At 71.3% G+C, this 57,671-nt stretch carries 48 protein-coding genes (2 of these 48 only partly in view); 20 read left to right on the top strand and 28 right to left on the bottom strand.

What is annotated here, in order from left to right; genetic code table 11:
- A protein-coding gene (locus BLS56_RS15010) for a hypothetical protein (RefSeq protein WP_091450899.1) crosses the window boundary here: on the top strand, positions 1-78 show its 3' portion. 129 nt of this gene lie to the left of the window's left edge; only the last 78 of its 207 coding nucleotides appear in the window; its start codon lies off the left edge, out of view; it ends in the stop codon at positions 76-78.
- A gap of 363 nt (positions 79-441) precedes the next feature.
- Positions 442-1,575 (top strand): DUF6801 domain-containing protein, encoded by a 1,134-nt coding sequence (locus tag BLS56_RS15005; protein ID WP_139190705.1) that lies wholly within the window; start codon positions 442-444, stop codon positions 1,573-1,575.
- Positions 1,576-1,690: 115 nt separating this feature from the next.
- Here the strand turns inward: BLS56_RS15005 and BLS56_RS15000 are convergent, their stop codons facing one another.
- Together BLS56_RS15000 and BLS56_RS14995 are read right to left on the bottom strand one after the other, a co-directional pair.
- Complete coding sequence (locus tag BLS56_RS15000; protein WP_091450703.1) at positions 1,691-4,210, bottom strand: polynucleotide kinase-phosphatase; 2,520 nt, start codon at positions 4,208-4,210, stop codon at positions 1,691-1,693.
- The gene (locus BLS56_RS14995; protein WP_091450896.1) at positions 4,210-5,577 is read right to left on the bottom strand and encodes a 3' terminal RNA ribose 2'-O-methyltransferase Hen1; all 1,368 of its coding nucleotides are present in this window, start codon (positions 5,575-5,577) and stop codon (positions 4,210-4,212) included. Before BLS56_RS14995 ends, BLS56_RS15000 begins: the two co-directional genes overlap by 1 nt.
- A 701-nt stretch (positions 5,578-6,278) precedes the next feature.
- Here BLS56_RS14995 and BLS56_RS14985 point away from each other — a divergent pair.
- A complete protein-coding gene (locus BLS56_RS14985) occupies positions 6,279-8,276 on the top strand; it encodes a thioredoxin domain-containing protein (RefSeq protein ID WP_091450702.1) in 1,998 nt (665 codons plus the stop codon).
- Positions 8,277-8,359: 83 nt separating this feature from the next.
- The gene (locus BLS56_RS14980) at positions 8,360-8,911 is read left to right on the top strand and encodes a hypothetical protein (RefSeq protein WP_091450700.1); all 552 of its coding nucleotides are present in this window, start codon (positions 8,360-8,362) and stop codon (positions 8,909-8,911) included.
- 440 nt (positions 8,912-9,351) lie between these two features.
- Here the strand turns inward: BLS56_RS14980 and trhA are convergent, their stop codons facing one another.
- Both trhA and BLS56_RS14970 read right to left on the bottom strand, forming a co-directional pair.
- Entirely contained in the window at positions 9,352-10,011 is a 660-nt protein-coding gene (trhA, locus tag BLS56_RS14975) for a PAQR family membrane homeostasis protein TrhA (protein ID WP_091450893.1), read from the bottom strand.
- 99 nt (positions 10,012-10,110) lie between these two features.
- Complete coding sequence (locus BLS56_RS14970) at positions 10,111-10,548, bottom strand: CoA-binding protein (protein ID WP_091450699.1); 438 nt, start codon at positions 10,546-10,548, stop codon at positions 10,111-10,113.
- 49 nt (positions 10,549-10,597) lie between these two features.
- On the opposite strand from BLS56_RS14970, the gene BLS56_RS14965 reads away from it, so the two are divergent.
- Together BLS56_RS14965 and BLS56_RS14960 are read left to right on the top strand one after the other, a co-directional pair.
- Positions 10,598-11,374 carry an isoprenyl transferase gene (locus tag BLS56_RS14965; protein ID WP_091450697.1) on the top strand — a complete coding sequence of 259 codons (777 nt, stop codon included), beginning with the start codon at positions 10,598-10,600 and terminating at the stop codon, positions 11,372-11,374.
- A 372-nt stretch (positions 11,375-11,746) separates the two neighbouring features.
- Positions 11,747-13,138 carry a PhoH family protein gene (locus tag BLS56_RS14960; RefSeq protein WP_228771647.1) on the top strand — a complete coding sequence of 464 codons (1,392 nt, stop codon included), beginning with the start codon at positions 11,747-11,749 and terminating at the stop codon, positions 13,136-13,138.
- A 48-nt stretch (positions 13,139-13,186) separates the two neighbouring features.
- On the opposite strand, the gene BLS56_RS14955 is transcribed toward BLS56_RS14960, so the two are convergent.
- The 4 genes from BLS56_RS14955 to BLS56_RS14940 all read right to left on the bottom strand — a co-directional run bounded on the left by BLS56_RS14955 (position 13,187) and on the right by BLS56_RS14940 (position 18,439).
- Positions 13,187-13,960 carry an ABC transporter permease gene (locus BLS56_RS14955; RefSeq protein ID WP_091450693.1) on the bottom strand — a complete coding sequence of 258 codons (774 nt, stop codon included), beginning with the start codon at positions 13,958-13,960 and terminating at the stop codon, positions 13,187-13,189.
- Positions 13,957-14,988, bottom strand: coding sequence for an ABC transporter ATP-binding protein (locus tag BLS56_RS14950; protein WP_091450691.1), 1,032 nt, complete (start codon positions 14,986-14,988; stop codon positions 13,957-13,959). Before BLS56_RS14950 ends, BLS56_RS14955 begins: the two co-directional genes overlap by 4 nt.
- Positions 14,989-15,027: 39 nt before the next feature.
- Positions 15,028-16,464 (bottom strand): GuaB1 family IMP dehydrogenase-related protein, encoded by a 1,437-nt coding sequence (locus BLS56_RS14945; protein WP_091450689.1) that lies wholly within the window; start codon positions 16,462-16,464, stop codon positions 15,028-15,030.
- Positions 16,465-16,915: 451 nt separating this feature from the next.
- The gene (locus BLS56_RS14940; RefSeq protein ID WP_091450891.1) at positions 16,916-18,439 is read right to left on the bottom strand and encodes an ATP-dependent DNA ligase; all 1,524 of its coding nucleotides are present in this window, start codon (positions 18,437-18,439) and stop codon (positions 16,916-16,918) included.
- Positions 18,440-18,651: 212 nt separating this feature from the next.
- On the opposite strand from BLS56_RS14940, the gene BLS56_RS14935 reads away from it, so the two are divergent.
- Both BLS56_RS14935 and BLS56_RS14930 read left to right on the top strand, forming a co-directional pair.
- Positions 18,652-20,418 carry a substrate-binding domain-containing protein gene (locus BLS56_RS14935; RefSeq protein ID WP_175482834.1) on the top strand — a complete coding sequence of 589 codons (1,767 nt, stop codon included), beginning with the start codon at positions 18,652-18,654 and terminating at the stop codon, positions 20,416-20,418.
- A 26-nt stretch (positions 20,419-20,444) separates the two neighbouring features.
- A complete protein-coding gene (locus BLS56_RS14930; RefSeq protein ID WP_139190703.1) occupies positions 20,445-21,146 on the top strand; it encodes a hypothetical protein in 702 nt (233 codons plus the stop codon).
- Here BLS56_RS14930 and pdxR read toward each other — a convergent pair.
- Positions 21,124-22,527 carry a MocR-like pyridoxine biosynthesis transcription factor PdxR gene (gene pdxR / locus BLS56_RS14925; protein WP_091450684.1) on the bottom strand — a complete coding sequence of 468 codons (1,404 nt, stop codon included), beginning with the start codon at positions 22,525-22,527 and terminating at the stop codon, positions 21,124-21,126. The genes BLS56_RS14930 and pdxR overlap by 23 nt on opposite strands.
- A 101-nt stretch (positions 22,528-22,628) precedes the next feature.
- On the opposite strand from pdxR, the gene BLS56_RS14920 reads away from it, so the two are divergent.
- Positions 22,629-23,561 (top strand): DMT family transporter, encoded by a 933-nt coding sequence (locus tag BLS56_RS14920; protein WP_228771646.1) that lies wholly within the window; start codon positions 22,629-22,631, stop codon positions 23,559-23,561.
- A 213-nt stretch (positions 23,562-23,774) separates the two neighbouring features.
- Here BLS56_RS14920 and BLS56_RS30650 read toward each other — a convergent pair whose 3' ends face one another.
- From BLS56_RS30650 to BLS56_RS14895, 5 genes are all read right to left on the bottom strand, one after another.
- Positions 23,775-24,554 carry a hypothetical protein gene (locus tag BLS56_RS30650; protein WP_139190701.1) on the bottom strand — a complete coding sequence of 260 codons (780 nt, stop codon included), beginning with the start codon at positions 24,552-24,554 and terminating at the stop codon, positions 23,775-23,777.
- Positions 24,555-25,093: 539 nt separating this feature from the next.
- Entirely contained in the window at positions 25,094-25,714 is a 621-nt protein-coding gene (locus BLS56_RS14910) for a DUF3558 family protein (RefSeq protein WP_091450681.1), read from the bottom strand.
- Positions 25,715-25,721: 7 nt separating this feature from the next.
- Positions 25,722-26,183, bottom strand: a complete 462-nt coding sequence (locus BLS56_RS14905; RefSeq protein WP_091450679.1) for a hypothetical protein — start codon at positions 26,181-26,183, stop codon at positions 25,722-25,724.
- A 20-nt stretch (positions 26,184-26,203) separates the two neighbouring features.
- Positions 26,204-26,926, bottom strand: a complete 723-nt coding sequence (locus BLS56_RS14900) for an ESX secretion-associated protein EspG (protein WP_175482833.1) — start codon at positions 26,924-26,926, stop codon at positions 26,204-26,206.
- Between the two features lie 93 nt (positions 26,927-27,019).
- Positions 27,020-28,411 (bottom strand): class II fumarate hydratase, encoded by a 1,392-nt coding sequence (locus tag BLS56_RS14895; protein ID WP_091450676.1) that lies wholly within the window; start codon positions 28,409-28,411, stop codon positions 27,020-27,022.
- A gap of 93 nt (positions 28,412-28,504) precedes the next feature.
- On the opposite strand from BLS56_RS14895, the gene BLS56_RS14890 reads away from it, so the two are divergent.
- Positions 28,505-29,488: an NAD(P)/FAD-dependent oxidoreductase gene (locus BLS56_RS14890; protein ID WP_091450673.1), complete on the top strand. Its 984-nt coding sequence runs from the start codon at positions 28,505-28,507 to the stop codon at positions 29,486-29,488.
- Here BLS56_RS14890 and BLS56_RS14885 read toward each other — a convergent pair whose 3' ends face one another.
- Together BLS56_RS14885 and glpX are read right to left on the bottom strand one after the other, a co-directional pair.
- Positions 29,489-30,121, bottom strand: coding sequence for a L,D-transpeptidase (locus BLS56_RS14885; protein WP_091450671.1), 633 nt, complete (start codon positions 30,119-30,121; stop codon positions 29,489-29,491). It abuts the gene before it with no gap.
- 175 nt (positions 30,122-30,296) lie between these two features.
- Positions 30,297-31,370: a class II fructose-bisphosphatase gene (gene glpX, locus BLS56_RS14880; RefSeq protein WP_091450670.1), complete on the bottom strand. Its 1,074-nt coding sequence runs from the start codon at positions 31,368-31,370 to the stop codon at positions 30,297-30,299.
- Between the two features lie 143 nt (positions 31,371-31,513).
- Here glpX and BLS56_RS14875 point away from each other — a divergent pair, with 143 nt between their 5' ends.
- Positions 31,514-32,101 carry a DUF4245 domain-containing protein gene (locus BLS56_RS14875; protein ID WP_139190699.1) on the top strand — a complete coding sequence of 196 codons (588 nt, stop codon included), beginning with the start codon at positions 31,514-31,516 and terminating at the stop codon, positions 32,099-32,101.
- Positions 32,102-32,151: 50 nt separating this feature from the next.
- On the opposite strand, the gene BLS56_RS14870 is transcribed toward BLS56_RS14875, so the two are convergent.
- Positions 32,152-32,616: a hypothetical protein gene (locus BLS56_RS14870; protein WP_091450666.1), complete on the bottom strand. Its 465-nt coding sequence runs from the start codon at positions 32,614-32,616 to the stop codon at positions 32,152-32,154.
- A 148-nt stretch (positions 32,617-32,764) separates the two neighbouring features.
- On the opposite strand from BLS56_RS14870, the gene BLS56_RS14865 reads away from it, so the two are divergent.
- Positions 32,765-35,656 carry an AfsR/SARP family transcriptional regulator gene (locus BLS56_RS14865; protein ID WP_139190697.1) on the top strand — a complete coding sequence of 964 codons (2,892 nt, stop codon included), beginning with the start codon at positions 32,765-32,767 and terminating at the stop codon, positions 35,654-35,656.
- Positions 35,657-35,699: 43 nt separating this feature from the next.
- Here the strand turns inward: BLS56_RS14865 and BLS56_RS14860 are convergent, their stop codons facing one another.
- Genes BLS56_RS14860 through BLS56_RS14845 form a run of 4 tightly spaced genes read right to left on the bottom strand, consistent with a single transcriptional unit; the run spans position 35,700 to position 38,291 of the window.
- On the bottom strand, positions 35,700-35,906 hold the full coding sequence (locus BLS56_RS14860; protein WP_091450663.1) for an exodeoxyribonuclease VII small subunit: 207 nt from the start codon (positions 35,904-35,906) through the stop codon (positions 35,700-35,702).
- Positions 35,900-36,277: a sugar ABC transporter substrate-binding protein gene (locus BLS56_RS14855; RefSeq protein WP_091450661.1), complete on the bottom strand. Its 378-nt coding sequence runs from the start codon at positions 36,275-36,277 to the stop codon at positions 35,900-35,902. The genes BLS56_RS14860 and BLS56_RS14855 overlap by 7 nt, the downstream gene beginning before the upstream one ends.
- A gap of 2 nt (positions 36,278-36,279) precedes the next feature.
- A complete protein-coding gene (gene xseA / locus BLS56_RS14850; RefSeq protein ID WP_091450659.1) occupies positions 36,280-37,524 on the bottom strand; it encodes an exodeoxyribonuclease VII large subunit in 1,245 nt (414 codons plus the stop codon).
- Entirely contained in the window at positions 37,521-38,291 is a 771-nt protein-coding gene (locus BLS56_RS14845; RefSeq protein ID WP_091450657.1) for a lipid droplet-associated protein, read from the bottom strand. Before BLS56_RS14845 ends, xseA begins: the two co-directional genes overlap by 4 nt.
- A gap of 122 nt (positions 38,292-38,413) precedes the next feature.
- On the opposite strand from BLS56_RS14845, the gene BLS56_RS14840 reads away from it, so the two are divergent.
- Positions 38,414-39,373 (top strand): 4-hydroxy-3-methylbut-2-enyl diphosphate reductase, encoded by a 960-nt coding sequence (locus tag BLS56_RS14840; protein WP_091450655.1) that lies wholly within the window; start codon positions 38,414-38,416, stop codon positions 39,371-39,373.
- 283 nt (positions 39,374-39,656) lie between these two features.
- On the opposite strand, the gene BLS56_RS30645 is transcribed toward BLS56_RS14840, so the two are convergent.
- Together BLS56_RS30645 and BLS56_RS14825 are read right to left on the bottom strand one after the other, a co-directional pair.
- A complete protein-coding gene (locus BLS56_RS30645; protein WP_139190695.1) occupies positions 39,657-40,328 on the bottom strand; it encodes a DUF6542 domain-containing protein in 672 nt (223 codons plus the stop codon).
- A gap of 853 nt (positions 40,329-41,181) precedes the next feature.
- Positions 41,182-42,129, bottom strand: coding sequence for a DNA recombination protein RmuC (locus BLS56_RS14825; RefSeq protein WP_091450650.1), 948 nt, complete (start codon positions 42,127-42,129; stop codon positions 41,182-41,184).
- A 126-nt stretch (positions 42,130-42,255) separates the two neighbouring features.
- Here BLS56_RS14825 and BLS56_RS14820 point away from each other — a divergent pair, with 126 nt between their 5' ends.
- Together BLS56_RS14820 and BLS56_RS14815 are read left to right on the top strand one after the other, a co-directional pair.
- Positions 42,256-43,404, top strand: coding sequence for an exonuclease SbcCD subunit D (locus tag BLS56_RS14820; protein WP_091450649.1), 1,149 nt, complete (start codon positions 42,256-42,258; stop codon positions 43,402-43,404).
- Positions 43,401-46,364, top strand: coding sequence for an AAA family ATPase (locus tag BLS56_RS14815; RefSeq protein ID WP_091450648.1), 2,964 nt, complete (start codon positions 43,401-43,403; stop codon positions 46,362-46,364). Before BLS56_RS14820 ends, BLS56_RS14815 begins: the two co-directional genes overlap by 4 nt.
- Here the strand turns inward: BLS56_RS14815 and BLS56_RS14810 are convergent, their stop codons facing one another.
- A complete protein-coding gene (locus BLS56_RS14810) occupies positions 46,365-47,834 on the bottom strand; it encodes a DNA-3-methyladenine glycosylase 2 (protein ID WP_091450646.1) in 1,470 nt (489 codons plus the stop codon).
- A 128-nt stretch (positions 47,835-47,962) separates the two neighbouring features.
- Positions 47,963-51,184, bottom strand: a complete 3,222-nt coding sequence (locus BLS56_RS14805; RefSeq protein WP_091450644.1) for a S8 family serine peptidase — start codon at positions 51,182-51,184, stop codon at positions 47,963-47,965.
- A 339-nt stretch (positions 51,185-51,523) separates the two neighbouring features.
- Between BLS56_RS14805 and ychF the strand changes: the two genes are divergently transcribed.
- From ychF to BLS56_RS30640, 3 genes are all read left to right on the top strand, one after another.
- Entirely contained in the window at positions 51,524-52,603 is a 1,080-nt protein-coding gene (gene ychF, locus BLS56_RS14800; RefSeq protein WP_091450642.1) for a redox-regulated ATPase YchF, read from the top strand.
- Positions 52,604-52,699: 96 nt separating this feature from the next.
- A complete protein-coding gene (locus BLS56_RS14795) occupies positions 52,700-53,749 on the top strand; it encodes a transcriptional regulator (protein ID WP_139190693.1) in 1,050 nt (349 codons plus the stop codon).
- Positions 53,750-54,016: 267 nt separating this feature from the next.
- A complete protein-coding gene (locus BLS56_RS30640; protein ID WP_139190691.1) occupies positions 54,017-54,490 on the top strand; it encodes a hypothetical protein in 474 nt (157 codons plus the stop codon).
- A gap of 86 nt (positions 54,491-54,576) precedes the next feature.
- Here the strand turns inward: BLS56_RS30640 and BLS56_RS14790 are convergent, their stop codons facing one another.
- Together BLS56_RS14790 and BLS56_RS14785 are read right to left on the bottom strand one after the other, a co-directional pair.
- Entirely contained in the window at positions 54,577-54,981 is a 405-nt protein-coding gene (locus BLS56_RS14790) for a type II toxin-antitoxin system VapC family toxin (RefSeq protein WP_228771645.1), read from the bottom strand.
- On the bottom strand, positions 54,974-55,252 hold the full coding sequence (locus BLS56_RS14785; RefSeq protein ID WP_091450636.1) for a type II toxin-antitoxin system Phd/YefM family antitoxin: 279 nt from the start codon (positions 55,250-55,252) through the stop codon (positions 54,974-54,976). The genes BLS56_RS14790 and BLS56_RS14785 overlap by 8 nt, the downstream gene beginning before the upstream one ends.
- Before the next feature lie 318 nt (positions 55,253-55,570).
- On the opposite strand from BLS56_RS14785, the gene BLS56_RS14780 reads away from it, so the two are divergent.
- The gene (locus BLS56_RS14780; protein WP_091450634.1) at positions 55,571-56,731 is read left to right on the top strand and encodes an alkaline phosphatase PhoX; all 1,161 of its coding nucleotides are present in this window, start codon (positions 55,571-55,573) and stop codon (positions 56,729-56,731) included.
- Positions 56,732-56,774: 43 nt separating this feature from the next.
- Here the strand turns inward: BLS56_RS14780 and BLS56_RS14775 are convergent, their stop codons facing one another.
- Complete coding sequence (locus BLS56_RS14775) at positions 56,775-57,071, bottom strand: 4a-hydroxytetrahydrobiopterin dehydratase (protein WP_091450887.1); 297 nt, start codon at positions 57,069-57,071, stop codon at positions 56,775-56,777.
- Between the two features lie 170 nt (positions 57,072-57,241).
- Here BLS56_RS14775 and BLS56_RS14770 point away from each other — a divergent pair, with 170 nt between their 5' ends.
- A protein-coding gene (locus BLS56_RS14770) for a thiamine ABC transporter substrate-binding protein (RefSeq protein ID WP_091450633.1) crosses the window boundary here: on the top strand, positions 57,242-57,671 show its start. Its footprint extends 605 nt past the window's final position; only the first 430 of its 1,035 coding nucleotides appear in the window; the start codon lies at positions 57,242-57,244; its stop codon lies beyond the right edge, outside the window.

Raw genomic sequence — 57,671 nt, 5'->3', positions numbered from 1 at the left:
ATCCGCTCCATGACCAAGCACCTCAAGCGCGTCCCCGCGAGCTTCGACCCGCCCGAGGACGACAAGAAGACGGCCTGACCAGCCGCCAACAGCACCGCGCGCCGCACTCCGGCGCGCGGATCGCCGCTGCCCGCCTCCGGTTGGTGAATACCGTTTCGGTGGGCGTGGTCCCCGCGGTCGCAGCGAAAACGTCACGACCGAAAGCCGCTGGTGACTATCTGTGCCATGCGGCATTCGGGTCTGTTTCGTCGATCGATGACAAAAATGTGGGCGCGAGCGGTTGTGGTAGTGGATTTTCTGGAACGATTTCGCTCTTGCGGTGAAGACTGTTCGGGGTTACTTTGATCACGGCTGCGGTGATCATTTCCTGGGGTCATTTGTCAACTCCGCAACCCTTTTCGCGCTATGTGTCGCATTCTTTTTCCTGTGGGGAGAGAAAATATGAGAACAATATTAGGGGGCGCGCCCCGCCGGGTGCTGACGGCTGTCGCCGCAGGCGTGCTGGCAGTGGGCGCCATGGGGTTCGCCGGCGCGGGCACCAGTTCGGCGGCGAGCCTGCCCTTGGGCTCCGCCTGCTCATTCCCGCTGATCGGCACGCAGGCGGTGGCCGCGGAGATCGAGGCAGCGGTTCCCGCATCCCTGCCGGTCGGTCAGCCCACGCCGATGTTCGACGTCAAGGCGACAATCACTTTTCCAGCGGAAGTCGCTCAGGGATTGAACCTGCTGGGCGCCACCACCATCGAAGGTTCCATCGCGGCGGCGATGACCGTCACGGCCCCGAAGACCACCGTGCCGGTCGAGGTCTCCCTGAAACTTGAGAAGACACCGGTCCCCTCGTCCGGGGCCTTCGAGGTCGTCGTCACCGGTCAAGCCCCCTCGCTGACCTTCTCCCGCCCGGGCAAGGGGCAGATCACCGTCGGCGACCTCGCCACCACGCTGACCCCGAGGACCTCCAGCGGCACCCCGACCGGCCTGGGCACCTTCGAGTCGCCGTGCGAGCAGGGGCCAGGCCAGAACAACACCCTGGCCAAGTTCAAGATCAAGGGCGGTCCGGTCCCCCCGCCGCCCGTGGAGACCAAGAAGGTCGTCTATGGATGTGCCTTCCCGCTGTCCGGCGAGCGGACCGTCGACATGGCGGTGGCGGTGCGGTTCCCCGCCTCGGCCAAGGTCGGTGACACTGTCCAGGGCACGGACCTGAGTGTTGTCGCGACTCTGGACATCGAAATCGTCCGAGTCCTCAGCTTGGTCAGGGCCACCACCATCGAGGGCACCACGACGGCACAGGCCGAGATCGACACCAACGGCGCGGTGGCGGCCGCGGACCTGCCGTTCACCATTCCCCCCACCGCCGTTCCCACGGACAGCGCACTTGACCTGCCGCTCACCGGGGCCGAGTTCCCCGCCTTCACCGCGCATGAGGCGGGCACGGTGAAGATCTCCCTCGGCGACACCTTCACCGGCCAGTGGACCCCCAGGCGGGCCGACGGCTCGGAGACCGGTCTCGGGACCTTCTCCACCCCGTGCAGACTGACAGACGGCCAAGACCCCACGCTGGCCACCATCTCCGTCGGCTGACGCACAGCGAGAACGACCGTGGCCGGGCACCCCCACGCGGGCGCCCGGCCACACCGGTGTGAGCCGAAGGGCGGGCAGGGTGCGCTGCTGCTGACGAGTGGGGTCGCGGCTGGGCTCACAGGCGGGGGTCGACGGGTTCGGATTCCAGGGCGAGGATCGCGAAGACGCACTCGTGCACGCGCCACAGCGGCTCGCCGCGGGTGAGGCGGTCGAGGGCTTCCAGGCCCAGCGCGTACTCGCGCAGGGCCAGCGAGCGCTTGTGGCCCAGTCTGCGGTCGCGCAGCCGCGCCAGGTTGTCCGGTTCGGTGTAGTCGGGGCCGTAGATGACGCGCAGGTACTCGCGGCCGCGCACCTTGACGCCGGGCTGGACGGGTTTGCGGCCCGCGCGGACCAGGTTGGCCGCCGGTTTCACCACCATGCCCTCGCCGCCCGCCGCGGTCATGTCCTCCCACCAGCGGATGCCCGCCGCCACCGACTCCGGGTCCGCCGTGTCGACGGCGAGGGTGCGGGTGCGGGTGAACAGGTCGGGGTCCGCCGCGCGCAGGCGCTCGGCCACCGCCAGGTGCCAGGTGTGCGGGCGGTCGTGGAAGGTGGCGCCCTCGGCCGCCAGGACCTGGAACGGGGCCAGGCGGACGCCGTCCAGGCCGGAGGTCGGCCAGCAGTAGCGGCGGTAGGCGGCGCGGAAGGCGGCGACGTTCGCCGCGCGGGATTCCATGCGCGCCAGCAGGTCCGCCACGGGCACGCCGCGGTCGGCCGCGGCGGACAGCGCCGACAGGGCCGCGGGCAGGGCGGATTCGGCCGCCGCGCCCACCGACGCGTACTGGGACGTGATCAGCTCGCCCGCCTTGGCGCTCCACGGCAGCAGTTCCGCGTCGAGCAGCAGCCAGTCGGTGCCCAACTCGTCCCACAGGCCCGCCGCGGCCGCGCGGACCCGGGCGAGCAGCCGCTCGGTCAGGGCGGCGTCGAAGAACGGGCGGCCGGTGCGGGTGTGCACCGCGCCGTCGCCCTCGATGCCGAAGCGGCGCGGGGCCACGTCCGGGTCCCTGGTGACCAGGACGACGGCGCGGGAGCCCATGTGCTTCTCCTCGCACAGCACGGGAATGCCGCCGAAACCGGCGAACGCCTCCCGCGGGTGCTCCAGCACGTCCCCGTCGGGGTGCGTCTCGGCGGGGGCCATCGTCGGCGGCAGGTACAGCAGCCAGCGCGGGTCCACCGCGAACCGGCTCATCACCTCCAGCGCCGCCGCGGCCTGCTCGCCGCGCACCGTGACCTGGCCCAGCACAGCGGTTTCCACCACGCGCTTGCCGACGACATCGGTCAGCGCGAGGGCGGTTGGCTCGCGGTCGGCGACCGGCTCTGGCGCCAGCGGCCGCACCGGCTCGTACCAGACCTCGTGCGCCTTCACCGACACCACTTCGCGCTCCGGGTACCGCAGCGCGGTCAGCTTGCCGCCGAACACGCACCCGGTGTCCAGGCACATGGTCCCGTTGACCCACTCGGCTTCCGGCACCGGGGTGTGTCCATACAGGACGGTCGCGCTGCCGCGGTAGTCGTTCGCCCACGGATACCGCACCGGCAGGCCGTACTCGTCGGTCTCGCCGGTGGTGTCGCCGTACAGCGCGAAACCGCGCACCCGGCCGGACGCGCGGCCGTGGTAGCGCTCCGGCAGGCCCGCGTGCGCCACGACGAGCTTGCCGCCGTCGAGCACGTAGTGCCCGATCAGCTGATCGCAGAAGGCTTCCACCCGCGCGCGGTACTCGGCGGGCTCCTCGGCCAGCTGCGCCAGCGACTCGCCCAGGCCGTGCGCGACGGTGACCTTCTTGCCGCGCAACGCCCGCACGAGTTTCTGCTCGTGGTTGCCGCACACCGCAAGCGCATTGCCCGCCTCGACCATCCCCATCGCGAGTCGCAGCACGCCCGGGGTGTCGGGGCCGCGGTCGACCAGATCGCCGACGAACACCACGCGCCTGCCCAGCGGGTGCCGCGCGCCGACCGCGCGCCCGCCCGCGTCCCGCTCGATCGCGTAGCCCAGCGTGTCCAGCAGCTCCTCCAGCTCCGCGCGGCAGCCGTGCACGTCGCCGATCACGTCGAACGGGCCGGTCTCGCCGCGCAGGTCGTTGCGCAGCGGCTCGACCACGATCCGCGCGGAGTCCACTTCGGACTCGTCGGAGAGCACGTGCACGTGCCGGAAACCCTCGCGCCGCAACGAGCCCAGCGAGCGCCGCAGCTCGGACACGTGCCGCTTGACCACCCGCGCCCCGAAGTCGCGGTCCGGGCGGTCGGCGTTGCGCCGCACACATGTCGACTCCGGCAGGTCCAGCACGATCGCCACCGGCAGCACGTCGTGCTCGCGGGCGAGCCGCACCAGCTGCGCGCGCGGCTCCCGCTGCGTGTTCGTGGCGTCCACGACCGTGACCCGCCCCGCCTGCAAGCGTTTCCCGGCCACATAGTGCAGTGCCTCGAACGCGGGCACGGTGGCGGACTGGTCGTTCTCGTCGTCGCTGACCAGGCCGCGGAAATAGTCGCTGGACAGGACCTGCGTCGGCCGGAAGTGCCTGCGCGCGAAGGTCGACTTGCCCGAGCCCGAGGCGCCGATGAGCACCACGAGCGCCATGTCGGGAATGGCCAGGTCCATCACGCCTCCTTACGGGAGAACAGAGCGAGCTGCGTCGGCGCGCCGAGTTCGGCGTCTTCTGGGCCGACCGGGGAATACCGGACCGTGTAGCCGCGCCGCTCGGCGACGGCGCCTGCCCACTCGCGGAACTCCGCGCGGGTCCATTCAAACCGGTGGTCGGGGTGCCGCGCCTGCCCGGCGGGCAGCGCGGGGAACAGCGCGTTGTACTCCACGTTCGGCGTGGTCACCACGACATGCGCGGGCCGCGCGGTGCCGAACACGGCGCGTTCCAGCGCGGGCAGCCTGCTCGGGTCGACGTGCTCGACGACCTCCATCAGCACCGCGGCGTCGTAACCCGCCAGCGACGGGTCGGTGTAGGTCAGCGACGACTGCCGCAGCGTGAGCCGCTCCCGGGTGTGGTCGGGCAGCCGGTCCAGGCCCAGCCGCCGCTCCGCCGCCGCCAGCGCGCCCGCGGAGACGTCCGTCCCCACGATCTCGGTGAACGCCGGGTCAGCCAGCAGGTCGCGCAGCAGCGCCCCGCCGCCGCAGCCCAGGTCGAGCACCCGCCGCGCGCCGACCTCGCGCAGCGCGGCGAGCACCGCCTGCCGCCGGACGACGGCCAGCGGCGCCGGGGCGTTCACGGGTTCTGTCAGGGCGTTGTCCAGGCTTTCCTCCGTCGCCCCGTCCAGCTCGGCGAGCTGGGCCAGCGCCGTGCGCACGTATCCGCCCTGGTGAGCGAGGTAGCGGGCGCTGATCAGGTCACGCTCCGGGTGCCCGGCGAGCCAGCCAGCGCCCGCGCGCAGCAGCTTGCCCACCTCGTCCTCGGCGACCCAGTAGTGCTTCGTGTCGTCCAGCACCGGCAGCAGCACGTACAGGTGCTTGAGCGCGTCGGCCACCCGCGCCTCGCCGTCGAGCCGCAGGTCCAGGTAGCGCGAGTCGCCCCAGTCGGGGAACTCGGGGTCCAGCGGCACCGGCCGCGCGTCGACCCGCCAGCCCAGCGGCGCGAACAGCCGCTCGACCAGCGCCGCCCCGCCCCGGCACGAGGTCGCCGGGACCCGCACGGACAGCGGGATCGGCCGCTCGGCCAGCTCCGGCCGGGCGTCGCAGCGGCCGGTCATGGCCGTGCGGAACACCGTCGCCATGGCCACCGCGAGCTGCGACCCGGCCGCGTACGGGCGGTCGCTGACGTGCTGCCCGTCGCGTGGCCGCGCGACCGGGTCGACCTCCAGCAGCAGCGCCGCCGTGCACACGTCCTCGTCGGCGGCCGGGTAGAACACGTGGGCCGCGCCCGCGGCGGTCGAGAACGCCTGCGCCTTCGCCGGATGCTTGAACAGCAGGTAACCCAGGTCGGTCGCGGGCCGGATGGTGGTGGTCAGGGTCAGCAGCACCCGGGAAGTGTCGCGCACCGCCGTGCCCGGCCACACTCGATTTGAGAGGCTGGTGCCATGGCGAACCGGCTCAAGGACTCCACCAGCCCCTACCTGCTCCAGCCAGTTTCCTGTTCTGTCAACTGGTATCGCTCGTCGCCGATTGTGTGCTTCGACAGTATCGAACCCGACACAGCAGCCAGTGAAGGGTGAGTGACGATGCGTGTAACCCGACTGCTCGGGACGTGCGATGACGACGACTGTCCAACGATCTACACCATGGACCGGGGAACGATCCTGGTGCAGTGAGCGGTGACCGACGAGCACGGGCTTACCATCCCGGAGGGGGAAGGAGTGGTGGAGATCCCGACGGACCTGCTTCGGAAGGTGGTGCATGACCAGCTCATCTAGCCTGTACCGAGACTGGTTGGGCAAGCAACTCGCTGCCTGCCCCGCGCTGGAGACCGATCTTGACCCAGAGGTCCGCCTGGCGGACGCCCGGACGCTTCTGGGCGCCTTCCCGCATGATGTGGTCTGGACCTACTGGGCGCCCGGTCAGCAGCTTCGGTCGGCTGCCGCCGTGTCCTGCCCCCGGACGTTCGACCCGACCAGCGAGACGCCCCCGCCCTGTCCCTTGCGCCAGTCAAGCGGGAGAGCGTAGCCGGCCCAGGACTGCTGTGCTCGATCCACGGTGTGGTGCTGGCGAGTGCGACACTGTGCGCATGAACCGACTCGCCAGCGCGACGTCGCCCTACCTGCTCCAGCACGCCGACAACCCGGTCGACTGGTGGGAGTGGGGCCAGGCGGCGTTCGACGAGGCAGCCCGCCGCGACGTGCCGGTGCTGCTGTCGATCGGCTACGCGGCCTGCCACTGGTGCCACGTGATGGCGCACGAGTCGTTCGAGGACCCGGAGGTGGCCGCGATGATGAACGAGATGTTCGTCAACATCAAGGTCGACCGCGAGGAACGCCCCGACGTCGACGCCGTCTACATGACCGCCACCCAGGCGATGACCGGCCACGGCGGCTGGCCGATGACCTGCTTCCTGACCCCGGCCGCCGAGCCGTTCCACTGCGGCACCTACTTCCCGCCCGTCCCGCACCCCGGGATGCCCTCGTTCCGGCAGGTGCTCACCGCTGTGCACCAGGCGTGGTCCTCCGGCGACGCCCAGGTCCGGGAGGCCGGGGCACGGGTGGTGGCCGAACTGGGCGCGACCGCGACACCGCTGCGGGAGTCCCCTGTGGACAGTGCGGCGCTCACGGGCGCGGCGGCCTCGCTGCTGGGCCAGTACGACCGGGCCAACGGCGGTTTCGGTGGCGCGCCCAAGTTCCCGCCCACCATGGCGCTGGAGTTCCTGCTGCGCCACCACGAGCGCACCGGCTCGGTCGAGGCGCTGTCCATGGCGGCGGGATCGGCGCGGGCGATGGCCGACGGCGGCCTCAACGACCAGCTCGCGGGTGGCTTCGCCCGGTACAGCGTGGACGCCGCCTGGGTCGTGCCGCACTTCGAGAAGATGCTGTACGACAACGCTTTGCTGCTGCGCTTCTACGCCCACCTTGCCCGCCGCACCGGTGTCGGGCGCTATCGCGAGGTGGCCGAGGAAACCGCCCGCTTCCTGCTCACCGACCTGGCCACCCCCGAAGGCGGTTTCGCCGCGTCCCTCGACGCCGACACCGAAGGCGTCGAAGGCCTCACCTACGTCTGGACCCCCGCGCAGCTCACCGCCGTCCTCGGCCCAGACGACGGCGCCTGGGCGGCCGACCTGCTCGGCGTCACAGAAGAGGGCACCTTCGAGCACGGCGCCTCCACCCTCCGCTTCCAACGCGAGGTCGACGACGTGCCCCGCTGGCAGCGAATCAAGTCGGCGTTGACCGCGGCCCGCGCCGAACGCCCCCAACCGGCCCGCGACGACAAGGTCGTCACCGCGTGGAACGGCCTGGCCATCGCCGCCCTGGCCGAAGCGGGCGTCGCCATGGCCGAGCCCACCTGGGTCGCCGCCGCCGAACGCGCCGCCGACCTGCTGCTCCGCCTGCACCTGGTCGACGGCAGGCTCCGCCGCACCTCCCGGCACGGCGCGGCCGGAAGCGCGGCCGGGGTGCTGGAGGACTACGGCTGCCTCGCCGAGGGCCTGCTGGTCCTGCACCAGGCCACCGCCGACCCCCGCTGGCTCGACGCCGCCCGCGGCCTGCTCGACACCGCCCTGGCCCACTTCGCCGACCCCGCCGCCCCCGGCGCCTACCACGACACAGCGGACGACGCGGACGCCCTGGTCTGGCGCCCCAGCGACCCCGGCGACAACGCCAGCCCCTCCGGCGCCTCGGCCTTGGCGGGCGCACTCCTGCTCGGCTCGGCCCTGGCGGGCGTCGACCGCGCAGGCGCATACCGAGCGGCGGCAGAGCAAGCCGTCGCCCGCGCGGGCCTGCTGGCCGCCCGCGCCCCCCGATTCGCCGGGCACTGGCTCACCGTCGCCGAGGCACTGGCCCAGGGCCCGGTCCAGGTGGCCGTCGTCGGCTCCCCCGAGGACCGGGCCGCGCTGGTCGCCGCGGCCGTCCACCACGCCCACGGCGGGGCGGTGATCGTCGCGGGCGAGCCCGACCAGACCCCACTGCTGGCAGACCGCCCCCTGGTCGACGGTCAACCGGCGGCCTACGTGTGCCGTGGATACGTCTGCGACCGCCCCGTGACGACGGTGGACGACCTGGTCACCGCCCTCACCTGATCCGCTCCCCGCGAACACCCCCGCTTACCGGCGTACAGGCGTAACTTGAGTAGTGCGGTAATCATGTAATCAAGGAGCCTGACATGCGCAAGCACTGGAACACCCGAGGCTGGCAACAGTCCGACATCCCCTCAGCGGACGACGCGGCCGCCTGGTTCTCCGGCCGCCTCCCCGACGGCTGGTTCACCGGCGATCCCACCGTCACGGTTGACCGCGAAGAGATCCTGGTAGTCGGCACCCTCCCCGCCCTGGACGCCGACTACCCCGACGACGCCGCCCGAGCCGCCGCCGAGTCCGGCCGCATCGCCCGCTTCCGTGAAGACACCCGCGAAGAACGCATAGAAATCGCCCGCCAAGCCGAACACCGCTACCGCCGCAAGGTCGCCTGGGGCGCCCGCCAGGGAGAGACGGAGGAGCTGTTCACCACCCTCTCAGCCCCCGTGATGACCCGCCTCCGCCAACCCGAACGCCTCGTCCTCGACACCCTGGTCGACGCGGGCGTGGCCCGCTCCCGCTCAGACGCACTGGCCTGGACCGTCCGCCTAGTCGGCGCCCACGCCGAAGAATGGCTGACCGAACTCCGAGAGGCGATGAGCAAAGTCGACGACCTCCGAGCCAAGGGCCCCGAGGTCTGACCCTTCAGCCCACTCCCCACCATCGGACCCCCGCCCGACTACACCTTCCGAGCCCCACACCCAGGTCCCCCATCCGTGTTCACTCAGCACCCGCTGTACTCCTGACACCGAGTTATCCACAGGCAAACCTCACCCTCTTCCCCGCCCTGACCTGCGCCGATAGACTGGAGCAGGGCCCGGCCCCCAGGGTGGGCGGGGTTTGTTGTGTGGGGCTGTGGGGCGGCGAAAGGGCCGAAACAGGGCCGTTGTGGACACGGTTGGGGCGGTGGAGCGCCGCGTCGGGGCCTGCTCGTCAAGAGCACCCGCCCACCTGACAGGCCAGCACCCGGCTCAGCCCGCTCATCAACCCGGCCAAGGCTGCCCGGAGCTAACCCGCCTTCCACCCCATCGAGCCGACCAACACACCCAACCACCCGGGAAACGCCGAGCGGCCCCAAGAATCACGAATACATTGACAACCAGATAGCCACATAATGGCAGACAGCAGCCAACACGGTAGCGGCATGAAAAAACTCATGATGCCCGAAAACCCCAGGCCAAGGATTAGGCCACTTGGTAGCGTAAAACACCGCGCCAACCGTATAGAACAGCCCGCCTGCCAGCAGCAACACCAACGCGGCCACCCCGGCGTTCGCCAGCAGTTGAGGCAGCACGAACACCGCCACCCAGCCCAAGGCGATATAGATCGGCGTCCCCAGCCACCGCGGCGCATGGGGCCACAGCAGTTTCAACGCCACCCCGGCCAGCGCCCCGCCCCACACCACTCCGAGCACGATGTACCCGGTCGGCTGATCCATCGCGAGCAGGGAAAACGGTGTGTAAGTCCCGGCGATGAACAAAAAGATCATCGAATGGTCGAGCCGCTTCATCCACGTCCGCGCCCGTTCGGTGACCCACCACCGTCGGTGATAGAGCGCGCTCACGCCGAACAGTCCGAGCACGGTCACCCCGTACACCGCGGTGGCGAGCGCGGCCGTGGCCGACACCGTCAGCGCCAAAGCGAACAACGTCGTCCCCGTAATCAGGGACACGAAGAACGACCAGAAGTGGATGACGCCGCGCATTCGCGGCTTGGTGGAACCGGCGGACGCCCCGGTCATGGTCGCGGCAGACACATCACCGAGGCTACGACAACGGGCAGGTCACAGCCGGACGGCTGTGACCCGGGTCGCATGTTAACTCCAGCCGACGACCCCGCTTCAACTCCAGCCGACGACCTCGCGGTGCTCCACGGCCAGGCAGCGGTCCACCACCACGGCCAGCCCGGCGTCGGCCGCGACCCGGGCCGCGCGTTCGTCGATCACGCCCAGTTGCAGCCACAGCGCCCCCGCGCCCACCGCCACGGCTTCCTCTGCGACCGCCAGGGCGTGTTCGGGTCGCCGGAAGACGTCGACGATGTCGATGTGCTCGGGCACGTCGGCGAGTGCGGCGTACGCGGGCAGCCCCTCCCACTCGGTCAGCCCCGGGTTGACCGGGAACACCGTCAGCCCGCTCGCCCGCAGATACCGCGCGACGCCGTGGCTGGGGCGGGCCGGGTTGGCGCTGAGGCCGACGACGGCGACCGTGCGGGATTCGCGGACCAGGCGTTCGATGACGTCGAGGTCCTGCCATATCGGATCGATACCGGTTCGGTGCACGTCCCCAGTGTGCGCCTGTCCGGGGGGTGGCGGCGTACCCTCGTTGGCCGTGAGTCTTCGCAGGCGCGTAGCCGACGTCGTTTATGGCCTCTACGAGAAGCGACTGCTCCAACAGGCGGGCGGCCGGACCCCACGGCACGTGGGTGTGATGCTCGACGGCAACCGCCGCTGGGCGCGGGAAGCCGGGTTCACCGACGTCAACGACGGGCACCGGGTGGGCGCCCGGCGCATCGCCGACCTGCTCGGCTGGTGCGACGCGGTCGGGGTCGAGGTCGTGACCCTCTGGCTGCTCTCCACCGACAACCTCAACCGCGACGCGACTGAGTTGGCCCCCCTGCTGGAGATCATCGGCGACGTCGTGGACGAGCTCGCCGAGCCTGCGGCGCCGTGGCGGCTGCGGATCATCGGCGCCCTCGACATCCTGCCCACCGACACCGCGTCCCGGCTCTCGGCTGCCGCGGGCCGGGCGGCGGGCCGCACCGGGATGCAGGTGAACATCGCGGTCGGCTACGGCGGCAGGCGCGAGATCGCCGACGCCGTGCGCAAGCTTCTGCAGCAGCACGCCGAGGCGGGCACCACCATCGAGGAGCTGGCCGAGGTCCTCGACGTCGACCACATCGCCGAGCACCTCTACACCTCCGGGCAGCCCGACCCGGACCTGGTCATCCGCACCTCCGGCGAGCAGCGGCTGTCCGGGTTCCTGCTCTGGCAGTCGGCGCACTCGGAGTTCCACTTCTGCGAGGCGTACTGGCCGGACTTCCGGCGCACCGACTTCCTGCGCGCCCTGCGGGCGTACGGCATCCGGCACCGCCGCTTCGGCTCCTAGGTGCAGGCCCCAAGTCACCGTTCGGACACGAACGGCTGATGCCGCTGGTCACGCGGCGTGGTATGTGGACGGTCGGGTCACACGTGGCGGCGACATGACGAGGTGATGACGAATCCGAAAATCACCTATGTGGCTGCCTGCCGTTTGTCAGACCACGCAGGTAGCTTGCGAAGTGTCGGGCCGTGTCCAAGGCGGTCCGGCCCGGGAGGCCCTGGTCGTGAGCATGACGATCGCGAGGGGGCCGGCACCCGGCCCTCGTGGGACGCGAGGTGGACGCCGGTAGCCCCGGCGCCCGCCTGACGCGACCAACCAGGGCCTGGTGCCCGGCCCACCGAGGAGCGGATGCGGTGCCGCGTCCGCAAGGGAGTTGCCGTGACCGCTTCGCGTTCGTCCAGGCGCACTGCCGGCCTTTCCTCAGGCTCGACCAGCACCGCATCTCAGGAGGCCGACCCAGCCAGGCGCACCTACGTCCTCGACACCTCCGTCCTGCTGTCGGACCCCTGGGCGCTGACCAGGTTCGCCGAGCACTCGGTGGTGATCCCGCTGGTTGTGGTCAGCGAGCTGGAGGGCAAGCGACACCACCCCGAGCTGGGCTGGTTCGCCCGGGAGACGCTGCGGCTGCTCGACGACCTCCGGCTCGCCCACGGCAGGCTCGACAAGCCGATCCCCGTCGGCGACCACGGCGGCACCCTGCACATCGAGCTCAACCACTCCGACCCGTCGGTCCTCCCGGCCGGGTTCCGCACCGACGGCAACGACGCCCGCATCCTCGCCTGCGCGCTGAACCTCGCCGCCGAGGACCTCGCGGTCACCCTGGTCACCAAGGACATCCCGCTGCGGGTCAAGGCTGGGGCCGTCGGCCTGGACGCCGACGAGTACCGAGCGGGCGAGGTCGCCCCGTCCGGCTGGACCGGCATCACCGACATCGACGTCCCCCAGACCGCAGTCGACGCCCTGTTCAGCGCCGACGACAGCACCATCGACCTGGCCGACTTCGGGCTCGACGGCCCACTGGACCTGCCCTGCAACACCGGCCTGCGCCTGCTCGCCGGGTCCAGCAGCGCCCTGGGCCGGGTCACCGCCGACAAGCAGGTCAGGCTCGTCCGCGGCGACCGAGAGGCCTTCGGCCTGCACGGCCGCTCGGCTGAGCAGCGCATCGCCCTGGACCTGCTGCTCGACCCCGAGGTCGGCATCGTCTCCCTGGGCGGCCGGGCGGGCACCGGCAAGTCCGCCCTGGCCCTGTGCGCGGGCCTGGAGGCGGTCATGGAACGCGGCCTGCACCGCCGCGTGGTCGTCTTCCGGCCGATGTACGCGGTCGGCGGCCAAGACCTGGGCTACCTGCCGGGCTCCGAGAGCGAGAAGATGCAGCCCTGGGCCCAGGCGGTGTTCGACACCCTGGGCGCACTGGTCAGCAAGCCCGTGATCGATGAGGTTCTGGACCGCGGGATGCTGGAGGTCCTGCCGCTGACCCACATCCGCGGCCGCTCGCTGCACGACAGCTTCGTGATCGTGGACGAGGCCCAGTCCCTGGAGCGCAACGTCCTGCTGACGGTCCTGTCCCGGCTCGGCTCGGGCTCCCGGGTGGTCCTGACCCACGACGTCGCCCAACGCGACAACCTCCGGGTCGGCCGCTACGACGGCGTGGCCGCGGTGATCGAGAAGCTCAAGGGGCACCCCCTGTTCGCCCACGTCACCCTCACCCGGTCGGAGCGCTCCCCGATCGCGGCGCTGGTGACCGAGATGCTGGAGGACCACACCCCCTGACCCGGCCGGACCGGGCTGGTGGCCCAGCCACCAGCCCGGTCCCCGGGCTCAGTCCAGGGCGCGGCGGAGGAAGCCCTTGATCCCGATCGCGCCGAACACGAGCCCCGCGGCGGCCAGGACCAGCAGGTTCACCCAGATCGGGATGTGCGGCACCTGCGGCGCCACCTCGGCCCGCATCGCCTCGCTGAAGTACGTCAGCGGGTTCAGCGCGCACACGACCTGGAACCACCGCAGATGCTCCAACCCCACCCAGGGGAACTGCGTGGAGCCGGTGAACATGATCGGCATCAGGATCACCGCGAACATGATGTTGATCCGCCGCGGCGGCACCGTCGTGCCGATGGTCATCCCGATAGCAGCGCCGACCAGTGAGCCGAGGACGATGATCAGCGCCACCGGCAGCCACGTCGACGCGGGCCAGTGCACGTCGTCGAGGATCAGGAAGCCGATGGGGATCATCACCACGGCGGCGACGATGCCGCGGATGGCGCCGAAGAGCATCTTCTCCACCGCGACCCAGGAGATCGGCATCGGCGCGAGCAGGCGGTCCTCGATTTCGCGGGTCCAGGAGAAGTCCAGGATCAGCGGCATGGTCGTGTTCTGCAGCGCGCCGAGGAAGCCGTTGAGGGCGACGATGCCGGGCAGCAGGATCGCCGCGTAGTCCGCGCCGACATAGCCGAGGCTGGTCAGGACCTTGCCGAAGATGAACAGGGTGAAGAACGGCTGCACGAGCACCTGCGCCAGGAACGACGGCAGCTCCCGACCGGTGACGAACACGTCGCGCCACAGGACCGAGTTGAACGTGCGCACGGCGGTGGTCATCGCAGCTCCCGGCCGGTGAGGTGGATGAAGACGTCTTCCAGGCTGGGCGTGCCGATCGACAGGTCGGTGACCTCGCAGGCCGTGTCGCCGAGCACGCGCAGCACGGCGGGCAGGATCACGGCTGGCTCCAGCCCGGTGTAGAGCCGGAACTGGCCGCCCGGCGTGGCCGCGGCGGGCGGCCCCGGGGGTGTTCCGGGCGGCATTCCCGGGGACGGCCCGGATGGCCCGCCCGAGACGATCCGCTCGACGCGCTCCACGCCCCCGATCCCGGTCAGCGCCCGCTCGACCACGGCGGCGTCGGTCCCGCCCAGGTTCACCGAGACGCCGACCGTGGTGCTGCCGGGCAGGCCCTTGGTCAGCGCGGCGGGAGTGTCGAGGGCGAGCAGCTTGCCGTGGTCGACGATGCCGACGCGGTCGCACAGCTTCGCGGCCTCGTCCATGTCGTGGGTGGTCAGCACGACGGTGACGCCCTCGTCGCGCAGGTCCTTGACGCGGTCGTGGACGAACAGGCGGGCCTGCGGGTCGAGGCCGGTGGACGGCTCGTCGAGGAACATGACCTTCGGCCGGTGCATCAGCGCACGGGCGATCATGACCCGCTGCGCCTGGCCGCCGGAGACGAGGTCGATGCGGTCCTTGGCCCGGTCCGCCAGGCCCATCCGGTCGAGGATCTCGTCGGCGAGCGCGTTGCGCTCCGCGCGGCCGACCCCGTGGTAGGCGGCGTGGAACAGCAGGTTCTGCCGGATGTTCAGCGACCGGTCGAGGTTGTTGCGCTGCGGCACCACGGCGAGCGTCTGCCGGGCTCTCGTCGCGTCCTTCACCACGTCGACGCCGTGCACCAGGGCGGTTCCCGACGTCGGCAGCACCCGCGTCGTCAGCACCCCGATGGTGGTCGTCTTGCCCGCGCCGTTGGGCCCGAGCAGGCCGAACACCTCACCGGGCTCGACGGTGAAGCTCAGGCCGCCGACCGCGGGTTTGGGGTTCTTCTTATACAGCTTGACAAGGTCCGCTACCTCAACTGCTCTCACCATGCAACCATATGGGGAGCGTCAACGGATTTCACCCGAAACTCACCAACCGCTGGGCAGCGGCCGCCCTTCGGCGAACCCGGCGGCCGACTGCACGCCGACGACGGCCCGCTCGTGGAACGCGGCCAGGTCCCGCGCGCCCGCGTAGGTGCACGCCGACCGCACGCCGGAGCAGATCGCGTCCAACAGGTCCTCCACCCCCGGCGCGAGCGGGTCGAGCCGCATCCGCGACGTCGAGATGCCCTCCTCGAACAGCGCCTTGCGGGCCCGGTCGAACCCGCTGTCGGCGCGGGTGCGCGCGGTGACGGCCCGTTTGGACGCCATGCCGAACGACTCCTTGTACGGCCTGCCCTGCTCGTCGCGCTGCAGGTCGCCGGGGGACTCGTAGGTGCCCGCGAACCACGACCCGACCATCACGCTCGCCGCGCCTGCCGCCAACGCCAGCGCCACGTCCCGCGGATGCCGCACACCGCCGTCCGCCCACACGTGCTTGCCCAGCTCACGGGCCTGCTCGGCGCACTCGGCCACGGCGGAGAACTGCGGCCTGCCGACCCCGGTCATCATCCGGGTCGTGCACATCGCGCCCGGTCCGACGCCGACCTTCACCACGTCCGCGCCCGCGTCGACCAGGTCGCGTACCCCTTCCGGGGTCACCACGTTGCCCGCCACCACCGGCACCAGCGGGTCCACCGACCGCACCGCGCGCAGGGCGGCGAGCATCTTCTCCTGGTGCCCGTGCGCGGTGTCCACGACCAGCGTGTCCACCCCGGACTTCAGCAGCGCCGCCGCCTTCGCCGCGACGTCCCCGTTCACTCCCACCGCCGCGGCCACCCGCAACCGGCCGTCCGCGTCGAGCGCGGGCGTGTAGATCCCCGCCCGCAGCGCCCCGACCTCGGTCAACACCCCGACGAGCCGCCCATCGCCGTCGACAGCCAGCGCGATCTTGGCCGACCGCCCGTGCACCGCGTCGAACACGGCCCGTGGCGGGGTGTCCACCGGGAGCGTGACGATCTCCGGGTCGGCCACCTCACTCAACCGGGTGAACCTGTCCACCCCCAGACACGCCGCCTCGTTCACCACCCCGGTCGGCCGCCCGTCCGCGTCGACCACCACGACCGCGCCGTGCGCCCGCTTGGGCAACAGGTTCATCGCGTCGGCCACCGCGTCGCCCCCGGTGAGCACCAGCGGCGTGTCCCAGACGGTGTGCCGGGACTTCACCCAGCCCACGATGCCCCCGACGACCTCGGGGTCCACATCCTGCGGCAACACCACCAGCCCACCCCGGCGGGCCACGGTCTCAGCCATCCGCCGCCCCGCGACGGCGGTCATATTGGCCACCACCACCGGAATCGTGGCGCCCGTTCCGTCCGATGTGGACAAATCGACGTCGAACCGGCTCTCCAGGGCCGACCGCCCCGGCATCAGGAAGACGTCGTCGTAGGTGAGATCGTGGTCCGGCTGCCCGTGGTAGAAGCGCACCGGTTCACCGTACGGCTTTCCCCCTATCCGGGCGACCCCCCGAAACCCCCTACCGCCCTGGGCGTTGTGGCCGTTCACCACTGCCCCAATCGGGTGGCAGGCGCCGAGTTGTCCACAGATTCCCTACCCCGATCGTGTTTCGGGAGGCGAGTTATCCACAGCTTCCCCGCCCCTCTTCCCCGCCCTGACCTGCGCCGATAGACTGGAACAGGGCTCGGCCCCCAGGGTGGGTGGGGTTTGTCGGGCGGCGTTTTCGTTGGCGAGTCAGTGAATTCGGCCGGTTTGGGTGGGGCCGAGCATGGTGATCGTGCGGTGTGGCGGCGGAGTGTTCTGGTGGCGAGGTCGGATCTAGGGCGGGCGTAAACCTCGCGGGCGCCGTAGGTGACCGGTGGAGGCGTTGCGGCGGGGACGGGCGTTGCCGGTGAGGTGAGCCGAAGGTGTCGCGGGCGGCTCAGCGGCTGGACAGCAGTGCGCGGACGGTGTCGATGGTGTCGGCGTCGGCGGGGGATTTGTCGGGGCGGTAGCGGAGGACGCGGGCGAAGCGGAGGGCCACGCCACCGGGGTAGCGGGTGCTGACCTGGGCGCCGTCCAAGGCGATCTCGACCACGATCTCGGGTCGCAAGTAGACGGTCCAGGTGTCGCGGTGCGACTCGTGTTTGGGGAATTCCTCGGTCTGCCAGCGGAGCAGGGTGTCGGTGAGGCCCTTGAAGGTCTTGCCGACCATGACCGGTGGGCCGCCGTCGGGGTCGCGGGCGCCCAGGTGCAGGTTCGACAGGACGCCCGTGCGCCTGCCGTGGCCCCATTCGGCGCCGAGGACCACCAGGTCGAGGGTGTGCACGGGTTTGACCTTCTGCCAGGCCTTTCCCCGCCTGCCCGCCTGATACGGCGAGTCCAGGTCCTTGACCATCACACCTTCGTGGCCCGCGGCCAGCGCGGCGGCGGTCAGGTTCTCGGCCTCGGCGACGGTTGGGTCTACCAGGCCGGGGATCACGTGGTCGCCGACAGCGCGGCGCAGCGCGGCGGCGCGGGCGCGCAGCGGCTCGTCGATCAGGTCGTCGCCGTCCAAGTGGAGGCAGTCGAAGAAGTACGGACGTAGCAGCAGCGCTTTGACCTGTTCCTCGACAGTGCTGCCGAAGCGGCTCATCGTCTCCTGAAAGGGCCGCGGCCTGCCCTCGTCGGTCAGCGCCAGCGTCTCGCCGTCGAGCACCGCCGACCGGCACGGTAATCCGCGCACCACCTCGACCAGCTCCGGGACGCTGCCGGTGATTTCGCGCAACGTCCTGGTGAACACCCGCACGTCGTCGCCGCGTTTGTGGACCTGGATGCGCGCGCCGTCCATCTTGTACTCGACCACGCAGGGCCGAAGCGCCGCCACCGCCTCCGCCAGCGACGCCCCGGGCGCGGCCAGCATCGGCCGGACCGGTCTGCCCAGCTCCAGCCGGAACACCGCCAGCGCGTCCGCCCCGCCGCTCAGCGCCGCCGCGGCCGTCGCGGGCAGCCGCCCGGACAGCATGAAGGCCCGCCGCACGCCCTCCCCGGGCACCCCGCTCGCCCTGGCCACCGCGTCGAGCATCACCCCTTCCAGCGCCCCCTGCCGCAGCTCACCGGTCAGCAGCGCCCGCAGAAACCGCTGCTCGTCGGCGGTCGCGGCGGCGAACAACGCGCCAAGGACCGATGCCCGCCGCCCCGCCGACCCCTTGCCCGCCGCCCCCGCCACATCCGCCAGCGCGCGGTCGACATCGCCCACCGTCAACGTCGCCGCCGCTGCGGGCTCCGGCGCCAGCGCGACGATCGTCCGCCACCCCGCCCCGATCCGCCCCTGCCGCGGCGCGCCCGCGAGGAACGCGACCACGGCCTCGGTCTCCGCCGCCCCCTCGGCCCGCCGCAGCAGCGTCGCCAGGGCGTCCACCTTCGCCAGCCGAGACCGGGTCCCCCCGACCTCGGCCGACACCGCCACGACCTCCGCGAACTTCAGCACCGCCCCATCGTCCCCCTGACCACCGACAATCGCCGGAGAGCCGAGGTGGTCGACCACGTGTTCACCGAGGCCAAGACTTCGTGAACAACAAGCGGATTTCCGGCCAACTTATGGCTATGTGACGACCGATTCCGCTCAATCGCGTCATCAGAAGCCCCGCTATCCCGATGCCTCTTATGTCGCCTCATCCCCACACGGAAGTGGACGTGATGACCCCTTCGCGCCGCCGGGCTCTGTCCTTGACCGCCGCCGCCGTGGTCGCGTTGCTCGTGATCGTGCTGATCCGGCAGTGCGCGCCGACCGACGCCGACGTCGGCGGGCACGTGGCCACATCCAGCGACTGCGTCGAGTTCCTGGTGTACAGCTCCGACGAGAAGGCCCCGATCCTCGCGGCGCTGGCCGAGGACGCGGCGACCTCCGGGCGCGGCATCGGTGACGGCCGCTGTGTCCGTCCCCGGGTCCAGGTCCGGCAGACCAGCGACGTGGTGCGGCTGCTCCGGCGCGGCGCCGACCAGCGGTGGGACGAGGCGGTGGATGGGCCCCGGCCGGACGTGTTCGCCCCGTCGTCCAGTGTGTGGTTGCAGCGGTTGCGCTACGACCGCGCGAACGGCGTCGCCAACGCGATCCAGGTGCCGCAGGACGTCCCGTCGGTCACCTCGACGCCGCTGGTGATCGCCATGCCGGAGCCGGTGGCCGATGCTCTCGGCGTCGCGAACGGTGGTCTCGGGTGGAAGGACCTGCTCGCGCTGGTCCGCGATCCGCGGGGCTGGGCCGCGCGCGGGAAACCGGACTGGGGGCGGTTCACCCTCGGTAAGACCAACCCGAGAGAGTCCACCACGGGGTTGAACGCCACCATCTCCCTGGTGTCCGCGGTGCTCAACGGCGCGCCGCTCACCGCGGAGACCCTGCTGGATTCGCGCGTCCAAGACGACGTCGCCGCCATGGAGACGGCGGCGGTGCACTACGGCGAGACGTCGTCGGCGTTCGTGAACAACCTCTACGAGGCGGACCGGCGGGGCGACGCCTCGGGCTACATCAACGCCGTCGTGCTGGAGGAGTTCGTCGTCCGCCGCTACAACCAGGGGCACCTCGTCGGGTCCGGCGATCCCCGCACGCCGCCTACGACGAAACTGGTGCCGGTCTTACCCGAAGAGGGCACAACGCTGCACGACAACCCTTACCTGGTGCTGCCTTGGGCTGACCCCGCCAAACAAGAGGCCGCCCGAGTGTTCCTGGATTACGTCACCGAGCCCGCCCAGCAGCAGCGGTTCATCGACGCCGGGTTCCGCGCCGCCCAGGACCGCGAGGGCTACCGGCCGGTGCCGACCCCGGAGGAACCGGCGATGCAGGCCGTGCGCGATCTCTGGGAGAAGGTGCGCAAACGGGCCAACGTGCTGTTCGTCGTGGACGTGTCGGGCAGTATGCGCGAGCCGGTCAGCGCCGAGAACACCCGGATGTCGCTGGCGAAGTCCGCCGCCAAGCGGATCAGCGACCCCGCGCTGCTGGCCGACGACGACCAGGTCGGGCTGTGGGAGTTCAGCGGCGCGCGGCCGGGGGAGAGCACGCCGTGGCGGCCGCTGGTGCCGGTCGGGCCGGTGGGGCAGCGGCGGCCCGCGCTGACCGCCGCGGTCGACGCGATGGCCCCGGACGGCAGCACGGGGCTGTATGTCACCGTCCGAGACGCGGTGGAGTCGCTGCGGGCCGGGTACGACCCGTCGCGGATCAACGCCGTGGTCGTGCTCAGCGACGGGGCGAACGAATACCGGGAGTCCTCTTATGCGCTGGAGCAGCTCTTAACCGACGTCGCGCCCGCGTCGGGCCGCCCCACGATCCCGGTCTTCGCCGTCGCCTACAGCGCGAGCTCGGACAAGTCCGTCCTGGAACGCGTCGCCACCGCGTCCACGGGCGCGGTCTACGACTCGACCGACCCGACTGCCATCACGCAGGTGGTCGAGTCCGTGCTGTCGAACTTCTGACCCGAAGGTGACGGCAGACTGGCCGCATGACTTCCCGCCTACGGGCAGAACTGTCTGACGCCTGGCTCTTATTGCTCTCGGCCGCGGTGGGCGGCCTGGCGTGGTCGCTGACTGAAGACGTGCTCCCAACCGCTGCGGCGGTAAGCGCAGGGGTCGGCGTCGGGGTGCTGTTCTGTGGTGTCACAGTCGCGATCAGATTGATAGGCGGGACCGAAGAGCCCGCCGTGCGCTCGCCCGAGCTTGCCCACCTGGACGACCTGCTTGTCCGCTGCCGGTCCGCCGTCACGGTCTTGCGGGCGGAGTCGAAGCGCGACCCTCAGTACGCGAAACCGGCGGCGCTGGCCGAGAGCGTTGTCCGGTTGGCGGAGAGGATCGGACGACGGCTCGCCGTGATCGAGCGGAAGGTCGACGCCGTCGACGTGGCCGCGCTGGGCGGCGAGCGAGAGCGGCTGGCCCCGCTCGCTGACGACGACCCGGCCGCGGCGGACCGGCTGCGGAAAGTCGAGGCCCGGCTCGCGAAACCGCTGGAATACCAGGCGCTGCGCGACCTGCACCTGGACACCATGGAGTTCATCACGAAGACCCTGACCCGGGTCACCGCGGGCGTCGGCCGGTTTCCCGGCGGTGATCCCGACGCGCTGGCCGCCGCGCTCGGCTCGGCCCGCGCCGCGCTCCACGACGCCCGCGACGCTACCGGCGACCTGCTTAGCGGCTTGGCCGACCGCTGAAGACAGCGGCGATCTCACTTACCGCCGCGCGGAGACGGTCGGGGGACAGGGACGCGTAACCGACGACCAGGCCAGGGAACGGCGGCTCGGTAAGCGAGTAGCCGGACAGCGCGGGCGCGTTCACACCCCGCTCGGCGAGCGCGTTCTGCACAACGGTGTCGTCTGAGCCGTCCGGCAGGCGCAGGACCAAGTGAAGGCCTGCTGCGACGCCGTGCGCCTGCCAGCCGGGCAGTTCGGCGGCGACAGCGGCCACCAGGGCGTCGCGCCTGCGGCGGTAGAGCAGCCTGCTGCGGCGCAGATGCCGGTCATAGCCGCCGGTGCGCAGCAGGTGGGCCAAGGCGGCTTGCGGTAAGGGCGAGCAGCCCAAGTCCGACAGTCGTTTGCGGTCGACCGCCTGATCGCGGAGAGCGGCCGGTACGACCATCCACCCCAACCGGATCGCGGGTGCCAAGACCTTGCTAACGCTGCCCAGGTAAACGACACGGTCCCGGTCGAGCACCTGTGTCGTGCCGACGGCGGGCCGGTCGTAGCGGTGCTCGGCGTCGTAGTCGTCCTCCAACACGTACCCGTCGCGCTCCTGGGCCCAGGCGACCAGTGCGCGGCGGCGCTGCGGGCTGAGCACCACGCCGAGCGGGAACTGGTGGGCAGAGGTGACCAGCACGGCACGGCATCCGCCGCGCGGCAACCGGTCCACCCGCAGACCCGCGTCGTCCACCGGGACCGGGATCGGCCGCAACCCGTGCGCCGCCAGCATCTCCACCGCCCCCGGATGCGTCGGGTCCTCGACCGCGATCGTCCGGTGCCCCGCTTTCCGCAACACCGCCGCGATCAGCGACTGGCTTTCCGCGACGCCGTGAGTGATCAGGACATCCGCCGCGTCGACAGCCCTGACCCGCCCCAGGTAAGCGGCCAGCTCTAACCGCAACGCGGGCAGCCCTGCCGGGTCGGGGTAACCCAACTCGTCGTCGGAGAGCGCGGCCAAGCCCGCGCGACTCGCCGCCTGCCACTCGGCGCGCGGGAAAGCGCTCAACGCGGGCACTCCCGGCCGCAGGTCATACCGCCACCGCCGAACCTCGACGGGCGCCCGCGCGGGCGCCGCCGACCCGACGGGCGCGGCGGCCACCGTCGTGCCCGACCCTTGCCGTGTGCGCAAATACCCTTCGGCGGTCAGCTGCGCGTAGCTCGCCGTGACCGTGCCGCGCGCCATGCCGAGCTGCCCGGCCAGGTCCCGGCTCGACGGCAGCCGCGTCCCGGTGGGCAGCCTGCCTTCCCGGATCGCCGCGCGCAACGCGGATTCCAGCGCTTTCCCCCGCCTGCCCCGGGGAGCCTGGGCCAGGTCGGGGACCAGGAGTTCACGGAACGCGGACCAGTCGGCGGTCATGGACGCAGACCCTACTTCCGCCGCGCCGGAAAGAAGTGGACCACTTCGTGAGCCGAGAAGTGGAACTTACCTCTGGTCCACTGAGTCGGCAGGCTCGCGCCGTGACCTTCTCCTCTCGGCTCGCTGTCGGCGCGGGCGTGCTGACCGCCGCGATGATCGGCGGTTCCGTGCCGGTTTCGGGGCTGCTGGTGGACTATCCGCTGCTCTCCGGGCAGTCTCTGCGCTACGGGCTGGGGGCGGTGCTGCTGGCGGGGTGGGCGTGGGCTCGGCGGGCCAGGATCGGGTTGCCCCGCGTCGCGGACATGCCGGCGCTGCTGGCCATCGCGGCGGTGGGGATGCTCGGGTTCAACGCCGCCATGATCGCCGCGCAGCACCACGCCGAGCCCGGGTTGGTCGCCGCCGTGCTGGGCGGCAGCCCGCTGGTGCTTGCCGCCGTCGGGCCGATGCTCGCGCGTAAGAGGCCCGCTCTTCGCACTCTCGTTGGCGCGGTGGTGGTGGTCGCGGGGGTGGCAGTGCTGTCCGGCGGCGGCACATGGTCAGGCCCCGGTCTAGTGCTGGCAGTGCTGACGATGCTCTGCGAAGCGGCGTTTACCTTGCTCGCGGTAAATGTGGTCCGCAGGCGTGGCGCCTTGCCGGTTGCCCTGTGGTGTCACGTGATCGCGGCGGGCGCGGGCATCGCCCTCGCGACCTTTGTGGACGGACGGGAAGCTTGGCGGACGCCTACCGGCGCGGAGGTAAGCGCTCTGTTGGTGGTGGCAGTGCTAACCGTGGTCGCCTTCGTGCTCTGGTACCACGCTGTCAACGTTCTCGGCCCGGACCGGGCCGGGGTCCTGATCGGCGTCATGCCGGTTGCCGGACTGGTCGTCTCCGTGGCGATGGGAGCGCAATCGCTTACCTGGACGGCGATAGCGGGCGTCCTGGTTGTCGGCGCGGGTGCCGCGCTCGGCTTGTCCAGTCCTCCCCGTCAAACGCGGCGATCCAGTCCAGGGCCTCTTACACACAACCGCCCAGCGCCGCGCACGGCTTCACGGTGAGCACAATGTGCCGGCGCTTACTCGCGCCAGACCGCCGCGATCGACGGCCCGCAGCCGCGCGCGGTGGCAGGCCGGGTGCCCGCGACGTGGCTGACCACGACCCTGCGCGCGGCGCTGCCCGGCTGGACGGCCGCGATCAGTGACTTTGAGCGCGGCGCGTCCCACGGAACCAGCGTGAAGGCGGCCCCGATGTGGGCCGCCTACACGGTCTCACTACTCGCCGATGACTGGGGGAGCGGTGATCTCGTCGGTGCCGAAGAGCGCGTCCGGATCGGCCTCCAGCAGGTAAGACGGCGCCGTGCGCTCACTGTCCTCCCCGCCTTGGCCGCCGCCCCCGCCGCCGCCCATCGGCCCACCGGCCCCGCCCCGGCCGCCGCCCGCCGCCGCGCCTCGGTTCTGCGCCCCATGGCCGTCGTCCGCGCCCATACCGGCGCCCGCCAGCGCGCCAGAACGGGCCCCCGCCCCCGGCCCGGTGCCGCTCACGCTGCCACCCGGGTTGTTCGGGCCGAACCCGCCGCCCCCGCCGCCGCCATACGCACCGCGCGCCCCGGCCCCACCCGGACCGAACCCGCCGCCACGCCCACCAGCGCCGCCGCCGCCCCCGCCGGGACCACCACCGAGTCCCCGCAGCGAGTTCCCCGGCGGCCGCATCCCCGGCGGCACCATCCCCGGCGGCACCATCCCCGGCGGCTGCACCGGGTACCCAGATCCACCGGGCGGCGGCCCGACCGGCGTCCGCACCGGCCCCGGCTCCACCCCGGCCGCAGGCACCGCCCCCGGAGCCGTCCACCCACTCGCCGCCGTCACCTGCGACGGCGTCACCGAGTCGTCCTCCAGCAGGCTCCCAGTCGTCCGCCAAGCCGAGTCCCCACCACCGGTCGTCGTCGGCGTCTCCCGCCGCCCAGGCGGATCAACCCGCTCACTCGGCGGCGGCGGCTGCTCGACAGCCACCTCACCCGGCGGCGGCGCCATCTCCCCGAATTCGGTAGGCATACCGCTCGCGTTATACCCAGACGCGTCCTCATAGGCCCGCATCACCGCGACATTGTGCTCATTCGCGGCGTTGTACTCCCGCAGCTTTCCTTCGTAATCCTCGCTGGCCCCACCTAGGCTCGTCACATCATCCCAGAACCCCGGCTCTTTCGGCTGTTCCGGAATCGGCTGCACGGAGTTCTTGGCCTGCTCAAAGGAATCCAACTGCCGCCCAGTGAGATCCTGAGCCTTCCCGAACTCCGGCGAGGCCAACCGATGCTCCACAATCAACGGCGCAGCCCCCCGCTGCGCCGCCCCCGAAGCATCCCCCTGCCACATCGAGTCCATAGAGGTAGTCAGCGCCAACACATCGTCCGCGCACTGCTCGTACTCTTTGAGCAACTTCTTGAGGCCATCAGCGGCCTCGTGTCGCTCCTGGACACCCTGCGCATTGTGGAAGTTGTCAAAAATCTGTTGCCCGGTGAGCCCCGCCACGTCACTCCCCCTCTCTCAGGACCTTCTAGATTAGCCAGACGGCCACAACGGTGTGTGCTGCCATGTCAGCCCCCGTTTTTCATGGTGGCGATCGCTTGTTCGGCGATTTGTTTGATTTTGTCGTCGCAGGCTTTGCCTTTGGGGCCGCCTCCTGCTCCGACGCGGAAGGTGAGTTCGTCGCGGACGCCGACGACGATATTGCAGTACCCGCGGTCACGGTCGTCGTTGCCGTCTTCGAAGACCGCGGGGTAGCCGCTGACGGTGGTGGGTTCGAAGTAGGCCGAGTGGTTGGGGTTGGTTTGGTCGGCGCGGTAGGTGTCGGACAGGCCGTTTTTGTTGGCGGCGAGGAATCCGACGGTGTAGTCCTCTCGCTCATCGGGAGTGAGCCAGGTGCAAAATTGCGCACCTTGAGCTTGGTCTTGTTTGCCTTGGGGGGCGAGTCCGAGGGTGGTGGTTTGGGTGGTGGTGAGCAGTGTGCAGGGTTTGTCGATGAAGGCGGCGGCGTCGATGGGGTCGGTGACCCGGGGCGCGCCGTAGGTGTTGTCCGGCGCGGGCGCGCTGCTGCTGGTGCCTGTGTTGGTGGTGCCACCGTTGGTGGTGGGCGTCGGGGTGCCGTTTTCGGTGCAGGCGGTGAGTGCGGCGGCGATCAGGGCGAGGCCGGTGAGGGTGAGGGCGGGGTGGCGCATGGTGGTGTCAGGCTCCGTCGGCGGTGTTCAGGGTGGTGGCGTTGTGGCCTTCGGTGTTCTCGTACTCGTGCCGGGCTGCGGCCAGCGTATCGATGTACCCCTGCACGTAGTCGCCCATGCTGCGATTGTGGTTGATCGCGGCATCCATGCTCGCCTGGCTGGCCTCGGCCTCCTGCTTGCTCGCGTCGTCTCCAGCCAGCGGCTTGATCAGGCCGCGCACTGCCTCTAGCTTGACCCGGTTTGTCCGGATTCTGTCGCGAAGGGCCTCCCACTGTTTGATCAGGCTGTCGAGTTCGGCGATGCTGGAGATGGCGTAGTGGCCGTCGCCCGCGCCGGTGGTGGGGGCTATGCCGGGCGTGGGCATCCCGGGGAACAGTTGTCCCGGGATCTTGAGCAGTTTGCGCAGGGCCACCTCGGTCGCGACCTGCGTTTCGAGGTCGGCGGGTGCCTGCTCGGTTCCTTCTGGCATGGGTTCCCCCTCTGTGGATGTCAGCGGTCGGTCAGGGTGCGGTGCATGTCGGTGAGGCGGGTGACCAGGGCGCGGTGGTCGGCTGGGGCGATGGTGAGGCCGGTGCCGGGGCGGGCGTGGCTGAGCCAGCGGCCGTGGACCGTGTCGATGTAGCGCAGGGGGTGGGTGGCGGCTTGCCTGCGGCCGAGGCGGTCGCGGATGGCGGTGTAGAGGAGGCCGCTGCCGGTGGTGGGGAGTTCGGCGATGCGTTGGGCCAGGCGGACTTGCGGGGAGCCTCGGTGGGTGGGGGACGGCAGGTCGTCCGAGGTGAGGGTGACGGTGTTGCCGCGTCCGGGGGGCACGTCGGGGGTTTGCGCGACCAGGAGGGTGGGCAGGTCGTCGGGGGTGGCTTGACGCAGGTGCACGGTATCGCCGGTGCGGGTGGCGAGGACGGCGTCGCGGCCGGTGGCGGCGGCCAGGACGCTGGTGGTGGTGTCGCCGGTGGTGAGCCAGCCGTAGAACTCGACGGCGGGTTTGCAGAGCAGGGTGAGGGTGGCGGCCAGGTCGGCGTCGAGCCTGCCGCGGCGGTCGAGGCCGCCCAGGCGCTGGATTTCGGTGCGGGCGCGGGTGTCGGCGGTGTGCTCGGCGTCCCTGGGCTGCCAGGAGGCGGTGGGGGCCAGGGCGATGTGCGGCTCCCCGATGTTCTCCGCCCTGATGACCCGGGCCAGCGATGTGGCCGACAGCGTGATCGGTTTGTCGAGCACCGAGCTATTCCCCCATGACCTCGCGGACAGTGTTACCCGCGCGTGAGAGTACCGAGTACGGGAGACCGGTCGGTCGCGATCCGGGAAAGCGGACTACCGGCCGCCGCGGGCCATGCGCAGCACGTCGAGGGCCTCGTCCAGTTGCTGTTCGGTGAGCTTGCCCGCCGCGACGTGGCCGCGTTCCAGGACGACCTCGCGGATGGTTTTGCGCTCCTTCAGCGACTGCTTCGCGATCGACGCCGCTTCCTCATACCCCAGGTGCGCGTTGAGCGGGGTCACGATCGACGGCGACGACTCGGCGTGCTCGCGGAGGCGGTCGACGTTCGGCTCGACGCCCGCGATGACCTTCTCGGCGAGCAGGCGGGCGACGGCGGCGAGCAGGCGGGCCGACTCCAGGATGTTGCGGGCGATGACCGGCAGCATCACGTTGAGCTGGAAGTTGCCCTGGCTGCCCGCGAACGCCACCGCGGCGTCATTGCCGATGACTTGGGCGACGACCATCATCGTCGCCTCCGGGATCACCGGGTTGACCTTGCCGGGCATGATCGACGAGCCGGGCTGAAGATCGGGCAGGGCCAGCTCGGCCAGGCCGGTGCGCGGGCCGGATCCCAGCCAGCGCAGGTCGTTGGCGATCTTGAACAGGGCCACCGCGACCGTCCTGAGCTGCCCGGACGCCTCCACGACCGAGTCCTGGGTGGCCTGCGCCTCGAAGTGGTCGCGGGCCTCGGTGACCGGGAGGCCGGTGACCGCGGCCAACTCCCGCGCCACCTCGGCGCCGAAGCCGTCGGGGGCGTTGAGGCCGCTGCCGACCGCGGTGCCGCCGATCGGCAGCTCCCCGAGCCGGGGCAGGGTGGAGCGCAGCCGTTCGACGCCGTGGCGGACCTGCGTCGCCCACGCGCCCGCCTCCTGGCCGAGGGTGATCGGCACCGCGTCCATCAGGTGCGTGCGGCCGGACTTCACCACGTCCGCCCACTGCGCCGCGCGGCCCTCGATGGCCGCGGCGAGTTGTTCCAGCGCCGGGATCACGTCGGTCACCACGGCCTCGGTCGCGGCCAGCCGCAGCGTCGTCGGGAAGGTGTCGTTGGACGACTGGGACGCGTTGACGTGGTCGTTGGGGTGCACGTCGCGGCCGATGGCGCGGGTGGCCAGGGTCGCGATGACCTCGTTGGCGTTCATGTTCGACGACGTGCCGGACCCGGTCTGGAACACGTCGATGGGGAAGTGCGTGTCGTGCGCGCCGTCGGCGACCTCCTGCGCTGCGGCGGCGATCGCGTTGGCCAAGTCGGGGGCGAGCACCCCCAGCCGCGCGTTCGCCCGCGCCGCGGCGGCTTTCAGCAGGCCGAGCGCGCGGATCTGCGCGCGCTCCAAGCCCCGCCCGGAGATGGGGAAGTTCTCCACGGCGCGCTGCGTCTGCGCCCGCCACAGTGCCTCTGCGGGGACGCGGACCTCGCCCATGGTGTCGTGCTCGATGCGGAAGTCGCCCATGCGTCCAGTTTCGTCCCGTTCTCCGGTTCGGGCATGGTCGTCTTCCCATAGGGTGGTGTGAGGACGCCCACCACGCGTGATTGCGAGGGACCGATGACCGCTCCCACCGAAGTCGACCTCCTCATCGTCGGCGCGGGTCCCACGGGCCTGTTCGCCGCGTACTACGCGGGGTTCCGCGACCTGTCGACGGCCGTCGTGGACTCGCTGCCCGAGCCCGGTGGCCAGATCACCGCGATGTACCCGGAGAAGATGATCTTCGATGTGGCGGGCTTCCCGGCCGTGCGCGGGCGCGATCTGGTCAACGCCCTGGTCGAGCAGGCGGCGCAGTGGAAGCCGACCTACCTGCTGGGCCGCCGCGCCCTCGCTCTGTCCGAAGTGGACGGCAAGTTCACCGTGGAACTGGACGGCGGGGCGGTCGTCGTCGCGGACGCGGTGCTCATCACCGCGGGCATCGGCGAGTTCACCCCGCGCCCGCTCCCGGCTGGCGACGGCTGGCTCGACCGCGGCATGGTGCACTTCGTGCCAGCCCTGGAGGTCCACCGCGGCCAGGACGTCGTGATCGTCGGCGGCGGCGACTCGGCGTTCGACTGGGCGCTGGCGCTGCACCCCATCGCCACCAGCGTCACCCTGGTGCACCGCCGGGCCAAGTTCCGCGCCATGCCCGCGACCGTCCGCCAAGTCGAGGGCCTGGGCGTGCGGATCATCACCGACGCCGAGGTCGTCGACCTGCGCGGCGACGACGCGGGCCTGCGGGAAGTCGAGGTGGCGGTCAAGGGAGCCGAGAAGAATGAGGTGCTGCCCGCGCAGACGGTCGTTGCCGCCCTCGGCTTCACCGCCGACCTCGGCCCGATCGAGTCCTGGGGGCTGGAGGTCGACCATCGCTCCATCTCCGTCGACTCGACCATGCGCACGGCCCGCGACCGCGTCTACGCCGCGGGCGACGTCGCCGCGTACCCCGGCAAAGTCAAGCTCATCGCCACCGGATTCGGCGAGGCGGCCACGGCGGTGAACAACATCGCCGTGGCCATCGACCCCGAGGCGCACCTGTTCCCCGGGCACTCCAGCAACGCCGAGTGACTAGCGCACGACCTGCACGGTGTCGCCGACCTTGAGGGCGTTGTAGAAGGCCTTCGCCGCGGCGGGGGAAAGGTGGATGCAGCCGTGCGACTTCTCGGTCAGGCTGCCCTGGTGGAAGGCGATACCGCCGTTGAAGAACACCGAGTGGGGCATCGGGGCGTTGTTGAACACGCTGCTCTTGTGGTCGATGTTCTTCCAGCCGACCTTGAACGTCCCGGGCGGGGTCAGGTAGCCGGGGCGGCCGTGGGTGATCGGCACGGGGCCGTAGACGACCTTGCCGTCCTGAAGAAGCCACGACTGGTTCGCTGAGAGGTCGATGCACGCGTCGGCGGTGGCGGCGCAGGGGGCGCCTTCGGCGGGCCGCGGCGCGGGTTTCGGCGTGGTCGTGGTCGGCTTGGGCTTGGTGGTGGTCGGCTTGGGCTTCGGCGTGGTGGTGGTCGGCTTTGCCGTGGTGGTGGTGGTGGTGGTCGGGGGCGGGGCGACGGTGGTGGTTGTCGTCGGCGCGACCGTGGTGGTGGTCGTGGGGGTGGTGCTGGTCGTGGTTTGCGCCAGTGGGGCGCCTTCGCTTGTGCCGCACGCGGACAGCAGGGCGGCGACGGCCACCGCTCCCAAGACCAGCCTGTTGACCTGCATGTGCGGCTCCTCGCCTGCGGGCAGGCCCCCAGCGGCCTGCGCGTCCCACTACCCACTCGCCGAGGAAGACGATCGCGGGATCACCGAGGTTGTCCGCCGCTACCGATCCGTGACCTGGCAGAGGCCCGCCCGAACCCGGGCGGGCCTCTGTCACTCGACTGGATTGGTGTGCGGGTTACGGCAGCGGGGGGAGGGAGTCCTCGTCGTTCATTTCCGCCAGGCGGTCGAAGTCGACGGAGGAGTATTCGCGGAGTTTGGTCAGGCGGTGGAAGCCGTCGATCATGCGGACGGTGCCGGACTTGGAGCGCATGACGATCGACTGGGTGGTGCAGCCGCCGGAGCGGTAGTGGACGCCGCGGAGGAGGTCGCCGTCGGTGACGCCGGTGGCGCAGAAGAAGACGTTGTCGCCGCCTACCAGGTCGTCGGTGAGCAGCACGCGGTCTAGGTCGTGGCCCGCGTCGATGGCCTTGGCGCGTTCCTCGTCGTCCTTGGGCCACAGTTTGCCCTGGATGGCGCCGCCCATGCACTTGAGGGCGGTGGCGGCGATGATGCCCTCGGGGGTTCCGCCGATGCCCAGCAGCAGGTCGACGCCGGTGTTGGGGCGGGCGGCGGAGATGGCGCCCGCGACGTCGCCGTCGGAGATGAAGTGGATGCGGGCGCCCGCCTCGCGGACCTCCTTCACCAGGTTCTCGTGCCGGGGGCGGTCGAGGATGCAGACCGTCACGTCGGAGATGTCGGTGCTCTTGGCCTTCGCCACGCGGCGGATGTTCTCGGCGACGGGGGCGGTGATGTCGACGACGTCGGCCGCCTCGGGGCCCACGGCGAGCTTCTCCATGTAGAAGACCGCGGACGGGTCGAACATCGCGCCCCGCTCGGCGACGGCGAGGACGGCGATGGCGTTGGGCATCCCCTTGGACATCAGGGTCGTCCCGTCGATGGGGTCGACGGCGACGTCGCACTCGGGGCCGTCGCCGTTGCCGACCTCTTCGCCGTTGTAGAGCATGGGCGCCTCGTCCTTCTCGCCCTCGCCGATGACGACCAGGCCGCGCATGGACACGGTGCCGACCAGTTTGCGCATGGCGTCGACAGCGGCCTGGTCGCCGCCGTTCTTGTCGCCGCGCCCCACCCAGCGGCCCGCGGCCATGGCGGCTGCCTCGGTCACCCGTACCAGTTCCATCGCGAGGTTGCGGTCGGGTGCTTCCCGGCGGCGAGGCCCGTTGTGGCTGGTGGACGGGGTCGAGGAATTCATACTGCCTCCCGGTTCGGCGGGCGGTCTGGGAAAACAGACCAATCCTCATCATTTCAGACCCGGCGGTAACATCGCAGTGCCGCTCGTCACGGCGGCGGGGAGCCCCGGTCACCGCGGTGGCCGTGGCCTGCGACGATGGGCCGGTGGCGCAGACTCCCGAACCGCGCGCGGGCCGCGCGAATCACACGCTGCGGGACATGGTCCTGTCGCTGCTGGCGCTGCTGCTGATCCTCGCCCCGCTGGTGGTGTTCAGCCGCGGCTGCTCTTTCAGTCCCGGCCCGCCCGATGCCGACCCGGCGACCGCGCCGACGGTCGACGTCGCCGAGCACCTGGGGCGCGCGGCGGCGTCGGTCGACTTCCCGCTGCGGGCGCCGACGGTGCCGGACACCTGGCGGGCCAACTCGTCCAGCACGTCCCGGGTGCGGCCGGTGTCGGTGGTGGTGCGCGCGGGGTGGCTCACGCCGGACCGGTTCATCCAGCTCAGCCAGTCCTCGGCCGCGCTGGAAGACCTCCTGCCCGTGGAGACCGGACAGGCCGCGCCCGCGATCGGCACGATGGACGTCGACGGCACGGTGTGGACGGAGTTTTCCGGCAGGCGCGCGGAAAAGGCGTGGGCGGCCGACCTGGGCGGCACCACCACGCTGATCACCGGCAGCGCGACCCCTGATGAGTTCCGCGTGCTGGCCTCGGCGGCGCAGGCCGCCGGTCCGCTGCCCAAGACCACCCGGTGACGCGGAAACACCCAGGCGGAAGGCCGCCTGGGTGTCCGCTCCCCCCTGGACTAGTTGGGGCAGCCCTGCCTGCCGCTGTTGAGCGCGTACCGGGTGCCGCGCCAGTCGATGTGGCCATAGGCGGCCACGCAGTAGTTCGCGGTGCCGGTCACGCCGACCGGGCCCGCGTAGGAGCTGAAGTTCCCCGAGTCCGGGCCGCCGGTGGCCCGGATGGTGCACGGTCCGCCCTCGCCGGAGGTCTCGGCGCAGCGGTGGATGATGACGTAGGTCGGCGCGGCCACGCCCGCGGCCGCGCCGCGGTGGTAGAAGCACGCGCTGTTCGTGCCGCCGTTGGTCGAGTTGTAGTAGATGACCAACTCGCCGAGGCCGCTCGGGTGCGCGAAGCGGTCGGTGACCGAGCCAGAGCACGAGATCGCCGCCGTCGACGCCTGCGCGGGCAGCGCGCTGACCGCGGTGATCCCCCCGAACGCCACCAAGGCCATGACCAAGGTCAGCACGCTTCGAATGATGCGCATCTGTTTCCCCTTCCCCTTTTCCGGCTGTGACTCTCCAGTCGTGTAGTCAGAGCGTGGCGCAGCGTGATGTAGTGAACCTGTAGCCGACCTGTGGCTGGATGTGACCAGGTGAGCGCGCTGCGCGTCGTGCGGAGACCAGGGGGTGGGCGTGCGGTTTCGGCTGTTGGGACCCATGGAGGTGCACGACGGTTCCGACTGGCGTCGGATCGGCGCGGCGAAATGGCGGGCCGTGCTGGCGGTGCTGCTGACCGAGGCCAACCGGGTGGTGTCGGTCGACCGGATCGCGGCCGAGCTGTGGGGCGACGCGCCGCCGAGCACGGTGGCCAACCAGGTCCACGGGTACGCGGCGCGGCTGCGCAAGCTGCTCGGCGGCTCGCTGGTGACGCAGGCTCCTGGGTACCGGCTGGTGGTGGCGGCCGAGGACATCGACTTCGGCCGGTTCGCCGCGCTGGCCGAGCACGGGCGGGCGAGCCTGCGCGCGGGCCGGGTCGACGCGGCAGCGGCCGCCTTGGCCGAGGCCAGGGCGCTGTGGCGGGGGGCGGCGTTCGAGGACGTGCCGGTCACCCCGATGGTGGAGGCGGAGCGCGCCCGCCTGGACGAGCTGCGGGAGGGCGTCCTCGAAGACCTCGCCGAGATCACGCTGCGCCGCGGCGACCACGCCGCCGCCGCGGCTGAGTTGGCCGACCTGGTCGCCGAGCACCCGCTGCGGGAGCGGCTGCGCGAGCTGCGGATGCTCGCGCTCTACCGGCAGGGCAGACAGGCCGAAGCGCTCGCGGTCTACGACGACCTGCGCGCCCTGCTGGCCGAGGAGCTGGGCATCGACCCGAGCCCGCCGCTGCGCGAGCTGCACGAGCGGATTCTGCGGGCCGACCCGGCGCTGGCGGGCCCCCGGCAGGACGGCGACCTCGCGGGCCACGCGCTGCCCGTGCGGCAGCTCCCGCCGGACGTCCCCGACTTCATCGACCGCGCCGAGCCGCTGCAAGCCGTGGTGGACGGGCTTTCCAGCGGCACGGACGACGGCCCGCCGCCGGTGGTCGTGGTGGCGGGCGCCCCCGGTGTCGGCAAGTCCAGCCTCGTCGTGCACGCCGCGCACGCGGTGAGCGCCCGGTTCCCCGACGGCCAGCTCTACCTCGATCTGGAAGGGACGTCCGAGCAGCCGCGCAGCCCCGAGGTCATGCTGGCCGAGATGCTGAGCGCGCTCGGCGTCATCGGCGGCGGCGTCCCGCACGGGCCGCACGCCCGCGCGTCGCTGTGCCGGTCGCTGCTCGCGGGCCGCCGGATGCTGCTCGTGCTGGACGACGCCGCGCACGCGGGCCAGATCCGGCCGCTGCTGCCCGCCACCGGGACCTGCGGGGTGCTGGTCACCAGCCGCCGCAGGGTGACCGACCTGCCCGGCGCCCGGCACATCGAGCTGGACGTGTTGCAGCCGTGGGCGGCCAGGGAGCTGCTGACCACCATCGTGGGCGCGGCGCGGGTGCGGACCGAGCCGGAGCAGGCCGAGGAGATCGTGCGGTCCTGCGGGTACCTGCCGCTGGCCATCCGGATCTCCGGCGGGCGGCTGGCGGGCCGGGCAGGCTGGCCGCTGCGGGAGCTGCGCGAACGGCTGGCCGACGAGTCCCGCAGGCTCGGCGAGCTGCGGGTGGGCGAGCTGAGCGTGCGGGCCAGCTTCGAGCTGAGCCTGCGCGCGCTGCCCGCGGCGGCCGCGCGGGCCTTCGCCCTGCTGGGGCTGCTGGGGCCGCAGACGCTGCCGGGGTGGGTGCTGGGCCCGCTGCTGGACGAGCCGGACGCCGACGAGACGCTCGACGCCCTGGTCGACGCCAACCTGATCCGGCTGACCGGGGCCGACGCCGCGGGCCAGCCCCGGTACCGGCTGCACGACCTCCTGCGCGCCTACGCGGTGGAGGGCGCGGCTGCCCTGCCCGCCGGGACCCGCCGCGCCGCCATGACCCGCCTGCTCACCACGTGGCTGCACCTGGCCGAGTCGGCCGCGGCGGGTCTGCCGCCCAGCTTGTTCCGGCCGACCCCCGTGGGCGGGCCGCGCGCGCCGCTGCCCCCCGATGTCGCGCGCCGGGTCCGCGCCGACCCGCTGGCCTGGTTCGACGCCGAACGCGTCACCCTCGCCGCCATGGTGGCCCTGGCCGCCGACCGGGGCATGGACGAGCAGGCGTGGCGGCTGGCCGCGACCTTGATCGCCTACCACGACCAGCGCTGCCTGCACGAGGACTGGCAGCGCGCCCACCTGGCCGCGCTGCGCGCCGTCCGCCGCGCGGGAAACCCGCTGGGCGAGGCGGCGCTGCTGTGCGGGCTCGGCCAGGTCCGGATATACCGGGACGCCTTGGACGCCGCCGTCCGCGACTTCAGCCGTTCCCGGCTGCTCTACGCCGAGTCAGGCGACCGCCGCGGCGAGGCCATGGCGATCGCGGGACTGGCCACCGTGCACCGCGTGCGCGGCGATCTGCCGCGGGCCCGCGACCACGCGCGCCGGGCGCTCGACATCGTGGTCGAGACCGGCGACCGGCACATCGAAGCCCAGTTGCGCAACGGCCTGGCCAGAATCGCGCTGGCGCAAGGGAATCTGGACGAGGCAGGACAGTGGCTCGACCAGGCCATCGCCATCGCGGAAGGCCTGGGCGACATCCACCGCCAAGCCGTCGTGCTCCGCGAGATGAGCGAACTCCACCGCGGGAACGACAATCCCGGCGCCGCCTTCGACGCCCTGCGCGCGGCCCTGCGGATCTTCGAGTCCCTGCGCGACGAGCGGTGCGTGGCCCACACCCTGATCGCCCTCGGCCGCCACCACGCCGAACACGGCGACGCGCCGCGGACCATCGACGCCATCACCCGCGCCGCGGTGATCTTCCGCGACAGCGGCGACCACTTCGAGGAAGCCAAGTGCTGGCAGCTCCTCGGCGAGCTCAACCCCCGGGACCGGACCTCGGCCCGCGTCCACCTCAACCACGCGCTGCGCTTCTGGCAGGCGTCCGGAATGGACGATCGGGTGACCGAGGTCCGCGCCACCCTAGCCCGCCTCGGCCGCTGACCGGATTCCCTTGCGGGAACGGCACTTGACCCGTGGCGGTGTGTCAGGTGTTCTCGGCTTCGGCCGCGGCCAGCGCCGTCTCGACCCGTTCCCGGGCGCCCGCGAGGTGCTTGTCGCAGATCCTGGCCAGCGCCTCGCCGCGTTCCCACAGGGCCAGCGAGTCCTCAAGGGACAGTCCGCCCGCCTCCAGCTTGGCCACCACGGCGGCCAGTTCGTCGCGGGCCTGCTCATATCCGGGTTCGGTCACCATGTCGGGGTCCCCAGTCGGGTGTTGGCGCGGGCCAGGGCGGTGGCGACGGCCTGGTCGTAGCTGATGAACGCCTCGGCGAAGTCGGCGCCGTCGCGGTCGGCCGCCGCTTCGACGATGCGGGCCTGGGCGCGGTGGATCTTGCCGTGGTCGCAGGCGCCGCGGGTGTAGGCGGTGGTCGCGTTGGAGAGATCGGTGAGCCGGTGCGGGAGTTGCTGCTTGCCGGGGGTGTCGCAGCCAGCCAGCAGCGCGGTCCAGCAGTCGGCCGCCGCGGCGTCGGCGCGCCGCGCCGTGGTGTGGACGTCGTCGGCCGCCGCGCCCGCCGTGGCGAGGGTCAGCGGCAGGAATGTCGGCTCACGGAAGGGCCTGGCCACCGCTAGCTCCCTTCGCCCGCCGGTTCCCGGTCGTCGGTCGCGACCGCGTGCAGGGCGCCGTCGGCGAGCCTGATGCGCAGACGTGCACCCGCGGCCGCGTCCTCGATCGAGCGGAGAACCCGGGGAGTCCCGTCGGCATCGGTGTGCTGGACGACCGCATACCCACGGGCAAGGGTGGCGGCTGGCCCCAAGGTCGTCAAGCGGGCTTTCGTCGCGGTCAGCGCCGCCTGCTCCTGGGCGAGCCTGCCCGCCAGCGCGCGGCGGGCCCGGCCGACGAGGGAATCGACCTGCTCGGCCCGGCGCTCCAGCGGGGTGAACGGGTCGGCGAGGACCGGCCGGCTGCTGAGCTGGGTCAGCAGCCGCACCTCGCGATCCACCCATCCGTGCAGCGCGCGGCGGGCCCGGTCGCGCAGCTGGCGGACCCGCGCGGACTCCTCGGCCACGTCGGGCACCACGCGTTTGCCCGCGTCAGTGGGGGTCGAGCAGCGCAGGTCGGCGACGTGGTCGAGCAGCGGGGTGTCCGGCTCGTGGCCGATCGCGCTGACCACGGGCGTGCGGCAGGCGGCCACCGCGCGGCACAGGGCCTCGTCGGAGAACGGGAGCAGGTCCTCGACGCTGCCGCCGCCGCGGGCGATGACGATCACCTCCACCTCGGCGTCCTTGTCCAAAGTGGACAGCGCGGCGATGATCTGCGGCACCGCGAGTGCGCCCTGCACGGCGACGTTCTCCACCCGGAACCGCACCGCGGGCCACCGCGCCGTCGCGTTGGCCAGCACGTCCCGCTCCGCGGCCGAGGCGCGGCCGGTGATCAGCCCGACCTTCGCGGGCAGGAACGGCGGGCGCCGCTTGCGCCGCGCGTCGAACAGGCCCTCGGCGGCCAGCAGCTTGCGCAGCCGCTCGATGCGCGCCAGCAGCTCGCCGATGCCCACCGCGCGGATCTCGTCCGCGCGCAGGCTCAGCGTGCCGCGGTTGAGGAAGAACGTCGGCTTGGCGTGCACCACCACCCGCGTGCCGTCGGTCAGCGGCGGCTCATGCCTGCGCAGCAGCCCCGTCGAGCAGGTCACCGTCATGGACACGTCGGCGGCCGGATCGCGCAGCGTCAGGAACGCGGTGCCGGTCCCCGGGCGCGCGGAGATCTGGGTGAGCTGGCCCTCGACCCAGACCGTGCCGAGCCGGTTGATCCAGTCGGCGATCTTGCGGGCGACAGTGCGGACGGGCCAGGGGTCTTCCGCGGTCGGACCGGTCACGTCTGGTCGCGGACCGTCGCGATGCGGCGGGTCAGCATCCCCACGAACGACGGCCGGTTCTCCCCGGCGCGCTCGTAGGTCAGCAGCTCGTCCAACTCGGCGAGGGAGAACGCGCGCAGCCGGGCGCGAAGCTGCGGCAGCGTGAGGTCGTCGTAGTTGGGGACAGCGGCCGGGGTGTGGGCGATCGCCTGCCGCTCCTGCTCCCACGGGTCCTCGGTCGGCGCGTCGGCCGCGGCGTCCTCGGCGAGTTCCGCGGCGATGGCGGCGTCGTCGTCGGTCTCGGCGGCAGCCTTGTCGCTGTCGCTGTCGCTGTCGCTGTCGCTGGGGGCGGTGGTCGGCGTGGTGGCCGCGCCGGGGCGCGTGGTGGTCTCGCCGCCGCCGTTTTCGGGCAGGTCCGCTTCGGCGGGCTCGTCATCGAAGTCGGCGAGGTCGTCCACGTCGGCGAGGTCGTCCAGTTCATCGATGTCGTCGTCGGTGACCCGGTCGAACGCCGGGCGGCGGTCCGCGCCGGGCGGCTCCTGGTCGATGTCCTCGTCGAAGGTGGCCCACTCCGGACTCTCCTCGTCGGGGCGCAGCGCGGCGAGCGCCTCGTCGCCCTTGATCGCCAGTTCGGTGACGGTCTGCTGCACGCGCATCGACACCTGCAGGGCCTGGCTGGCCACGGTCACCGGCAGTCCGGCGAGGCGGGACGGCAGGTCGCGGGCCTGTTCGAGCGCGGTGGCCGCGAGCCCGGCCGCGACTCGCAGCGGCAGGGGGAGAGACTTCATGTCCCCTAGCCTGCCTGAGTCCGGGCGATCTGCCCAGCGCCGGGCCGCGACGCGGTCCACCCGAGACGCGGGCCACACCCCGGCCGTCGAGAGTGTTCGGCCGGTCACCGTACTCTGGTGGCATGAGTGCTCCGACCAAGCGCGTGTTGCTGGCCAAGCCGCGTGGCTACTGCGCCGGTGTCGACCGGGCCGTCATCACCGTCGAGAAGGCGCTGGAGACCTACGGCGCGCCGGTCTACGTGCGCAAGGAAATCGTCCACAACCGCCACGTCGTGGAGACTTTGCGCGAGCGGGGCGCGATCTTCGTCGACGAGGCGGACGAGGTCCCCGAGGGCGCGATGGTGGTCTTCTCCGCGCACGGGGTGTCCCCGGCCGTGCACGAGCAGGCGGCCGAGCGGAACCTGCGCACCATCGACGCGACCTGCCCGCTGGTGACCAAGGTCCACTTCGAAGCGAAGCGGTACGCCAAGGAGGACTACGACATCCTCCTCATCGGCCACGAGGGCCACGAGGAGGTCGAGGGCACCGCAGGCGAGGCTCCCGAGCACGTGCAGCTGGTGGACAAGGCCGAAGACGTGGACAAGGTCGTCGTCCGCGACCCGTCCAAGGTCATCTGGCTGTCGCAGACCACCCTGTCGGTGGATGAGACGATGGAACGCGTCGACCAGCTCCGCGCCCGGTTCCCCGACCTGCAGAACCCGCCGAGCGACGACATCTGCTACGCCACCCAGAACCGCCAGGTCGCGGTGAAGGCGATGGCCGCCGAGTGCGAGCTGGTCCTGGTCGTCGGCTCGCAGAACTCCTCGAACTCCAAGCGCCTGGTCGAGGTCGCCGTCCAGGCGGGCGCGAACGCGTCGTACCTGGTGGACTTCGCCCACGAGGTGGACGAGTCCTGGCTGGACGGCGTCACCACGGTCGGCGTCACCAGCGGCGCGTCCGTTCCGGACACCCTGGTGATGGACCTGCTCGCCTGGCTGGCCGAGCGCGGCTACACCAGCGTGGACGAGGTCACCACGGCGAACGAGAAGATCCACTTCGCCCTCCCGCCGGAACTGCGCAAGGACCTCAAGCCAGCGGGCTGACCCCGCGCTCTCCGCTGAGGCCGCTGGCCGCCGCCTGCCCCCGGGCACGCGGCGGCCAGCGGCCTTTCGGGGCCTTAGCGGGCTGGATATGGCGCGTTGGGCGCTATCTGGTGGGAGCAGGTGCGACTGTCAGCCTGCTCTAGGCGGCTGGTTAGGGGGCACGCCGCTGCATAGTGCGGCGGGTGGCTGGTGGGGCAACGAGCCTGCCCAAATGGTGGTCGCGCCGCACGCCCCATGGGCCGGTTGCCGATCCCCGGCGCTGGCCAGCGCTCGCGGTTCCGCCTTAATCCGGGCGGGGCCTGCGGGGCGGGGGCTTGCGGGCGGGGTCGCGGGGCCTGCGCTCGGGGGCGCGGTCGTCGCGGGGGCGGCCGGGGTCCTTGCGCTCGCGCGGGGGGCGGGGGCGGTTCCGGTCCGGGGTGGGGCGGGGTTTGCGGTCGACGGGCCTGCGGTCCTCGGCCGGGCGTTTGCGCAGGGGGGACGCGCCGTCCACGGCGTCGGGGTCGCGCTGGGTGAACAGGCGGCCGACGCCGATGGCGAGGACGATGCCCGTGGTGATGCCCATGGTGGGGAAGTTCGTGGTCAACGGCAGGGCGACCGTGAACAGCAGCTGCTTGAGCCCGCCGCCCTGCCCGCTCGGCCCGAACAGCAGGATCGCGCTGATCGCGGTGCCCGCGAACACCAGCGGCGGCTGCACCATCGGCCCGAACAGGTTGCGCCTGCGCACCAGGCAGACCGCCGCGAGACAACTCACGATGTAGGCGAACTGGAAGACCTTGCCCAGGGTCTCCTGCCGCTGCATGTCGATCACCGCGGCGACGGCCGTCACCCCGACCGCGAGCGCCACCGCGCCCCACCACGGCAACCCGCGCGACTTCCCGAAGATCGGCCGCTCGTCCCACGCGGGCTCAGGACGATCGTCATCGAGCTCACTCGGGCGATCGTGAGTCGCGGTCACGCCGAACCTCCAACGGAACAGCCCCGCGTGCGCGGGGGGATGACAACGTCCCCGCGATGCGTCCCCGGGCAGCGGCAGGGCCAGCCCCACCTACCCCGGCGAGGTGCGCGGAAGCACCGCAATGATAGCCGCCAAGCGTGCGCCGCCTGCGTGTAAGGGGAACCGGGGGTAGCTACTTACGGGTAGCCAGTCGGTGGGGAACCAGCCGCCACGCTGGGCGGATGACCTCCCCGTGCCACCTGGGTGCGATTGCCTGCCGGGCCCACCAGCGGACGATTCGCGGCTAGCCACCGGAGCCGGGAGACCCGAGCGGGCGACGGAAGGTGGGCGCCGGTAGCCGCGGGCGGCCGTGGTGCGGACACCCGTTGCCTTCGCCGCCTGCCCTGCCTTCGCCACCTGCCCTGCCGCTCTGGGAGTGGCAGGTGGGCCGTGGGCGGCTGGGAGCGGCGCGGACCCTCCCGGCACGGGTACCGGATCGTGCGGTGGGTAGTTGGGAGTGGTGGCGGGAGTGCCCCCGCCCTCCGCTCCGTGCCTCGACCAGCCGCGTGCGCACCCCTTCGTCCACGACGCTGACCTGCGCACCAGCCGACCATCGGTCGAACCACGTGGAAATTCACGACGGAACAACAGGCGCTCGGACGCGCCCTACTTGCTTGGGCACCTGGCAGTGCGGTGGGCGGCTGGGAGTGGCGGTGGACCCGCCAGCACTGGTGCCGGACCGCCGGGGTGGGCGGGTGCTGTGCCTGTGGGGCGTCGCTGAGGGACACCGGTGACAGAGGTGGCCTGCGGGTGTGGGGGCCTCCTTTCTGGCAGGCCGGGCGGCTGGGGTTGTGGGTGGCGTGGTGGGCAGGAGTCAGAGGTCCGAGGGGGTCGGGTCGTGGCCGTTGAGGGGGAGGGTGGGGTCTTCGGCGCGGCGTAAGAGGGGGAGGGGGGTGGGGCTGGCCGCGGCGTCGCTCAGGGGGGAGACGGTGGCGCGGAAGTGCTCCAGGGCGTCCAGTTCGCGGCGGCGGGCGCTGATGAAGCGCTGGAGGTGGGTGGTGGAGAGGTTGACGGCGTCGATGGCGTTGGTGGCGGCCCGGTGGGCGGTGGCGGAGTGGGCGCGGACGGCGGCGACGTCGTCGGCGATGGTGCGTTCGGTGCCCGCGAACAGGGCGGCGGCGGCGACCACAGCGAAGCCGGTGGGGCCGCAGATGAACACCCGCCGGTCCAGCAGCCAGCGCAGCAGGTCGGGGTCGGTGTCCAGGGCCGCGACGACCGCGGCGTCGGAGGGGACGAACATGATCGTCCCGTAGATGGCGTCGGCCCAGCGCTGGTAGCCCTTGCCCGCGAGTTCGGCTGCGCGGGCGCGGATGTTGCGCACGTGCACGCGCAGGGCGTCGAGGCGTTCCTCGGCGTCGTCGGTCTCCACGGCTTCTGCCCAGCAGACCATGCTCATCTTGGCGTCCACCGGGACTCTGCGGTCGTCGCCGACGATCAGCAGCAGGTCGGGGCGGGCCGCGCCGCCGCCCGCGATGTCGGTCTGGACGGTGAAGTGCAGGCCCTCGCGCAGCCCCAACGCGCGGGCGGTCTCGACCAGCACCTGCTCGCCGAGTTCGCCGCGGCCGCTGATCGAGGCGAACGCGACCTCGTAGCGGCGCAGCGCGACCTGGTGGGCGTCGGACCGGGCGCGTTCCGCGGCGACCTCGGCGCGGGCGGCGTCGGCGCGGCGGACGCTGTCGGTGTAGAGGCGCCAGAACAGCGCGGCCGCCGCGGCGAGCAGCAGCACGAGCACGACGACGACGGTGCCGAGCACAGCGGTCACGGTGGTCCCTCCCTTCGGTTCACAGGACGATCTTTACCGCAATCCCCTGACAGAACCAGGCTCGAACGGGCGTTCGACCGGCGAGCCTCCCCCGATCGGGGGCAAGATCCGCCTATTTTGACCCCCATGCGGGTGCTGCACACCTCCGACTGGCATGTGGGCCGCAAGTTCCACGGCCGGGATCTGCTCGCCGAGCAGGAGGCGGTGCTCAGCGGCCTGGCCGACCTCGTGTCCGACGATCGGGTCGACGTCCTGGTCGTCTCGGGCGACCTCTACGACCGCGCGGTGCCCTCGGCGGAGGCGGTCGCGGCGTGCACGCGGGTGCTGCTGCGGGTCGCCGAGGCGGGGGCGAAGATCGTCGTCACCCCCGGCAACCACGACTCGGCGCCGCGGCTGGGCGCGTTCGGGGCGTTCGCCGCCGCGGGCGGGCTGTACCTGCGCACCACGATCGGCGAGCTGCACAAACCGGTCCTGCTGGCGGACGACCACGGGCCGGTCGCGTTCTACGGCATCCCCTACCTCGAACCCGAGCCCGCCCGGCACGCGCTGGGGCTGCCGGAGCTGCGCGGGCACTCCGGCGTGCTGGGCGAGGCGATGCGCCGGGTCCGCGCGGACCTGGCCGCCCGCCCGGAAGGGACCCGGTCGGTGGTCTTGTCGCACGCGTTCGTGGTCGGCGGCGAGGCAAGCGAGTCCGAGCGGACCATCGCCGTCGGCGGCGTGCCGTACGTGCCCGCCAAGACGTTCGACGGCGTCGACTACGCCGCCCTCGGCCACTTGCACGGCCCGCAAACCCTTGCCGAGCACTTGCGCTACTCGGGCAGCCCGCTGGCGTACTCGTTCTCCGAGGCGCGCCACCGCAAGTCGGTGTGGCTGGTCGAGTTGGACCGCGGCGGCCTCGCGGGCGTCGAGCGCCGTGAGCTGCCCGTGCCCCGTGAGCTGGGCACGCTGCGCGGCGAGCTGGCCGCGCTGCTGACCGAGCCCGTGCACGACGCGGAGACCGAGAAGTTCCTCTCCGTCGTGCTGACCGACCGGGTGCGCCCGATCGACGCGATGCGCAGGCTCCAGGAGCGGTTCCCGCACGCGGTCCACCTCGACTGGCAGCCCGAGGGCGGCAGGCCCGACGTGCGCCGGTATTCCGACGCGGTGCGCGGCCGGTCGGACGAGGAGATCGCCTGCTGCTTCGTCGCCGACACCCGCAACAGCGACCCGACCGAGTCCGAGCGCGGCCTGCTGCGGGAGGCGCTGGCCGCGGTCGCCGGGAAGGAGCCCGAGTGAGGCTGCACCGCATGGAGCTGACCGCGTTCGGCCCGTTCGCGGGCCATGAGGTGGTCGACTTCGACCGGCTTGGCGCCGAGGGCCTGTTCCTGCTGCACGGCGACACGGGCGCGGGCAAGACCACGGTGCTCGACGCGGTGGCCTACGCGCTGTTCGGGGCGGTGCCGGGGGCGCGCGCCGAGGCCAAGCGGCTGCGGTGCGACTACGCCGATCCCGACGCGCACACCGAGGTCAGCCTGGAGCTGTCCGTGCGCGGGCACCGGCTGCTGCTGACCCGCAGCCCGGAGTACGAGCGGCCCAAGCGGCGCGGCGACGGGACGACCAAGCAGCCCGCCAAGGCGTCGCTGACGTGGCTCGGTCCGGCGCCCAGCGGCCACGCGTCCGAGGGGGTGACCCGCATCGACGAGGTCGCCCGCGAGGTCGAGGGACTGCTCGGGATGACCAAGGACCAGTTCTTCCAGGTCGTGCTGTTGCCGCAGGGGGATTTCGCGCAGTTCCTCCGGTCGTCCACAGAGGACCGCGAGCGGCTGCTGGAGAAGCTGTTCGGCACGCAGCACTTCGAGCGGGTCGAGAAGTGGTTCCGGGACCGCCGCCTGGAGCGCAGGCATGTGGTCGACCAGGCCAAGGCGGAGTCCCGGGAGCTGGTCGCGCGGTTCGCGCAGGCGGCGGGCGTCGAGCCGCCGGAAGAGGCGGGTCCGGTGTGGCTCACCGAGATCATCGCCGGAGTCGAGGCCGCCGACGCGGAAGCGACGACGATCGCGGCGGACGCGGCGGGGAAGCGGGAGCGGGCGGACACGGCGCTGACTGAGGGGCGCGAGCTGGCCGACCGGGTCCGGCGCGTCCGGCGGGCCACCGACGACCTCGCCGAACTGGCTGAGCAGGCCGAGGTGCGGGCGCAGTCGCGGGAAGAACTGGCCGCCGCGCTGCGGGCGGTTCCGGTGGTGGCCGCCGCCGAGCAGGTGCGGCGGGCCGAGTGGAAAGCCGACCAGGCGGAGCAGGCCGTGCGCGAGCGCGCGTCGGACGCGGAAGAGGCGGGTTTCGCCGAGCCGGACGCGCTGCTTTCCGAGCTGCGCAAGGAATCCGCGCGGCTGCGGGAGGAAGCGGGTGGGCTCGCCGCGCTGGTCGCGGAAGCTGAGCGGCAGCGGGCGGACGAGGCGCGACTGGTCGACCTGGGCGAGCGGATCGAGGCCGCGCGGCGGGCGGCCGAAGACATCGCCGCGCGGTCGGCCGGGTTCCCGGAACGGATCGCCGCCGCGCGCGACGACCTGTCGAAGGCGACCGAGGCGCGCGCCGCGCTGCCCGGGTTGCGGGCGCGCAAGGACGAGGTCGCCGCAGCGCTCAAGGACCAGGGAACGCTGCCGGACGCCGAGAAAGCCCTGGCAGCGGCCAAGTCCGCGCACCAGGACGCCGTGGACGCCCACCAGGCGGCCCGGGACCTGGTGCAGGATCTGCGGCAGCGGCGGCTGGACGGGATGGCGGCGGAACTGGCCGAGGGCCTGGCGGCGGGGGAGTCGTGCCCGGTGTGCGGGTCGGTCGAGCATCCCGCGCCCGCGCACCCCACCTCGGTCCGGGCGACCCCGGAAGACGAAGAAGCGGCTCAGGCCGAAGAGCGCAGGCTGGCCGCGGTCCGTGAGAACACGGCCAACGCGGTCACCCAGGCGCAGCACACCCTCAAGACGCTGGCCGGGCGGCTGGCTCCCTGGTCCGACGTGGACTTGGTGCAAGCCAACGCTTCCGCGCTGGCGGCGTTCCGGTCGGCGAACGAGCTGGCGGGCAGGCACGGCACGCTCGAAAAGGCGTTGGCAGCGCTGGAAAGCGAGGCCGAGGCGCTTCGGGACAAGCACGGGGCGCTGGAACGTGAGGCGGTGTCGCTGGAATCGGAGCGAACCGCGCTCGCCGCGACCGTCGCCGACCGAGAGTCCACTTTGGAGCAGGCGCGTGGCGAGCACGCGTCCGTCGGCGCGCGGCGAAGGCATTTGCTGACGCTGGTGACGGCCGTCGACGCTCTCATCGAGGCGCAGACCGCGGCGGTCACCGCCCGGGAACGGCTCAAGGAGCAGCGCGACGCGCTCGCCGACGTGGTGTCCGAGGCCGGATTCGCAGGCCTCGCCGAGGCGTTGGGCGCGGCCCGCGCCGACACCGTCGTCGACAAGCTGCGCGAACAGCTTGCCGACGCGGAGAAGCGCGAGGCCGCCAGCCGGTCGATCCTGGCCGACCCCGACCTGTTCGGCATCGAGGCAGACCTCGACGTCGACCTGGTTCCGTTGACCCAGGCCGCGAAGGCGGCGCGCACGTTGGCAGAGCACGCTGTGGCTGGAGCTCAGACGGCCGCGAACCGCCTGCGCGAAGTCCGGCGACTCGGCGAACGGCTGCGGGTGGCGTGGGAGAAGTTGGCGCCGCTGGAAGCCGAGTTCGCCGAGCTGGACGCGCTGACCGACGTGGTGAACGGCCGGGGGCAGAACTCGACCCGGATGTCGCTGCGCTCCTACGTCCTCGCCGCCCGGTTGGAGGACATCGCCGCCGCGGGCACCGAGCGGCTGCGGCAGATGACCCAGGGCCGCTATTCGTTCGTGCACAGCGACGAGGCGGGCGCGCGCGGCACCCGCGGCGGCCTCGGGCTCGACGTGCTGGACGACTTCTCCGGCCGCACCCGGTCCGCGAAAACCCTGTCCGGCGGCGAGTCGTTCGTCGCGTCCCTGGCCTTGGCGCTCGGGCTGGCCGATGTGGTGGCCGCCGAGAGCGGCGGCGGCGCGCTGCTGGACACCCTGTTCGTGGACGAGGGATTCGGCACGCTCGATGCCGGGACCCTGGACGACGTCATGGCGATCCTGGACTCGCTGCGCGAAGGCGGCCGGGTCGTCGGCCTGGTGTCGCATGTGGACGAACTTCGGCAGCGGATTCCGGTGCGGCTGCGGGTGGCCAAGGCGCGCACGGGATCGACCCTGCACCTGACCGCGTGATCAGGGCGTGCTGCCCCGCGCCGCGGCGCGCCACAGGTGCATACCGGCGTAGGAACGCCACGGCCGCCACGCCTTGCCGCGCTCGGCCAGACCCTCCATTGTGGGCGGAAGGGCCAGCGCCTTGGCGCCGTTGCGCAGCGCGATGTCCTGCGGCAGCAGCACATCCGGGTCGCCCAGCAGGCGCATCACCACGTAGCCCGCCGTCCATGGGCCGATGCCCGGGTAGGTCTGCAACCGGCTGCGCAGGGTCTCCGCGTCCACGCCGACATGCAGTTCCAAGTCGCCGGAGGCGATCGCGGCGCAGACCGCGCGAATCGTCTCCACCCGGCGGGCCGGGCCCGCGATCAGCTCCGACGCCCGCTCGGCCACCGCAGCGGCCGAGGGGAACAGCGTGGTCAGTTCCCCGTCCGGATTCGGCAGTTCCTCGCCGATGACCTCGGTCAGCCTGCGCGCGCCGGTCCGCGCCGCCGCGACGCTGACCTGTTGGCCGAGCAGCGCCCGCACCACGGTCTCGGTGCCGTCCACACTGCCCGGGACGCGGATTCCGGGTGTCGCGGCCACCGACGCGGTGAGCGCGGGGTCGGCCGCGAGGACCCGGTCCACGGCGGCCGGGTCGGCGTCGAGGTCGAACAGCCTGCGCAGCCGGGACACCGCCGTGCCGAGGTCACGCAGGTCGGCCAGCCGCAGCGTGCACTCCACATGGTTCCCCGCTGGCCGCAGGTGCGCGGTCGCCGAGCCGTGCGGCAGCCGCAGCGTCCGCGCGTAGCGGCCGGGGCGCGTGGCCTCGACGCCCGGAATCGCCCGTGCGCCAAGGAAGGCCAGGATTCCGGCCGCGTCGAACGGAGTCCGCACCGGCAGCCGCAGCGTGACCCGGCCGCCGCCCGCGGCCTGCCGGGGTCTGGCGGCCCGCTGCGCGGCCAGTCGCAGTTCGGATGGAGTGGTGGCGAACACCGCGCGCACGGTGTCGTTGAATTGCCGGACGCTGGCGAACCCGGAGGCGAACGCCACCTCGGACACCGACATCGTCGTGGTCTCCAGCAGCAGCCGCGCGGTGTGCGCGCGGTGCGCCCGCGCCAGCGCGAGCGGACCCGCGCCCAGTTCCGCGGTGAGCACCCGGGTCAGGTGGCGTTCCGAATAGCCCACTCTGCGGGCGAGCCCTGGCACGCCTTCACGTTCCACGACCCCGTCCGAGATCAGCCGCATCGCGCGTCCGGCCAGGTCGCCGCGCAGGTCCCACTCCGGTGAACCTGGGACTGTGTCGGGCAGACACCGTCTGCACGCGCGGTATCCGGACTGCTGCGCCGCCGCCGCCGTCGGGAAGAACTCCACGTTCCTGCGCTTCGGAGTGATCGACGGGCACGACGGCCTGCAGTAGATCCCGGTGGGGCGCACGGCGAGGAAGAACTGCCCGTCGAAGCGCGCGTCGCGCGAGACGACAGCGTGGTATCCCTGCTCCGGGTCGATCAACACCCGACCATGCTGCCGGCGCGCGTCTCGAACGGCTGGCAGGAAAGAGACATGTGGTTCGCGAAGAGGAAAAAAAGAGAAGCGGGGATCTGCTTAACCGCCGATCCCCGCTCCCGTTTATTGCGTGCGTGTTACGTGACGGCCTGGACCACCACATCACCCGAGCCGACCACCACGTCGGCCTCGGTGCGGACCTGCACGTTGCCGAGCAGGACGCGTCCTTCTTCCGGAGCCTCGTTGGCGGTCACTGTTCCCCGGACGGTCCACTGCGCGCCCGCGGCGCGGGCGGCGTTCGCGTCGGTCACCGACACCGACCCGAACGCGGGGTTGACGAAGACATCCAGGTGGTCGAACGTCGTCGTGCCCGCGGGAACCGCGAAGCCCTTGACCAGCACCACCCAGATTCCCGGTGCCGGATTGGGGATGACGACCTGCTCCTCGGAGTCGCCGTCGGCCTGCTGGCCCGCGAGGACGCACCGGCCGGTGGTGCAGTCGAACACGGAGAGGTCGAGGTCGGCCGCGGCGTCGGAGGTGTTGCCGATCTTCGCCCGCAGCGCGGTCGACCCCGGCGTCACGATCACCTGGAAATGTTTGTCCTCCTGGTCGGCGATGCTGAACTGCCCCAGCTTGGCGCTGCCCAGCGGCGTGCCGGTCGCCCGCCCGGTGAACGGCCCGAACAGGTTCTGGAGCGTGTACTCCCGAATTACCGGTGTGCCCGCCGCGGCCGAGGCGATCGTGTCGGGGTTCGGGGAGACCGAAGCGCCCAACACCGACGCGGTCAGCGTGAACGGCGCGGCCGCGGCGTCGGAGGTGCGCCGGGCCTCCACGACGACCTCCCACACACCCGCCTGCGGGTTGGTCACTGTGCGGCTCGTCGGGCTGCCCGCGTCACACCCCGGCCCACCGGGAACCGGCGGGTTGTAGCAGTTCAGCGACGAGTTGGCCTCCACGCCCACGCCGTACGGGTGGAACCGCAGGAACCGCAGTTGGCCCGCGCCCGCGGCCGCGCCGCCGCCGAGCAGGTCGACCTTGAACGCCGGGGCGCCCTGCGGGACGCGGTAGAAGAACTTCACGACCTCGTTGCGGCCGACCTGCCCGCCCTTGGCGACGGTGAAGTTGTTGGCGGCGGCGAAGTCCTCCGCCGCGATCACCGTGTTCAAGGTCTGCCCGTCGATGCCCGAGGTCGTCGGGCTGTCCAGGTTCAGGATCGCGGAGTGGATGCCGGTCGACCCCGGGTTCACCGTGACGGCGAACTTGACCGCGCTGTTCTTGGGCAGCGTCACCGTCTTCGCCGAGCTGAACGTGCCGTCGTTGCCGACCCAGTCGACCTTGTAGGTCACCGGGTGGTCTGGACCGGACGTGCGGGTGAAGGTGTACTGCCGCACATAGCGGTCGCCCGCCCGCACGCCCTCGCGGTCGTTGATGCCGACGCCGACGCCCGGGGTCTTGAGGAACCCGGACAAAGCCGTGTTGACCGGCACGGACGCGGTGATGTCGGTGGTGCTCGGGTTCGACTTCAGTAGGTTCCACGCCTTCTTGGTGTCGATCAGGCCGTTGCCCTGCTCGTAGGCGCCCAGCCCGGCGACGAACCGCGCGCTGGACTGGAACGCGGTGCGAAGCTGCGCGGGCTTGTGCGAGACGCCGCGCTCCTTCGCCGCGCTCACCAGCAGCGCCGCCGCGCCCGCCGCCTGCGGCGACGCCATCGACGTGCCGTTGAACTGCGCGTAGCCCGGCGGCAGGGCGTAGGTTCCCGCCACCGGCTGGCCCGCCTGCCAGGTCGGGACCGTGGAGATCGCCGAGCCGGGGGCGACGATGTTGGGCTTGAAGCCGCCGTCCTCGCGCGGGCCGCGCGAGGAGAAGCCGTGCAGGCTCTCGGAGACGGCCAGGTCCGAGCCGTAGTTGCGCTGCCAGGTCTCCTTGGTGATGTACGAGCCGACCGAGAGGACCTTCGTCGCGACGGACGGGTCGCCGACGGTGTTCGAGCCCGCGCCGGAGTTGCCCGCCGAGATGAACATCTGCACGTCGTAGGTGTCGATGAGCCGGTCGTACAGCTCCGCGCGCGCGTTGTCCCCGTCGTTGAGGGCGGGCAGGCCGCCGATCGACATGTTGATCACGTCGACGTTCGCGTCCCGGGCCGCGTAGATCATCCCTTCGAGCAGCGCGTGGTTGGTGCAGCCCGCGATGAACAGGCACACCCGCACGCTCACCAGCTTCGCGCCGGGGGCCGCGCCGTTCATCGTGCCGCCGAAGAGCCGGTTGCCCGCGACGATCCCGCCGACGTGCGAGCCGTGCGCGCCGGAGACGATGCCGATGTTGACGGTGTTGTTGGCCGCGTCGGTCTGCACGACGAACGGCATGGACTCGCGCACCGGGGTCGCCGGGTTGTCCGTGCCGAACGTGCCGACGTCGTACTTGACCCTGTAGTTGGTCATCGGCTTGTCGTCGGCGAAGGTGCCGGTCTGGTTCGCGTCCACCCACACCGTGTTCGTGGCGGGGTTCCACACGACGCCGAACAGGCCGCTGGTGCCCGCGCCGTTGCCGTCGCGGTTGACGTCCGAGCCGACCTCGCCGCCGAGCCGGGGGTCGCGCTCGTTGAAGGTGCCCGACCGCAGTTCGCCCTCGGCGGGCAGGCCGACCGAGGCGCCGCTGACGGTGGCGGTCATCGGGACCCACGTCGGGTCGTTGTCCTTGTTGACGCCGTTGGTGAAGGACGAATCCGTGAAGGTCACCCAGTCGGTGATCTTGCGCTCGTTCGTGCTGGTCGTGTTCAGCGACGGGTGGTCGAGGTCGACGCCGCTGTCCACGATCGCGACCGTCGTGCCGCGCCCGTCCCAGGTGGGGTGCTCGTCCACGAACTGGGCGGCGTTGATGTCGCCGGTCGGCATGTACGGGTTCACCCCCGGCGTCGACGGCCCGGGGGCGGGCTGCGGCGTGGGGTCGGCGATGCCGGTGGGGCGCGGGTCGGGGAGCGGGATGTTCTCGTCGAGGTCCAGCGCGGTCACCCCGGGGAGCTTGGCGACCTTCTTGACCTGGTCGACGGGGACCTCGGCGCGCACGTAGCCGATCTCGTCGGCCCGGTGCTCGACCTTCGCGCCCGCCTTCGCCAGCTCATCCACCCGGCGGGCGCTGTCGCCCCGGTCGGTGGCGATGAGGACCTTGACGGTTTTCGCGCCTGCTTGCACGGCCCTGGCTAACAGGTCCAGGTCGTGTTTGCCGATGCCGGGGCCCTCGTCGGCCGGGGCGGGCGCGGCGGCGGCGGTCGGGGCCGTGGAGAGCATGACCCCGGTGACGGCCGTGCTGAACGCCAGGCCGAGGGCCAACCGGCCGCGGGTGCGCCATTCGGGTTGAGTCATCCCACTTCCTTCTTCCTCAGCGGGTGAGCTGGGCGCGCGCCTGGAACCTCCGGTGCGCGGACGAGTGCAGGGCGCTCACGGAGTGTTGTTCCCGGGCTCAGCGGTGACTAGCGTCCATTTGGGTTAATCCAGTAGTGCAAATCTGGACTAATGGGCACAGAGTGTGCAGCTATCGCCACTGGCGGCCGGATGTTACCCAGCGAACGGGCGCTGTTATGCGTATGTATGTCCTACGACACATCGCTCAGCGTCACCAAAACTGGGAATAACGTTGGTAACGGTTTGGCACCCGCCCCGGGCCCGGAGCCGCCCGGGAGGCGGTCCGTAGACTCAACCACCGTGAGTTTGACCCTCGGGATCGTCGGCCTGCCCAACGTCGGCAAGTCCACCCTGTTCAACGCCCTGACGAACAACGACGTGCTCGCCGCGAACTACCCGTTCGCGACCATCGAGCCCAACGTCGGCATCGTCCCGCTCCCCGACCCGCGGCTGGACAAGCTCGCCGAGATCTTCGGCAGCGAGCGCGTCGTGCCAGCGGTGGTGTCGTTCGTCGACATCGCGGGCATCGTCAAGGGCGCGTCCGAGGGGGCTGGCCTGGGCAACAAGTTCCTGGCCAACATTCGCGAGGCCAACGCCATCTGCCAGGTCATCCGCGTCTTCGACGACCCCGACGTCGTGCACGTCGACGGCAATGTCGACCCGCTGGCCGACATCGAGACCATCAACACCGAGCTGATCCTCGCCGACCTCCAGACCCTGGAGAAGGCCTTGGCGCGCCTGGAGAAGGAGGCCCGCACCCGCAAGGAGGCGCGCCCCACCCTGGACGCGGCCACCAAGGCCAAGGACATCCTCGACGGCGGCCGCACCCTGTTCGCCGCGCAGTCCGAAGTGGACCTGGCACTGCTGCGCGAGCTGAGCCTGCTCACCACCAAGCCCTTCCTCTACGTCTTCAACGCCGACGAGTCGGTCCTGACCAACGACGCCCGCGTCGCCGAACTCGCCAAAATGGTCATGCCTGCCGACGCGGTTTTCCTCGACGCCAAAGTCGAAGCCGAACTGCTGGAACTGGACGAGGAATCCACCCGGGAACTGCTGGAATCCGTCGGCCAGACCGAACCCGGCCTCAACGCCCTCGCCCGCGCCGGTTTCCACACCCTCGGCCTGCAGACCTACCTGACCGCGGGCCCGAAAGAAGCCCGCGCGTGGACCATCCCCCAGGGCGCCACCGCCCCCCAGGCCGCAGGCGTCATCCACTCCGACTTCGAGCGCGGCTTCATCAAGGCCGAAGTCGTGTCATTCGACGACCTGGTGGCCGCTGGCTCCATGGCCGCGGCCAAGTCGGCTGGCAAGGTCCGCATCGAAGGCAAGGACTACATCATGGCCGACGGCGACGTGGTCGAGTTCCGCTTCAACGTCTGAGTGCCCATGTGCCCGGTGACCTGCGACTACTCGGCATTCCACCACCTGTTCGGTGTTCGGTATTGACCGAACACCGAACAGTGGGAGACTATGCCCATGGAGTCGTCTGCACGGGGGCGCGATGCTGAGGACGCGCTCATCGGCGCGGTCGAAGTGCTCGGTCTCGCGGCGCGCGCGCCGATCGAGGCTGGGCTGAGCCGCGACCTGGTTCTCGTGTTGCCGGACGGCAGGGAACTCGGTATCCAAGTCAAGTCGGCCTCGCTCATCACAGCCGACAGCCTGCCGAGTCAACTTCGACGGTGGTCAGAGAGCTTGGCAGGCGATCAGGCGCGCGTGATCGTGGCGGACAGGATCACCGCGGAGGCGCGGAACAGCCTGAGCCAGGCAGGGTGGAGTTGGCTGGATCTGCGAGGCCATCTGCGGCTGATCGGGCCAGGCGTGTTCATCGACTCGGACATCCCCGCGCTGGTGAAGCCAGGCGTCGATCGTCAGGGCATCAGTGGTCAGGTCGGCGTCGAACTTTCCGCTCTGCTGCTGCTCGATCCGACCCGGCGGGTCGGGGTCCGTGCGGCGGCAACGATGTTGGCGCGCGCGCCAAGTTCGGTTTCCGAGGCCTTCACGGCCTTGCGGGCCGCGGGACTGGTCGACGGGGAAAACAGGCCTGCCGCTCCCGAACTTTTCTGGGAGCTCGCCGAGAAGTGGAAGCCGGTGAGCCGTGATCTGGCGAGTATCCCGGTGCCGGGCAGGGGAAGGGACAACGCCGCACTCCGGCTGGGACTGGACGACATCGAGTCGGACGTCGGATGGGCGTTGACCGACACGGTCGCGGCGGCGGTGTATGGCGCTCCCGTGTCGATTCGAGCGAGCCACCCGCCGGACTTCTATGTTCCCGACCAGGGGACGCTGCGGCGGGCCGTCCCGTTGCTGGGAACGGCCACGGTGCCCTCATCGCGGGCTGGTCGTGTTCGCGTCGCCCCAGTGTCACTGGTGTGCGCCCGCCGGATCGATGTCGCGGCGTGGGCGGACGAGAAATGGCCACTGGCGAATCCCCTGTTCGTCGCGCTCGATCTCGCTCAGGATCCCGGCCGTGGCCGCGAGATTCTGGATGGTTGGACGCCTCGGGAAGTTGGACATCGTGTCTGGTGACCCTTCGGTCGTCGCTCTTGCCGGAAGGTCGATGAGCCAGATCGTCAGCGCGATACCCGTGGTCGCTGAGCAGACGGGACGTGGGGTTGTACTCGTGGGTGGCCTTGCGGTCATGTGCCGACTGCCGACGCCGTACCGAGCGACCACTGATCTCGACACCGTTGATCGCCGGACCACGGACGAGGCTCCGCAGCTTCAACTTCTCGTGGCGGCAGGCGCCAGGAGAAGCGGGCCGCAGGCGCGCTGGTTCGCACCCCCTTGGGTGAGGTGCAGGTTGACGTCCTTGAGGTCACTGACGCCGATATCGACGATCTTCCCGACGATCCGACTGATCGCCTCCATGTCCAATCTCATGCATGGGCGGCGGCCACGGCGTCCGCATTGGTGCTCAGCGCGGAAGGGCTCCCACCTCTTGCGACGCGAGTCGCCGAACCTGGGCCTCTTATCGCGATGAAATCGCAGTCCATCATGAATCGGGGAGCGGCCAAAGAGGGAACGGATTTCTCGGATATCGTGCGCATCACACTTGACCGAACTTGCGGTCCGGTATCTCGAGACCAACTCGAATCGGCTGACGCCCAGTTACGCGCCGACGCACTCCTGCACGCTCGACAATGGTTCGATCGTTTCGAGGTTCAATCGCTGAGGAAGATCAGGGCAGTGCCGGAAGGGCGAGATGTGGAGATCGATGATGTGCGGCTGGTCGGTGACCTGCTCGTCAGCGCGCTAGATCGCCGATGATTCGGCAGGGCCTTGGGGTGCGAGTTGTTTTTGTTTGTTGTTCCCTGCGCGGAGTGCCGCCGAACTTGGATCTTCGTGTCGGTTCGTCAAACTGTGATCACCGTGAGCATATCGTCAAGTCCGGCGAAGTCCGAAGGATTGCGGGTGTAGAGCGGCAACTCGTGTGCGGAGGCAATGGCCGCGATCATCAAATCAATTCGGCGTGGGCGGGGATCGCGATTGGCCAACAAAGTCAAGGCGACTAGCGTTCCGTACCTGGTAGCGGCCTCGGCGTCAAAGGGGAGTGGATCGAATTCGACGATGGCGGCACCCAGTTTCTCCGTGCGTACGGCTCTGGTGAGTGGGTCTTTGGCCATCGCCACACCCTGATGCAACTCGGCCATGGTCACGGCGGTGATTTCCGGCATCGCGGGCAGTAGGCTCGGATCGAGCAGCGCCAGGTCTATGTAGGCGCAGGTGTCGAGCACGCCGGACTCAGGACGATCAGCCACGGGGCGCGTCCCACGGGTCGTCGTCACCGACGCGGTCCTCGGAACCGAAGAAGGCGTCGGCGTCATCGCGCATGAGAGCGTAATCGACGCGGGGAAGCCTGCGGTGTCGCTCGACCAGTTCCTCGGCGCTCAGGCGGCGCTTCCGGGTGAGTGGCCGGAGTTCCGCTATCTCGACGCCGTTGCGGGTGACGTGGAAGGTTTCCCCCGCCTCGACGGCGTTCATGACCTCGGCGGAGTTATTTCGGAACTCCCGCTGGCTGATGACCTTCATCGCGCCACTGTAGCACCACGTAGCGCGCCAGGCTACGGGCGGGTCCGCTCGTCTCGTGTGGCTTCGGTTTCCGAATGCGAGTGACATTTGCGGGAGTCATGCAGGCATCAGTTGGATCCGAGTGGCTTTCGTTTTGTTGGCCCGCGCCGCGAATACCGCCGAACGTACTATTCCAAGTGAATCTTCGGCGCTGATTCCCGAGGCAGCCGTACATCTTCCCCACACTCGGTCTTTGGCGGCCCGTCATGCCCCGCGTCTACGTTTCTGCCACGCACGGAGCACATGCGGACACGAGTAGTGACACGATCGGAGTTGACCGTGGAGCGTCGTAACTTTCTTCGGGTAGCTGTCGTGGGGGGTGCCGCCGCCGCGTTTGGCGGGGCTTCTTGGGGGACGGCGTTCGCGGCCACGGCGCAGCCGGGGCCGAGCCCGTACGGGGCGTTGCAGGCCGCTGACGCGAATGGGATTCGGCTGCCCGCCGGGTTCACCAGCCGGGTGATCGCCCGGACCGGGCAGAAGGTGGCCGGGACCAACTACACCTGGCATGCGGCGCCGGACGGCGGCGCCTGCTTCGCCGACGGGACGGGGTGGATCTACGTCTCCAACAGCGAGGTGTCCAGCACCGGGGGTGTCGGCGCGGTCAAGTTCAACTCGACCGGGCAGATCACCGGGGCCTACCGCACGCTGTCCAACACCAACGTCAACTGCGCGGGTGGGGCGACGCCGTGGAACACGTGGCTGTCCTGTGAGGAGGTGTCCAACGGGCGGGTGTTCGAGACCGACCCGTGGGGTGTGAACCCCGCCGTGGCGCGGCCCGCGATGGGCATCTTCAAGCACGAGGCGTGCGCCGCCGACGCCGACCACGGGTACATCTACCTCACCGAGGACGTCAGCGACGGCTGCTTCTACCGGTTCCGCCCGAACACCTGGGGCAACCTGTCCAGCGGCACCCTGCAGGTCATGGTGGGCTCCAACTCGCAGACCAGCGGCTCGGTGACCTGGGCGAACGTCCCCGACCCCGACGGCAGCCCCACCGCGACCCGCAACCAGGTCTCCGGCGCGAAGCGGTTCAACGGCGGCGAGGGCTGCTACTACGCCGCGGGCACCTGCTGGTTCACCACCAAGGGCGACAACCGGGTGTGGGCCTACAACGCGAACAACTCCACGATCTCGCTCACCTACGACGACTCGCTCGTCACCAGCGGCACCGCGCCGCTGACCGGCGTCGACAACGTCACCCGCACCTCCAGCGGCGACCTGTTCGTCGCCGAGGACGGCGGCAACATGGAGATCTGCATCATCACCCCGGCAGGCGTCGTCGCGCCATTCCTGCGGATCTCCGGCCAGTCGTCGTCGGAGATCACCGGTCCGGCGTTCAGCCCGAACGGCAAACGCCTGTACTTCTCGTCGCAGCGCGGCACCACCGGCAGCAGCAGCGGCGGCATCACCTACGAGGTGACCGGCCCGTTCCGCTCCTGAGCCGATCGGCGCGGCGCCCCTCGGCGGGGGCGCCGCGCCCGGGTCAGGCGGGCATGGCTTCGAGCACGCCCTCGATCTCCTGGGCCAGTGACACGTCCAGCGCGGTGATGCCGCCCGCGGAGTGCGTGCTGCACCGGAAGGTGAGGGTGCGCCAGCGGATGTCGATGTCGGGGTGGTGGTTGTCGTTCTCGGCGATCTCGGCGACCCGGTTTACGACCTGGATGGCGTGCGGGAAGTCGGCCAGCTCGACTTCCCGCACCAGGGTCGCCGCTTCCAGCCGCCACTCGGAGAGCGCGCCAAGCGCCTTGCCGATGTCCTCATCGCTCAGCAGTTCAGCCATGGTTCCCATAGTGGCCCCCGGCGCGGGCGTACGCTCGTCACCGCCACGGGAGTCCGGTGTCGCGCCGGGCTGAGAGGGGGGCGCGCAGGCCCCCGACCGTCCACACCTGACCGGGATCATGCCCGCGCAGGGAGGTCCTTGTGGCGCGCCCGCCGCGAGGAAGGACCGTCATGCGTCGCATCGTCTCCCTGGTCGCGGTGGCGTTGGCCATCTCGGGCTGCTCAGTGGGCGGCTCGGGTGAGCAGCCCGGTGGGCGCTCCGTCGTCCTGGTCACGCACGACTCGTTCGAGGTGGACCCGGCGCTGCTGGAGAGGTTCCGCGCCGACACCGGCGTCCGGATCGACGTCCGCAAGAGCGGCGACGCTGGCGCGCTGACCAACCAGCTGGTGCTCACCAAGGCCAACCCGATCGGCGACGTCGCCTTCGGCGTCGACACCACCTTCGCCTCGCGCGCGCTCGACGAGGGCGTCTTCGCCGAGTACCGCAGCCCGGAGGCGGCGAAGGGCCCGCAGCGCTACGCCGTGGACGACACCGGCCGGGTGACGGCGGTGGACGTGGGCGACGTGTGCGTCAACGTCGACACGGCCGCGCTCGCCGCGC

Source organism: Actinokineospora iranica, from assembly GCF_900101685.1.
Lineage (GTDB): Bacteria > Actinomycetota > Actinomycetes > Mycobacteriales > Pseudonocardiaceae > Actinokineospora > Actinokineospora iranica.
The sequence above is the reverse complement of the archived record's forward strand: the minus strand, read 5'-3'. Positions and strand labels throughout refer to the sequence as shown.

Coding starts and splice junctions, on each gene's coding strand:
- BLS56_RS15005 (WP_139190705.1), top strand. CDS start 442: ATGAGAACAATATTAGGGGGCGCGCCCCGCCGGGTGCTGACGGCTGTC.
- BLS56_RS15000 (WP_091450703.1), bottom strand. CDS start 4,210: ATGGACCTGGCCATTCCCGACATGGCGCTCGTGGTGCTCATCGGCGCC.
- BLS56_RS14985 (WP_091450702.1), top strand. CDS start 6,279: ATGAACCGACTCGCCAGCGCGACGTCGCCCTACCTGCTCCAGCACGCC.
- BLS56_RS14980 (WP_091450700.1), top strand. CDS start 8,360: ATGCGCAAGCACTGGAACACCCGAGGCTGGCAACAGTCCGACATCCCC.
- trhA (WP_091450893.1), bottom strand. CDS start 10,011: ATGACCGGGGCGTCCGCCGGTTCCACCAAGCCGCGAATGCGCGGCGTC.
- BLS56_RS14955 (WP_091450693.1), bottom strand. CDS start 13,960: ATGACCACCGCCGTGCGCACGTTCAACTCGGTCCTGTGGCGCGACGTG.
- BLS56_RS14950 (WP_091450691.1), bottom strand. CDS start 14,988: ATGGTGAGAGCAGTTGAGGTAGCGGACCTTGTCAAGCTGTATAAGAAG.
- BLS56_RS14935 (WP_175482834.1), top strand. CDS start 18,652: ATGACCCCTTCGCGCCGCCGGGCTCTGTCCTTGACCGCCGCCGCCGTG.
- BLS56_RS14930 (WP_139190703.1), top strand. CDS start 20,445: ATGACTTCCCGCCTACGGGCAGAACTGTCTGACGCCTGGCTCTTATTG.
- pdxR (WP_091450684.1), bottom strand. CDS start 22,527: ATGACCGCCGACTGGTCCGCGTTCCGTGAACTCCTGGTCCCCGACCTG.
- BLS56_RS30650 (WP_139190701.1), bottom strand. CDS start 24,554: ATGCCTACCGAATTCGGGGAGATGGCGCCGCCGCCGGGTGAGGTGGCT.
- BLS56_RS14910 (WP_091450681.1), bottom strand. CDS start 25,714: ATGCGCCACCCCGCCCTCACCCTCACCGGCCTCGCCCTGATCGCCGCC.
- BLS56_RS14905 (WP_091450679.1), bottom strand. CDS start 26,183: ATGCCAGAAGGAACCGAGCAGGCACCCGCCGACCTCGAAACGCAGGTC.
- BLS56_RS14895 (WP_091450676.1), bottom strand. CDS start 28,411: ATGGGCGACTTCCGCATCGAGCACGACACCATGGGCGAGGTCCGCGTC.
- BLS56_RS14890 (WP_091450673.1), top strand. CDS start 28,505: ATGACCGCTCCCACCGAAGTCGACCTCCTCATCGTCGGCGCGGGTCCC.
- BLS56_RS14885 (WP_091450671.1), bottom strand. CDS start 30,121: ATGCAGGTCAACAGGCTGGTCTTGGGAGCGGTGGCCGTCGCCGCCCTG.
- glpX (WP_091450670.1), bottom strand. CDS start 31,370: ATGAATTCCTCGACCCCGTCCACCAGCCACAACGGGCCTCGCCGCCGG.
- BLS56_RS14870 (WP_091450666.1), bottom strand. CDS start 32,616: ATGCGCATCATTCGAAGCGTGCTGACCTTGGTCATGGCCTTGGTGGCG.
- BLS56_RS14860 (WP_091450663.1), bottom strand. CDS start 35,906: ATGGTGACCGAACCCGGATATGAGCAGGCCCGCGACGAACTGGCCGCC.
- BLS56_RS14845 (WP_091450657.1), bottom strand. CDS start 38,291: ATGAAGTCTCTCCCCCTGCCGCTGCGAGTCGCGGCCGGGCTCGCGGCC.
- BLS56_RS14840 (WP_091450655.1), top strand. CDS start 38,414: ATGAGTGCTCCGACCAAGCGCGTGTTGCTGGCCAAGCCGCGTGGCTAC.
- BLS56_RS14820 (WP_091450649.1), top strand. CDS start 42,256: ATGCGGGTGCTGCACACCTCCGACTGGCATGTGGGCCGCAAGTTCCAC.
- BLS56_RS14805 (WP_091450644.1), bottom strand. CDS start 51,184: ATGACTCAACCCGAATGGCGCACCCGCGGCCGGTTGGCCCTCGGCCTG.
- BLS56_RS14795 (WP_139190693.1), top strand. CDS start 52,700: ATGGAGTCGTCTGCACGGGGGCGCGATGCTGAGGACGCGCTCATCGGC.
- BLS56_RS14785 (WP_091450636.1), bottom strand. CDS start 55,252: ATGAAGGTCATCAGCCAGCGGGAGTTCCGAAATAACTCCGCCGAGGTC.
- BLS56_RS14775 (WP_091450887.1), bottom strand. CDS start 57,071: ATGGCTGAACTGCTGAGCGATGAGGACATCGGCAAGGCGCTTGGCGCG.